The organism is Microcoleus sp. S13_C5, from assembly GCF_036700845.1.
Taxonomy (GTDB): Bacteria; Cyanobacteriota; Cyanobacteriia; order Cyanobacteriales; family Microcoleaceae; genus Microcoleus.
The window spans coordinates 1-55,260 of record NZ_JAUBPR010000026.1 but is presented as its reverse complement, the minus strand read 5'-3'; the positions used below and the strand labels follow the sequence as shown (position 1 = coordinate 55,260).

General features: G+C 47.1%; 38 protein-coding genes and 3 pseudogenes. 30 read left to right on the top strand and 11 right to left on the bottom strand.

The genetic code is table 11. The features are described from left to right. From QUA04_RS10090 to tilS, 4 genes are all read left to right on the top strand, one after another. On the top strand, positions 1-1,696 hold a 1,696-nt coding region (locus tag QUA04_RS10090), incomplete at its 5' end, for a CHAT domain-containing protein (RefSeq protein WP_333256212.1). 144 nt (positions 1,697-1,840) lie between these two features. Further along, positions 1,841-2,911: a c-type cytochrome biogenesis protein CcsB gene (gene ccsB, locus QUA04_RS10085; protein WP_333256209.1), complete on the top strand. Its 1,071-nt coding sequence runs from the start codon at positions 1,841-1,843 to the stop codon at positions 2,909-2,911. Positions 2,912-3,194: 283 nt separating this feature from the next. After that, the gene (locus QUA04_RS10080) at positions 3,195-3,620 is read left to right on the top strand and encodes a KGK domain-containing protein (protein WP_333256206.1); all 426 of its coding nucleotides are present in this window, start codon (positions 3,195-3,197) and stop codon (positions 3,618-3,620) included. Positions 3,621-3,747: 127 nt separating this feature from the next. Then, on the top strand, positions 3,748-4,893 hold the full coding sequence (tilS, locus tag QUA04_RS10075) for a tRNA lysidine(34) synthetase TilS (RefSeq protein ID WP_333256203.1): 1,146 nt from the start codon (positions 3,748-3,750) through the stop codon (positions 4,891-4,893). Here the strand turns inward: tilS and hmpF are convergent. Beyond that, positions 4,890-6,635: a pilus motility taxis protein HmpF gene (gene hmpF / locus QUA04_RS10070; protein ID WP_333256200.1), complete on the bottom strand. Its 1,746-nt coding sequence runs from the start codon at positions 6,633-6,635 to the stop codon at positions 4,890-4,892. The genes tilS and hmpF overlap by 4 nt on opposite strands. Before the next feature lie 987 nt (positions 6,636-7,622). On the opposite strand from hmpF, the gene QUA04_RS10065 reads away from it, so the two are divergent. The 8 genes from QUA04_RS10065 (at position 7,623) to QUA04_RS10030 (ending at position 21,860) form a co-directional block, all read left to right on the top strand. Next, a complete protein-coding gene (locus tag QUA04_RS10065; RefSeq protein WP_333256198.1) occupies positions 7,623-7,943 on the top strand; it encodes a hypothetical protein in 321 nt (106 codons plus the stop codon). Positions 7,944-8,268: 325 nt separating this feature from the next. After that, positions 8,269-9,507: a response regulator gene (locus QUA04_RS10060; RefSeq protein ID WP_333163926.1), complete on the top strand. Its 1,239-nt coding sequence runs from the start codon at positions 8,269-8,271 to the stop codon at positions 9,505-9,507. Between the two features lie 535 nt (positions 9,508-10,042). Beyond that, a complete protein-coding gene (locus tag QUA04_RS10055; RefSeq protein ID WP_333256195.1) occupies positions 10,043-10,207 on the top strand; it encodes a hypothetical protein in 165 nt (54 codons plus the stop codon). Then, positions 10,207-10,740, top strand: a complete 534-nt coding sequence (locus QUA04_RS10050) for a chemotaxis protein CheW (RefSeq protein WP_190661936.1) — start codon at positions 10,207-10,209, stop codon at positions 10,738-10,740. The genes QUA04_RS10055 and QUA04_RS10050 overlap by 1 nt, the downstream gene beginning before the upstream one ends. A gap of 147 nt (positions 10,741-10,887) precedes the next feature. Next, a complete protein-coding gene (locus QUA04_RS10045) occupies positions 10,888-13,983 on the top strand; it encodes a methyl-accepting chemotaxis protein (protein ID WP_333256192.1) in 3,096 nt (1,031 codons plus the stop codon). A gap of 54 nt (positions 13,984-14,037) precedes the next feature. Then, entirely contained in the window at positions 14,038-14,943 is a 906-nt protein-coding gene (locus QUA04_RS10040; RefSeq protein WP_333256189.1) for an HNH endonuclease, read from the top strand. 51 nt (positions 14,944-14,994) lie between these two features. Beyond that, positions 14,995-20,310 (top strand): response regulator, encoded by a 5,316-nt coding sequence (locus QUA04_RS10035; protein ID WP_445242308.1) that lies wholly within the window; start codon positions 14,995-14,997, stop codon positions 20,308-20,310. Positions 20,311-20,609: 299 nt separating this feature from the next. Continuing rightward, complete coding sequence (locus QUA04_RS10030; protein ID WP_333256182.1) at positions 20,610-21,860, top strand: Rid family detoxifying hydrolase; 1,251 nt, start codon at positions 20,610-20,612, stop codon at positions 21,858-21,860. A 61-nt stretch (positions 21,861-21,921) separates the two neighbouring features. On the opposite strand, the gene QUA04_RS10025 is transcribed toward QUA04_RS10030, so the two are convergent. Beyond that, complete coding sequence (locus QUA04_RS10025) at positions 21,922-22,299, bottom strand: hypothetical protein (protein WP_333256180.1); 378 nt, start codon at positions 22,297-22,299, stop codon at positions 21,922-21,924. 366 nt (positions 22,300-22,665) lie between these two features. After that, positions 22,666-24,819, bottom strand: coding sequence for a polyribonucleotide nucleotidyltransferase (locus QUA04_RS10020; RefSeq protein WP_333104300.1), 2,154 nt, complete (start codon positions 24,817-24,819; stop codon positions 22,666-22,668). 449 nt (positions 24,820-25,268) lie between these two features. Between QUA04_RS10020 and QUA04_RS10015 the strand changes: the two genes are divergently transcribed. The 3 genes and pseudogenes from QUA04_RS10015 to QUA04_RS10005 all read left to right on the top strand — a co-directional run bounded on the left by QUA04_RS10015 (position 25,269) and on the right by QUA04_RS10005 (position 31,181). After that, a complete protein-coding gene (locus QUA04_RS10015) occupies positions 25,269-28,697 on the top strand; it encodes a DEAD/DEAH box helicase (protein ID WP_333256176.1) in 3,429 nt (1,142 codons plus the stop codon). A gap of 229 nt (positions 28,698-28,926) precedes the next feature. Then, positions 28,927-29,754 (top strand): SWIM zinc finger family protein, encoded by an 828-nt coding sequence (locus tag QUA04_RS10010; protein ID WP_333256174.1) that lies wholly within the window; start codon positions 28,927-28,929, stop codon positions 29,752-29,754. 164 nt (positions 29,755-29,918) lie between these two features. Next, positions 29,919-31,181, top strand: a pseudogene (locus QUA04_RS10005) (ISAs1 family transposase). Here the strand turns inward: QUA04_RS10005 and QUA04_RS10000 are convergent. Continuing rightward, positions 31,123-31,716: pseudogene (locus tag QUA04_RS10000) on the bottom strand (Uma2 family endonuclease). The pseudogenes QUA04_RS10005 and QUA04_RS10000 sit on opposite strands and share 59 nt — an antisense overlap. A gap of 101 nt (positions 31,717-31,817) precedes the next feature. Here QUA04_RS10000 and QUA04_RS09995 point away from each other — a divergent pair. The 3 genes from QUA04_RS09995 (at position 31,818) to QUA04_RS09985 (ending at position 35,459) form a co-directional block, all read left to right on the top strand. Next, entirely contained in the window at positions 31,818-33,140 is a 1,323-nt protein-coding gene (locus QUA04_RS09995; protein WP_333256172.1) for a 3-isopropylmalate dehydratase large subunit, read from the top strand. Positions 33,141-33,985: 845 nt separating this feature from the next. After that, a complete protein-coding gene (locus QUA04_RS09990) occupies positions 33,986-34,747 on the top strand; it encodes a DNA-binding protein (protein WP_333256170.1) in 762 nt (253 codons plus the stop codon). Positions 34,748-34,970: 223 nt separating this feature from the next. Then, positions 34,971-35,459, top strand: a complete 489-nt coding sequence (locus QUA04_RS09985) for a gluconokinase (RefSeq protein ID WP_333256168.1) — start codon at positions 34,971-34,973, stop codon at positions 35,457-35,459. 229 nt (positions 35,460-35,688) lie between these two features. On the opposite strand, the gene QUA04_RS09980 is transcribed toward QUA04_RS09985, so the two are convergent. Both QUA04_RS09980 and QUA04_RS09975 read right to left on the bottom strand, forming a co-directional pair. Then, on the bottom strand, positions 35,689-36,666 hold the full coding sequence (locus QUA04_RS09980; protein ID WP_333256167.1) for a carbohydrate kinase: 978 nt from the start codon (positions 36,664-36,666) through the stop codon (positions 35,689-35,691). A gap of 87 nt (positions 36,667-36,753) precedes the next feature. After that, on the bottom strand, positions 36,754-37,050 hold the full coding sequence (locus QUA04_RS09975; RefSeq protein WP_333256165.1) for a hypothetical protein: 297 nt from the start codon (positions 37,048-37,050) through the stop codon (positions 36,754-36,756). 60 nt (positions 37,051-37,110) lie between these two features. Here QUA04_RS09975 and QUA04_RS09970 point away from each other — a divergent pair, with 60 nt between their 5' ends. The 7 genes from QUA04_RS09970 (at position 37,111) to QUA04_RS09940 (ending at position 43,594) form a co-directional block, all read left to right on the top strand. Then, positions 37,111-37,386, top strand: a complete 276-nt coding sequence (locus QUA04_RS09970) for a photosynthetic electron transport-dependent transcriptional regulator PedR (protein WP_006633901.1) — start codon at positions 37,111-37,113, stop codon at positions 37,384-37,386. Between the two features lie 34 nt (positions 37,387-37,420). After that, positions 37,421-37,702 (top strand): hypothetical protein, encoded by a 282-nt coding sequence (locus tag QUA04_RS09965; protein ID WP_333256235.1) that lies wholly within the window; start codon positions 37,421-37,423, stop codon positions 37,700-37,702. A 144-nt stretch (positions 37,703-37,846) separates the two neighbouring features. After that, on the top strand, positions 37,847-39,121 hold the full coding sequence (gene hisS / locus QUA04_RS09960; protein ID WP_333256163.1) for a histidine--tRNA ligase: 1,275 nt from the start codon (positions 37,847-37,849) through the stop codon (positions 39,119-39,121). 200 nt (positions 39,122-39,321) lie between these two features. After that, complete coding sequence (locus QUA04_RS09955; protein ID WP_333256161.1) at positions 39,322-40,071, top strand: Uma2 family endonuclease; 750 nt, start codon at positions 39,322-39,324, stop codon at positions 40,069-40,071. 96 nt (positions 40,072-40,167) lie between these two features. Then, the gene (locus tag QUA04_RS09950; protein ID WP_333256160.1) at positions 40,168-41,307 is read left to right on the top strand and encodes a DNA cytosine methyltransferase; all 1,140 of its coding nucleotides are present in this window, start codon (positions 40,168-40,170) and stop codon (positions 41,305-41,307) included. Between the two features lie 17 nt (positions 41,308-41,324). Beyond that, on the top strand, positions 41,325-43,016 hold the full coding sequence (locus tag QUA04_RS09945; RefSeq protein WP_333256158.1) for an AAA family ATPase: 1,692 nt from the start codon (positions 41,325-41,327) through the stop codon (positions 43,014-43,016). Between the two features lie 2 nt (positions 43,017-43,018). Continuing rightward, positions 43,019-43,594 carry a hypothetical protein gene (locus QUA04_RS09940; protein ID WP_333256156.1) on the top strand — a complete coding sequence of 192 codons (576 nt, stop codon included), beginning with the start codon at positions 43,019-43,021 and terminating at the stop codon, positions 43,592-43,594. A gap of 21 nt (positions 43,595-43,615) precedes the next feature. On the opposite strand, the gene QUA04_RS09935 is transcribed toward QUA04_RS09940, so the two are convergent. Both QUA04_RS09935 and QUA04_RS09930 read right to left on the bottom strand, forming a co-directional pair. Next, positions 43,616-44,830 carry a class I SAM-dependent methyltransferase gene (locus tag QUA04_RS09935; RefSeq protein ID WP_333256154.1) on the bottom strand — a complete coding sequence of 405 codons (1,215 nt, stop codon included), beginning with the start codon at positions 44,828-44,830 and terminating at the stop codon, positions 43,616-43,618. A 243-nt stretch (positions 44,831-45,073) separates the two neighbouring features. Next, positions 45,074-46,258: an NAD(P)H-quinone oxidoreductase subunit H gene (locus QUA04_RS09930; RefSeq protein WP_333176833.1), complete on the bottom strand. Its 1,185-nt coding sequence runs from the start codon at positions 46,256-46,258 to the stop codon at positions 45,074-45,076. Positions 46,259-46,315: 57 nt separating this feature from the next. On the opposite strand from QUA04_RS09930, the gene rsmH reads away from it, so the two are divergent. The 3 genes from rsmH to QUA04_RS09915 all read left to right on the top strand — a co-directional run bounded on the left by rsmH (position 46,316) and on the right by QUA04_RS09915 (position 50,376). Beyond that, the gene (gene rsmH / locus QUA04_RS09925; RefSeq protein WP_333256153.1) at positions 46,316-47,218 is read left to right on the top strand and encodes a 16S rRNA (cytosine(1402)-N(4))-methyltransferase RsmH; all 903 of its coding nucleotides are present in this window, start codon (positions 46,316-46,318) and stop codon (positions 47,216-47,218) included. Between the two features lie 565 nt (positions 47,219-47,783). Continuing rightward, positions 47,784-49,457, top strand: a complete 1,674-nt coding sequence (locus QUA04_RS09920) for a SpoIIE family protein phosphatase (protein ID WP_333256152.1) — start codon at positions 47,784-47,786, stop codon at positions 49,455-49,457. 496 nt (positions 49,458-49,953) lie between these two features. Then, on the top strand, positions 49,954-50,376 hold the full coding sequence (locus QUA04_RS09915) for an ATP-binding protein (RefSeq protein ID WP_006633914.1): 423 nt from the start codon (positions 49,954-49,956) through the stop codon (positions 50,374-50,376). A gap of 338 nt (positions 50,377-50,714) precedes the next feature. Here the strand turns inward: QUA04_RS09915 and QUA04_RS09910 are convergent, their stop codons facing one another. Next, positions 50,715-51,092, bottom strand: coding sequence for a nuclear transport factor 2 family protein (locus tag QUA04_RS09910; RefSeq protein ID WP_333256150.1), 378 nt, complete (start codon positions 51,090-51,092; stop codon positions 50,715-50,717). A 405-nt stretch (positions 51,093-51,497) separates the two neighbouring features. Further along, positions 51,498-52,460 carry an orange carotenoid protein N-terminal domain-containing protein gene (locus QUA04_RS09905; protein WP_333256148.1) on the bottom strand — a complete coding sequence of 321 codons (963 nt, stop codon included), beginning with the start codon at positions 52,458-52,460 and terminating at the stop codon, positions 51,498-51,500. A 277-nt stretch (positions 52,461-52,737) separates the two neighbouring features. On the opposite strand from QUA04_RS09905, the gene queG reads away from it, so the two are divergent. After that, positions 52,738-53,703: a tRNA epoxyqueuosine(34) reductase QueG gene (queG, locus tag QUA04_RS09900; protein ID WP_333256146.1), complete on the top strand. Its 966-nt coding sequence runs from the start codon at positions 52,738-52,740 to the stop codon at positions 53,701-53,703. Between the two features lie 178 nt (positions 53,704-53,881). Next, entirely contained in the window at positions 53,882-54,520 is a 639-nt protein-coding gene (locus tag QUA04_RS09895; RefSeq protein ID WP_333256144.1) for an HAD-IA family hydrolase, read from the top strand. 152 nt (positions 54,521-54,672) lie between these two features. Here QUA04_RS09895 and QUA04_RS09890 read toward each other — a convergent pair. After that, positions 54,673-55,178: pseudogene (locus tag QUA04_RS09890) on the bottom strand (transposase); the annotation flags it as partial. Between the last annotated feature and the right edge of the window lie 82 nt (positions 55,179-55,260).

The following is a 55,260-nucleotide window of genomic DNA, read 5'->3' as shown; positions in this document are numbered from 1 at the left end:
ACCAGCACCGATAATTACTCAAAATCCAGCGCCAGTCTCAAATGTGCCACCAGCACCGATAATTACTCAAAATCCAGCGCCAGTCCCAAATGTGCCACCAGCACCGATAATTACTCAAAATCCAGCTCCAGTCCCAAATGTGCCACCAGCACCGATAATTACTCAAAATCCAGCGCCAGTCTCAAATGTGCCACCAGCACCGATAATTACTCAAAATCCAGTGGTTGCGCCTGCTGCTGCGCCCATAAATCTCGCACCGATACCGACACCGGAGCTCGCAGCCAACCAGCCACCAGCCACAAATCGTTTATTTTCCCCCAGCTTGCAACAGCAAAACCAGATATCTAATTCCTTGCAACACCGCAATTTACCTCCCGCGTCTGGGAATCTTGACGCTTCCAAGTTGCCCACCAACCTCAGCGCTGTTATTTTTCCGGTAGAGGAGAGATTTACCAGCGAGTTTGTCGATTACCTAAATTTGCCATCAACAACTGCGATCGCCACCCTAGAAGATGCCCAAAATACCCTTCGCAGTGTCCAACAAGCCACAGGCATCAAACCAGCTCTCATTTATATCAGCTTTGTACCCAGGGGTTCTACAGTCGCTCGGCCTTACAGCAGTTCCTCCATCTTGCGCGTAGAACAGCAAATTCAAGCCTCTGACGAACTGGAAATGATGGTGATAACCCCGGAAGGTGTACCCGTTCGCCAGCGCATCTCTGGAACCTCTCGCGCCCAGGTAATGGAAGCTGTTCGGAAATTTCGCGATGAACTGACTAATCCGGTAAAGCGCAATACTAAAAGTTATTTGCCCTTTGCTCAGCAACTCTACCAGTGGATGGTAGCGCCGCTGGAAGCAGAACTGCAAGCCAAAGGCATTGAGAATTTATCTTTTATCTCAGATATGGGGTTGCGATCGATACCGATGGGCGCCCTACACGACGGCAAAGGCTTTCTGGTAGAGCGTTACAGTGTTGGCTCGATGCCGAGTCTGAGTTTGACAGATACCAGCCCCGCCAATTTCAAAAATACCCAAGTTCTGGCCATGGGGGCGTCGCAATTTCCAGATATGACTCCTTTACCTGCGGTGGAAATAGAAGTATCAACAATTACGCCGCAGCAGTGGCCGGGTAAGTCTTTCTTGAACGAAGCTTTCACCCTGGCAAATTTGAAATCGCAGCGCCAGCAGCAGCCTTTTGGGATGATTCACTTGGCTACTCACGCCGAATTTCGATCGGGAGACCCCAGCCACTCCTTTATTCAGTTGTGGGATACTAAACTGCGTTTGGATCAGTTGCGGCAAATGGGATGGCACAGCCCGCAAGTGGAAATGTTAGTTTTGAGTGCTTGCAAGACTGCTGTGGGCGATCGAGAGGCCGAGTTGGGCTTTGGCGGGTTAGCCGTGCAAGCCGGGGTTAAATCGGCTATGGCGACTCTCTGGTATGTCAGCGACGAGGGCAGTTTGGGGTTGATGACGGAGTTTTACGGGCAGTTAAAAACTGCTCCGATTAAAGCAGAAGCACTGCGGCAAGCGCAATTAGCGATGTTGCGGGGAGAAGTACGAATTGAAGGGGGGATGCTGCACACTTCTGTTGGCAATCTGCCACTACCCCCAGAATTGGCAAACACGACGAGTCAGAATTTCTCTCATCCTTATTATTGGTCTGCTTTTAGAATGATTGGCAATCCTTGGTGAGTCGATCGCCCACTCGCATTTCAACAACCGCCAATCACTCATAATTGCCACAAAAATTTAAAATCCCAAACCCAAAACTGCCCAACCCCAGTACGATCGATCTAGTTAGCAAAAATAAGTAAAAACATTACCGGAGTAATTTTTATGGATCTGGTTGTACTCCAGAACTGGCTGGACAACATCTCCTTTGCCGTTTTGTTCTCCACAATGCTCATTTACTGGGTTGGCGCAGCATTCCCCGGCATTCCCTACTTGGGGGCCCTAGGAACCGCAGGAATGGCCGTCGCCAACCTATCCATCGCCGCTTTACTCGGTTCTCGATGGATAGAAGCCGGCTACTTCCCCTTAAGCAATCTCTACGAATCCCTATTTTTCCTAGTTTGGGGAATCACCGCCATCCACCTAGTCGCGGAAAACATGAGCCGTTCCCGCTTAGTAGGAGTAGCCACCTCCCCCGTCGCAATGGCAATATCCGCCTTTGCAGCCCTGACTCTGCCCGCAACCATGCAATCTGCAGAGCCCCTAGTACCCGCCCTCAAATCAAACTGGCTGATGATGCACGTTAGCGTCATGATGCTTAGTTACTCAACTTTAATGGTAGGAGCGTTACTGGCGATCGCCTTTTTAATCGTCACCCGCGGCCAAAAAATCGAACTTACCGGTAGTTCCTTCGGCACCAACAGCAACCGCAACGGCAACTACCGCCTCCAACGCCCTCAAAACCCCGAATCTCAAATTGCAGAAACCAGCGCCGACAGCGCATTAGCTTTCAGCGAACCCTCTTTCAACTCCAACAATAACGGTTTGGGCACCACCGCAGTGCTCGAATTAGCCACCGTTCAAACCTCATCAACCGCCCCAACTCAAACCGCAGAACTTCTCTCGCCCCAGCGATTGAATCTAGCAGAAACTCTTGATAACATTAGCTATCGCATCATCGGTTTAGGATTCCCTTTACTGACTGTTGGCATTATTGCCGGTGCGGTTTGGGCTAACGAAGCTTGGGGATCATACTGGAGTTGGGACCCAAAAGAAACTTGGGCGCTAATTACTTGGTTGGTATTTGCTGCCTACCTGCACGCCCGCATTACTCGTGGCTGGCAGGGAAGACGCCCAGCAATTTTAGCAGCCACAGGTTTTGTGGTAGTTTGGATTTGCTATCTAGGCGTTAATCTGTTAGGCAAAGGTTTACATTCCTACGGTTGGTTTTTCTAATTCCTGATCCACCAAGGGGCCACAGAAGAACAGGATAAGTCAAAGAATCGGGATTAATATAATCTCCGGTTGTAGGGTGGGCAATTCCCACCTTACTCAACCAGCGAGATTCTAATAATTAACTCCCTCTTCCTTCTTCCCTTTTTTTACCCGATCGCGAAGTCGAAGGGCCTTCTTCCTTCTTCTAACTTCTGTCTTCCGGACCTCTGTCTTTACATCCGTTGCATCCGTTACAAAATCCGTTGCCGAACTTCCTTCATTCATTAAAATAAGGACAATTAATATGGACGAATTGCCACTATTTCCTCAAGAAGATGATGTTGTGTCTGCCCCTACCAGCGCTTTGATGTATCAATGTACATTCAAAGTCAGCGAATTTATGGCCATTATGCAGGCGAAATTGGTAGACGAAAAATTATTCTCAGACGGCCTGGATTGCGAGCTATTAAGTGCTGGCAAAGACTGGACTAAAGGAAAACTTAGAATGCGTCTGGAGTTCATTCCGCTTGAACCTGAAATCAAAGAACAAAAAGCCCTTCCTGCCGCTGCCGAAAGATCAGACACCGTACAAAACTACGCCGTAGCTAGCTCAACTCAAACCGATATAGATGAGCCATTAAATCAATGTGACTCAACAGAAATAAATAATCATTTTCCTATTTCTAGGTATCCCGACCGCGACCCCCAAAGTATAGGAATGTGGAGCTAGGAAGGCAAAGACTGAGAGATTGAGAGAGGGGGATGCTTCCCCTTCTTTGCTCAAAATCCATCCGTTAAATCCCTGACACTGCTCGTTTTCTAAATTCCTTCTTCTTGCTTAATGAAAAACGGCTCTCATGGCTGAATCTTCCAATTGGACGCACCTCCACGCTCAAGTGCACAGGACGCTGCTGTACCGACAAATATTGCCATCAAATCAGCGATTGCTAGTAGCAGTATCGGGCGGACAAGATTCTCTGTGTTTAATTAAATTACTGCTAGATTTGCAGCCAAAATGGGGGTGGAATCTAGGGATTGCTCACTGCGATCATCGTTGGCGTTCTGACTCGCAAGCCTCGGCCAATCATGTAGAACAATTAGCTAAAAACTGGGAAATATCCTACTATTTGGAAACAGCCTCGGACATCCCCAAAACAGAAGCAGCGGCCCGACAATGGCGATATCAAGCTTTAACCGAAATTGCGATCGCCCACAACTACCCCTACATTGTTACAGGCCACACAGCCAGCGATCGCGCCGAAACACTCCTCTACAACCTGATTCGCGGCAGTGGCGCCGACGGGCTTTCTGCCCTCACCTGGACACGGCCCCTGCTCGATTTTCGATTGCCGATTTTAGATTTTAGATTGGGGAATTCCGGCAAAAATCCCAAATCCCCAATATCTGCCGATTTTCGATTGGAAAATAAGGATGAAAATTCCCAATCGAAAATCCAAAATCTCAAATCTAAAATCTATTTAGTTCGTCCTTTGCTCGAAATAACTCGATCGCAAACAGGTCAATTTTGTCAAGAGCAAAAACTACCCATTTGGGAAGATTCCACAAATCAAGACTTGCAATATACTCGCAACCGGATTCGATCGGAATTATTGCCTTATTTGGAAACTCATTTCAACCCAAAAGCCCAACAAGCGCTAGCTCAAACAGCCGAACTCCTCCGCGCCGACGTAGAATATCTCGAACTTGCAGCCAGCGACTTGCTAAAGCGAGCAATGTCTCCAATTGCAGACAGCCCGCAGGTGAATTTTCAACTTCCTGTCAAGTTAAATCGCCCGATTTTGCGGGAAGCACCCCTGGCCTTGCAGCGACGGGCAATGCGGCAACTACTGCAACAAATATTGCCCTCGGCGCCTAGTTTTGAAAGCGTAGAGAAACTAACCAGCTTAATCGTAGCGCCCAACCGATCGCAAACCGATCCATTTCCTGGAGGAGCGATCGGTCGAGTCGAACACCCTTCGATAATTTTAGATATTAAATTTTAAGCTGTGATCAAACCCGAAAGGACTTGCCGCAAATCGGAAACTACCCGATCTTGCTCCTCTCCAGTCTGCTGTACCCGATCAAGTTCCCCTGCCACCGCTTCGAGCTTTTGGCGTAGCGCATTCAAATTGTCCTGCACCGGCTGCAACATTTCTTGATAAACATTCAGCCTGCCCCAGAGTTGCGCCACTGCACCTTTCTGGTTGAACAAATTCTGCTCTAACTGCTTGAGTTCGTAGCGTTTCGCTTCACTTTCCCCATTTTGGCGGTTGACATTTGCCTCAATTTGGGATATAGCTTCCCGCACCTGCTGAATTTCGTTTTCCAGTCTTTGCAATTCTTGGCTTTGCTGCTGCCGCTGAGTATTGAGCTGTGCGACAATCGGCCCCAAATCAATATCTCCTCGATCTTGTTTTGGAGCATTAGCAGTACCCAGCCGCCGCCACAGCACCGCCTGATGCTGCTTTAGAACATCTTCCCGTTCCTGCAACCGGAGGCGCTGTCCCACCAGAGTTTCGTTTAACATCTGATAACTTTCGAGTTCATCTGCCATTTCATTTTCCAAAGCCATGCGATCGTACTCGCTAGCAGCTTGAATTTTCCCTTGCAGCTCCTCGATTGTCTCCCGCTGCAGAGTCAACTCCTCCTCTTGATCGTTAACAAACCGGAACACCTTTTCCAAATCCTGTTGCAGGTGTTGCACCAGCCCCTGTAACTCCTCAACAGGCATCTTCTCCAAAGCTGACACATCTACTTTGTGCTCCGTACCCGCAGCACCCGAAGCAGATGCGAGCCTGGAAACTTGCTGGTAAAGCTCCTCAACCGCCTGCACCTGCAAAGACACCGACTGAGCCTGGTCCTGCTTAGCGCTGAGCGTACTTTGCTGCCCTTTAAGCTCCGCCCGAGCCCCGGCCAAAGCATCTTGAGATTGGTACCACTCTTGCCAGCGGTTTTGGAGGCTCTGATTTTGTCGATCGACCTCTTCTTGTTGCTGTTGAGCTATGCTTTGTTTTTGCTCCAACTGCTGCCAGTGCTGATCCAGAATTGCCTGTTGAGCGCCCACCGCATCAAAAGACTGATTCAGTTGTTCCCGCACCCCTTGGGCAGAAGCAATTGCCCCTCCCAGCTTCTGCATCAACTCCTGAATCCTCTGAGTCTGCTGCTCATCAACCACTGCCCCCTGCGGAACCTCAGACTGCTGCTGGGCCACCCGTTGCTGCTCGCCCCGCAACTGTTCCCAAGCCGTCTCAATTTCTACCCGACTGCGATCGACTTCTTCTCGCAGTCGGTTAGCTTCATCTCGAGTATTTTCAATTTCCGAGCGCTGAGCTTCCAGCCGCTCCAACTCCTCTTCCATTTGAGCCAACTGCTCTTCGCGGGCTTGCATTTCCATTTCCCGGCGATTGAGTTCCTGACTCGAAAACGTCAGAGAAGCCTTCCACTGTTCAATTTCCTCTTCCTTATCCTTAAACTTGTCCTGCAATCGCGAGAAATTTTGCAGAATGCTCACCAACTGGCGGGCCGCCTCCTGAATCCGCTGCACTTGCTTGCTAGCGCTCAACTCAACCAGCACCAGCGTGCCGTCGTTAAACTTATTAGCTTCCTCAACTGGGATCGCGTCATCGCCTGGTACGGCGCTCCAGTTATGTTCGCCCCGCTGACAAGCTAGCAGTTTCAGCTCAGCCTTACCGCCACCGAGACCAAAGCCGCTTCTCTGTTTTTGTACTTCCGCTAGATACAGCACACTAATAGTCCTCTGCTTCGTAAAACCTATCCCAACTTACTTTAAGTTACTTAAAGGCCTAAAAGATAAGTGGTGTTTACTTCCTACGCTGTTGGGTAGACGGCTAATCCCAAGATAAGTAGGCTATCCCCCTTAAGCCAAAGGTTCTTGACTAAAGATAGCACTGCGTGTGATCTTTAGTCAACTTACCTAAAGTAAACAAGTATAGGCAAGTAAGGATAACTTTTTGCCACTTAAGTCTTACTTTTTGGTATCGTTTGCCCAATCGGGGGATAGCATTTTTTTCTAACTTTTCTTCAGCACTCACGCATAGCACGTTCTCACGGGAGAACTTCCAGAAAGTACGGCCGCCGCCACTTGTCTGGAGGAATGAGAGAGCAGTACCAATCCCGCTTGATTCAATACTAGCTCTCACTGCGGAGACTGCCATAGCCCAAACCTGAAAAAGGTCAGTCCTTGAACCTCCCCATGTCTAAAGCCGGGGGATTCTTGCCCACCTTCTAGACGACAATGGGACATTCAAATATGGCTCTACTCACTCAAAGAACTTTACTTCTCCCGGAGCGCAGACTTGCTGAGTCCTTCCTATTTTTAAGGTTGAACGTGACCTATGCTGGAATTATTTGCCCTTTCACTATTCCGAATTAATCGGATTAGTGCGTTGCCGGGGTTGCTCGCCTTCTAGGATATTTCAATGGGTTGAAAGTTATTCTTACTCTGGCGAATCGCTCTCTGCCAATTATACCACTCTGGTTTTAGCAACACAATTGTTTCACGAGACTTAAAAGCCCCTACCGACTGAACCCCAGGTCTAACTCCCATGTCGTTAGCCCCGGGCTTGCCTCTGGCGCTTCGATCCAAAAGTTTGTATTGATTTTACAACGCTTTAGTTATGGGTTGATCGTGAGAAAAGCCGTTGCAGCCCCCAAGCGTGCGCGTTGCTCCGGCGGACTAGGGATTTGAACCGCGCTGCCTTAGAATAAGGTAATGACGCGAGCCTATGACGCTCGCCACGGGCGAGCAAAAAGGTCGATCGGCACTGAGGGTTTTCCTGACAATTGCCAACAAAGGTTCATTTTGACTGCACCTGATTTTAGGGCTGTGGCAAACCCAAAAAAAACCTCGATCGCAACTCATCCAACCCAACAGACTAGCCTCAAGTTCCCATCGGGGCTTGATCGGCACTTGCTGCTGGTAGCAGCGGTAAAACCAGAGAATCCTCGGTATTTTGAAGTTGACCTACGCCAAGATGTGCTGGATAAACTGATGGCATACTCAGCCAAAAACTTCAAAACTTTGGCTATCTAAGACTTGAACCAGTCGGGAATGCCAGTGTTGCACACTCGAAAAGCCCGTGCAATCGTGCGATGTGGATTCTACGAGTTTAGGCAACGCCGTGGGAATACAATGTGAAACTCTACACTTAGAGAATGCCGCGAGTTTCGCGGTTTCAGCTTGTGGACTGGTAGCGCGGCCGAGGAGCGGCAGCAAGTATCGCCCTTTCGTCAATTCCCAATTGTGAGATCGGCATCAGCGCGTAAATGATTGACGGAAATTAAAGTCAATCTTTTCGCCAGCACACAGTCTTTCCGAGCTCAGACGCCAACGGTTTTAAGGAGGACATTTTAGCTGCATGCAGGGAAATTTGAGTGAAATAGACATCCGCAGCATCCTGCAATTAATTGAGTTAGGTCAGCGAACCGGAGAACTGTTCGTAGAGGCCTACACCTCCACCGGCAGCAGCACGGGTACTCAACCTACCCCGCGCTCCCTTGCAGGACAATCCTGGTATGTCTTCTGCTTCAACGGTCAGATTATTTACGCTACCCAGAGTGCGGGCAGTTTGTTTCGCTTGCGCGACTACCTGCGCCGCTACAAAGCAGATACCGCCCTCGACAAAATCCAAGTTCCCTATATGGCATCTACCAATGCCCCAGAATACGGCTACCTATGGGCTCTGCTAGAAAATCACATCCTCACCCCAGCTCAAGGGCGCAACATCATCCAGAGCATGATCCACGAAACCCTATTTGACTTGCTGAGTCTCCACCAGGGTTCCTTCACTTTTGAAATGGGCCCAGCTTTGGCTCCTCAACTGACCAGCTTAGAAATTAGCTCGCTGCTGGCCAAGATTGTCAAACAGGTGCAGCAGTGGAAGCAGTTTCACCCTCACATTCAGTCGCCCAACCAATGCCCGGTGATTTCAGACCCCTCCGAGCTGCGAGTCGCACTGCCTGTCAATACCTTTAATACTCTCAGACGCTGGGCAGACGGGCACACTTCGATCCGCCAAATGGCGCGCTACCTCAACCGAGACGTGCTCACTGTCGCTAAGGCGATTTACCCATTTGTGCAGCAGGGATTGGTGCAAGTATTTTACGAGCCCTCTGTTGCCCCCACCAACAACAAAAAAGAATGGTCGTCCCCAGAAACCAAGGTTCCTAGAGTTGTCTGTATTGACGACGACAATACTATTCGCAAAACAGTCGAGTCAATTTTAAATGAACACGGTTACGAAGCTACTACGATCGGCAATCCCCTCCAAGCCCTGAGTTTGGTGTTTCCACTCAAACCCGATTTAATTCTGTGTGACATCGCCATGCCGGAACTCGACGGCTACGAAATTTGCGCTATGCTGCGTAGTTCTAGCGCTTTCCGGCAGACGCCGATCGTGATGCTGACGGGCATCGACGGATTTATCGACCGCGTTAAAGCCCGCATGGCCGGAGCTACAGACTTTTACACCAAACCTTTTGGTGAAAGCGAGTTATTGATGCTGGTAGAAAAATATGTGGGCCCGGGCTACCCTCGGCTCAATCTCTCGGAAAGATTATTAGACCGCTCGCTAGAAGACCAATTAGAAGAAAAATAAATTTCCCACCCATGCCATGATGGGAGCTTTTTTGTACCTGCGGTTAGATCAAGTCTCGGCTGCCACAAAGAGAAAGCTGGGGGTACTATTGGCGATCGCACCATAAACTAGAATGTATTAATCCGCGCGCTGGCATAAGGGCGTCGGTAAAACTCTGTTCAATTTCTAGGCCCAAGTGGGTCTAACACGCTCAAAGTGCAAATATAATATACTTGTTCTCCACTTGCAGCCGATCCGAAAAACTGATGCACAGAGCTACTTATTGCTAGGTATTTCTGTACACAAAGTCAGAGAGTCCAATTCTCAGTCTTAAGTGACTCCGTTCCTGATTGTCGCGACACCAGCCATGTCAACCACTCTCGCTAATCCGAGTATCGGTTTAGCATTCATCGCAGAAATTACCTAGAGTTTTACCAATTGAGACGGCGGTGGGAGTACAAAGTAAAGTTTTAGGGGTTTCAAATTAATTGTTCGTAGTCGATTGGAGCTAACTTGTAAGCATTGGTCGCGCGAATTTATTGATGGCAGTCAATTATTGACGGAGAAAATTTATTACCAAGGGCCTCCGGCAGTCGCGCCATTCACCCCTTGGCTGTGTCAAGCTTGGCTGTGTCAAGTTTCGACCATCGAAGTTTTGATCGGGTTCTTCTTGGCGGGAAACCTCAACAATTTGCTAGAAATGCAGGTGTCAGAATTATGATTAGCGGTAGCCCAGACTTTATATTACCAGGACTAGGTGTAGATCCGGCTCCGGAATTCCAAGAACTAGAAACTCCCGAAGGCGAGCTGCACCTGCGGTTCTACGTTCCTTCGGGGAACGAGTTCGCACTGCCAGCGACAGGGATTAGAGAGGTACTATCCCCTTCCCCAGACCGCATGACACCGATCCCCAACGTTTCCTCTTTGCTTTTAGGTACGCTAAATATGAGAGGACGAGTGATTTGGGTGGCAGACCTCGGCCAATTTCTGGGAGACCAAACACCTCTGAACACAGATAGACCCGAAATCCCGATCGTGGCTGTGGAAGACCAAGACACGATTTTGGGGCTGGCAGTCGATCGAATTGTGGGGATGGACTGGCTCGACGTAGAGCAACTGCACTCTCAGAACAATGCACCAGACGGCATGATTCCATTTCTGAGGGGAGAATGGATGTTAGGTGCACAAGCTCAGAAAGTGCTCCGACTGCTAGATCAAGTGAAAATTCTGCGCTCGGCGCGGTGGGCAGCGTGAAATCGATTTTAGATTTGCGATTTGCGATTTTCGATTGGGGTCTAACCATCAACAGTCACACGACTTGAGGCGCGCATCTAAACATTCAATTCAAGATAAAAATCAAAAATCTCAAATCTAAAATCTAAAATCCAAAGAGGGCGGCAAATGGCAACAAGTACCAACTTTCAGCAGGACTACCAACGGGCAGAAGCGGCCTACATGGATGGCAATTATTCAGAAGCCGCAGCCCTAGTTTATCAATTAGTAGAAGATTTTCCCGAAGACCCCAGCGCTCGCCTGCTGTGCGGACACATTTACTGCTACGGACTGCAACAGTATGAGGTGGCGCGGGAACAGTACACGGTTGTGCTAGGCCTGAGTGACGACCCGAGTTTGGTGGAACACGCTCACAACGGAATTACCTACACAGACCAATTTTTATCTGGAGAACTGCAAACAGAAAATTTCGAGGCTTTGTCTGCTGAAACTGAATTAGAATTCTACCCCGACTTATCTCTTGATGAAGGCTTAGAAGACCCGGATTTGGGACTTTTTCAAGGAAATTCCCCATCCCTTTCCTATAGAAGTCAATCCCCAGACGACATGGAAAACGAGGACTTGGCAGACTTGGGGATGAGTGGCTTGGCGTGGGAAGCAGAAGACGACGATCACCCAGGCTTAGTCCCAGATTTAGCCTCACATTCTAACCCGTTTGGTGGCGACAGCGGCGGAATGGCAGCTTATGCTGAGACCTCCGACTCCCTAGACGACATAGACGAGTTTGCCGACTCGGACTTTGGAGACCCTTTTGCCTTAGATGATGGAGGGTTTGAGGCGGCTGACGTGTCTAGCAGCAAAGTGTCTGGGAAAAGCGCACCTTACTCAGGAGATTCGTTTTCAGAAGCTCCGACTCAGATGCTCAACGGTCAAAGTTTTGCCTCTTCAGAAACCGGGAATTCCTTCGACTCGAACCAACTAGACTCCCCCATCGGGCCCTCGGACAATTTTGGCGAACCTTTTGCTGCGCTCGATTTGCCAGACGAATTCGACGATAACTCAGACTACGACTACCAATCCCCGCCCCAGAGTGGCCAAAATCACAGTCATAATGCACCTGGGGCCGAAGAGGAAGACCCCTTTGCCGAGGCGATGCCCTCGCCGGGTTTCGGGTCTTCTCGACCTCAAAATAAACAGCCGAATAACGGGTCGAACTACTCGTCAAACTATTCGCTGGCGGAAGACGAAACGCTGTTGATGGGAGGTGCAGTCCCTAACTCTCAAAGTCAAAGGTCGAGCCGGGGACAATTTAATTCAGTCGATCCAGCTTCCGCCAACAGCAACGGTTACAGCGACTCGGAACCCCCGGCATTTGGCTCTAGAGACAACTTCGAGTTAGATGCTTTTGAAGACGACGCTTTTAGCGATTCTTTCTCTTTCGACGAAAACGAACAAGCGACAGCTTTCGGAGCGTCGGACAAGAACAACAGCGCCTGGTCATCAAAAACTGGGAACGCTCAAGTACACAGCGACTTTTTAGACGAATTTGACGAATTTGACGATTTGGGGAATTTGCCGGACTTTGATATCTCAGAAGATGCCACGAGTTCGATCTTGACTAGAGGTAACACCAATTTCGGCAACTCGACCAGCGGCATGATGGGAACAACAGGCAGTAGCCTGGACTTTGACAACAGCGATGGCTCAGCAATTCGGGATGACGAGATATTTAGCATAAACGGCCCGGCTGATGCGTCGGTGCCGAATTTTTCTCCCACCGAAACAGAAGCGCTCGATACTTCGGTCACGGTAGAACAGGGGGGACTGGCTTTCTTGGAAAATGCCCCTTTGTTTACAAAACAGTTGTATACGGCAATCGGGGCAGGACTGGTTTCTTTGGTAGCTGTGGCTTTCGTCACCAACATTGCTTCCTATCAAGCTCTGCGGCAAGACAAACCGGAGGCGATCGTTTACCTGCGCCAAACAGGCTGGGTAATGACCGCAGCCGCAGGCATTACCAGCTTTTTAACTTCTTGGGGCATCGGCCAGTTGATCGCCAAGCAGGTACGCCAGTCGTCGGACAATTTGCAAGCTCAGTTCGATGCCGTATCTCAAGGAGCTTTGGACGCTCGGGCTACGGTTTACTCGGAAGATGAATTTGGCAAAATGGCTGCTAAATTCAACCACATGGCGAAGGTCATCCAAACCACGATTAGCGATACCAGGCGCAAGTCTGACGAGCAGGAACAGGCAAAAGAAGACTTGCAGCGCCAAGTGATTCGCTTGCTAGACGACGTGGAAGGAGCGGCCCGGGGCGACTTGACGGTGACTGCGGAAGTGACCGCAGACGTTTTGGGTGCTGTTGCTGACTCGTTTAACTTGACAATTCAAAATCTGCGCGAAATCGTCCATCAGGTGAAGCAGGCGGCTCGGGAGGTCAGCAAAGGCGCTACGGATAGTGCTAAGTTTGCTGGCGATTTGTCTTCCGACGCACTGCGGCAAGCTGAGGAACTGGCGGCAACGCTGAATTCGGTGCAAGTCCTCACCGATGCGATTCAGCGGGTCGCAGAGAGCGCTAGAGAGGCAGAAGAAGTGGCCCGGGGCGCGGCGGCAACGGCTCTGAAAGGGGGCGAGGCTGTGGAGCGGACGGTGGCCGGGATTTTGGAAATTCGAGAAACAGTAGCAGAAACCACGAGAAAAGTCAAGAGGCTGGCGGAAGCTTCTCAAGAAATTTCTAAGATTGTGGCTTTAATTGCGACGATCGCCTCCCGGACGAATTTGTTGGCCCTCAACGCCAGTATTGAGGCGGCGAGAGCTGGGGAAGCGGGCAGGGGTTTTGCGATCGTGGCAGACGAGGTGCGACAATTGGCAGACCGATCGGCTAAGTCTTTGAAAGAAATCGAACAGATCGTGATGCAAATTCAAAGCGAAACCGGCGCGGTAATGACGGCGATGGAAGAAGGGACGCAGCAGGTTATTGAGGGGACAAGATTGGCAGAACAGGCGAAGCGATCGCTTGAAGATATCATTCAAGTAACTAACCGAATTGACGTGTTAGTGCGATCGATTACTGCCGACACTGTAGAGCAAAACGAAACCGCTCGCGCCGTGGCCTCGGTGATGCAAGCAGTGGAATTAACTGCTCAGGAAACCTCCCAAGAAGCGCAGCGAGTTTCGGGTGCTTTGCAAAACTTGGTGGGCGTTGCTCGCGACCTTTTGACATCGGTGGAAAGATTCCGAGTAGAAACAGCAGAAAGACAATAGTCAATTGTCTAATGCTTTTTTTGCGGGCTGATTTACAAGCACGTTAGTCGGGCAATGATGGCAGACAAAAAGCAACCTCGCAGTCTTGAAACCCCTGCGGGGCTGCTAATTCAACACCTAAATAAAGTAGGAGTTGCACAGATGGACGATAACATAGTAGAGGTAATACCGGGCATCTTTGGTGAAGTTCAGCCGACGGGCTGTATTATCTCTAGCCTAGCCAAAAATAGCAGGGGTTATGCCACCAAAAGACTTCGGATTAACGGCGAATGGAAAAGTTTAACAGTCCACCGTTTAGTATTAGAACATTCATTAGGTCGGCAGATTAGACCTGAATACTTTGCTTGCCACACTTGCGATGTCCGCAACTGCATTAACCCTAACCATTTGTGGGAAGGTTCTCGGCTGGAAAATTCTCAAGATAGGTTTAAAAAAGGACGTATTAAAGATGTCGGAAGTACATCGGCGCCGACACCTCAAAAACAACTGCGAGGCATAGAAATAATTCCCGGTATTCGGGCCCAAATACAGCCGAACGGCTGCATGATTTGTACCTTGGCTAAAAGAAGTGATGGTTACTCGGTGAAAACTATCAAGATTAACGGGAAAAATCAAAGTTTCTATCCCCACAGACTGGTACTGGAACACAAACTGGGAAGGTCTGTCAAACCCGGTTATTTTGCGTGCCACAGTTGCGACGATCGCGGTTGTGTCAATCCTGACCATTTGTGGGAAGGAACTCCCGCAGATAACTCTCGCGATGCCATAGAGAAAAACCGCTTTCCTTTCGTTCCAGGTAAGATATGTCCTAACCGCAAACTCAAACCCGAACAAGTGCGGGAGATTCGCTATCTTTTAAGTGAGGGTATATCGAAAACAAAAATAGCCAGGATATTTGCGATATCTCGCAGTCAGATTATTCTCTTGGCAAGGGGCGAGATCTACAAAGAGCTTCTCTAGAACTACTAACATAGACCCAATACAATAACGCTTAAAATCAGGAATAAAACTATGCTGCCGGAGCAACAACAGAGGATAATGGGCTACTTTATTGAGGAGGCAAAAGACCACCTCAATACGATCGAACAAGGCTTGCTGAATCTGCAAACCACGATCGAAGACCCAGAACTGGTCAACGAAGTATTTAGGGCCGCTCACTCTGTCAAAGGAGGAGCAGCAATGCTGGGGCTGACCAGCATTCAGCAAACAGCTCACCGACTAGAAGATAGTTTTAAAGTTTTAAAAGAGTGCAGCGTTAAAGTAGACCAACAGCTAGAGTCCCTTTTTCTGCGAATATTTGACACATTGCAAGGGCTGTTAGAGCAACTGTCGGGGCCTTTTGGACTGACAGAAGAATTGGGAGAACAGATGGTTCGAGAATTAGAACCAGTATTTGAAGAACTCAACGGGCACTTGGGGGGACTTGTCGGATACGGAGAACACCATGCAGACGAGAGCTACGCGATGCCAGTACCCGAACCAGTTATGGCGGGGATGGGAGTCGGGGCGTTTGCCTCATCAAGGGGTTTTCCCGATTCGCGGTCAGTTTACGCACCTGATGCCAGAGCAACAGAAGACAGCGCGCTGCTGCTAGTATTTGACTCAGACGTGCCGGCGAGGATGCGGGAACTCCTGCAAGAGTTCAAACAGCCAGAGGGGCCAGAAAGCAGGCGGCAACTCAAGAACATTTGTCGGAACTTGCTCAGGGCAGGGGAAGAATTTGAACTGCCCTGCTGGATAGAATTGATCAAAGCTGTATCCAAGGCGATCGCCAACCCAGAAAATACTTACCGTACCTTAGCTCCAACGGTGATCAAAGACATCAAACAAGCGCAAGAACTGGTAATTTCTGGTCTAGAATCGTCGATCGCACCAAGCGCAAAACTTCTGGCGCTGCTGCCGGCTGTTCTGGTTCCAGAAACGGATTTTGAAGATTTGCTGGCCTTCGCTCAACCGAGTAAATCCGGGACAAAGGTGGTTTCTGTTGAGGATGAGGCCTGGGATATGGTGGGATCGGGCGATACCCCGGATGGATTGAACAAGTTGCTGCCGACTATTTCTGGAATGAGTATAGACGAGCTGTTCGACCAACTCGACAGCGGCGACAGCAACGATGACAGTGGCCTTCGATCCGGCCAGTTCGACGAGGATTCCGCCTTCGCAGAATCGGATATGGAGACGGGTGCTTTTAGAGGCTCGACCCGCACCGGCCCGGAAGTGGGCGCGGCAGAACTCAACACTTTAGCTGACTTGTTTGACGGTGAGTCCCCGGATCTCGACGGTGCTTGGGAAGAAGAAGAAGAGCTCGACTATGCACAGTCTTCTGGGATATCGGCGGGAATGCTGGGATCAGACGATGATGACAATTCCGGCGATTTTACTGATTTGTTGTTTGACGAATACGATGCCGAAAGTTCCGAAACGAACACGAAGCCTCCGATTGATGACCTGACGAGTTTGTTTGGGGAGGATTTGCTGTTTGGAGAGGAGGCAGAGGGCTCGGCATTAGCTGCCGGTCAGAAAAATGGGGGTTCGAGCCAGCGGTTAACTCGCAAACAGCTTAAAACGGGTAACGGTAGGGGCGGCTTGGAGCGGCGTGAGGGTACGGTGGCCCCAGCTAGGGGACAAGCGGACGAAGATGCTCTCGGTACGCTTTTGGACGAAGTGGCTGCCCAAACTTCTGCTGGTGGTACGGACGATAGTGATTTCGATAACTTGTTCGGCGATTTAGGCTTATCAGAGGCAGCGGATGTGCCGGCAGTCTCTTCTGAGTATTCCCTGAAGTCGGAGGCTTTCGACGGAGAATCGAAGGAGCTTGCAGCAGGGGGGGGCAATAATGATTCAGGGGATGCCGAAGCGCATTCTCTCCCTGAAATGGATGATTTCGAGTTGTTCTCTGAGGGTGGCGAGGACTCGGATTTGAGCGAGCTGTTGGGGATTACTTCTAGTTTCCTTTCTTCAGAAGACGAAGGCGGGGAGAACGGGGGCGATCAAGATATAGCTGCGGGCATCGCACAAAATGAGGAAATGGGCAGCGTTTTTAACATGACATCAAATTCTGATTTAGATATCTCTGCGGATGAAAACTGGCTCGAAGATGCTTTCGGCCTGGAAGACGAGTCTGTGCAATCGCTCAACCTGGAGCTGGACGATACGGATTTAGATGCGCTGTTTGGGGATATGACCTCGGGTGCGATTTCTGAGGATGAACAGACTGTGCGGGATCGGCAAGGAGTGGCTACTTCCCGAGAGGCGGCAGATTTGACTGAGCTGTTCGGTTCTGTACCTACGGGTACTGAGTATGACGGACAAGCTTCGGGGCAAGCCCGTGGGGGTTGGCCCAATGATAGGGATTCAGAATTGCTGAGTGCGGATGTGGGAGTTGATGAGGGCGACTTGGGGAGTTTGTTCGAGAACAATGGTGCGGCTGTTTCCGACGAAGGCTTGGCAAATTCGGCAGAGGTTGAACTTGGGGCTTTGTCCGACGATCGTCCTGAGTCGGAAATTTCAAATGTTGAATCTGATGAGGACGCAGCTTTCGATTTCTTGGAGGATATGTTTGGGGAAGGCATGGTGCACCAGGGCGATGCTGGATCGACGCCAGATGACGGCACGGCTGTGGATGTGAAGGAGTTGTCGGCCCAACCTCCCGATGGTTTGTTCGACGAGGTGGGTGCGGATTTGTTCGATCGAGCCGAAGAAACAGATGCCGCCGGGGAGTCTGAGGGCGAAGATGATTTGTTTGATGCCCTGGAAACGGATTTTTTGAGTGCGGATTTAGAGCCGCTGCCTGCAGAATCTCTTGATGGTATGTTTGAGGGCGATGCTGACTTGCTCTCGGCGATGGAAACCGGGGCTACTCTCAACAACGAAGAGTTGGATGGTTTTGACGATTTGTTGGATTCGATCGATGCTGAGGTTCTGGTGACTTCGGAACTGACGACGGGCTTTTGGGACGCTGAGGACGAGTCGGCCGAGGCCGATTCCTCGGAGTTGGAAGAGGGGTCGCTGGCAGACTTTTTTGCCGAGGGCGAATCAGGCGATGAGGATGCCGAGGGTAATTTTGACGATTTAGAAGCACTGTTAATTGCAGGGGGTGCTGGAGCTGTCATAGCAGCTTCTGGAAGTACAAATCAGAGTCCGGTAAATACAGAAGTTTTCTCGGATCTCGAAGAACTCCTCAGCGAGAGCGCAACTATGCCAGAAATTCCTGCACCGACGACCAATGCTAGTAAAGCTTCGCGCACTGCCTCCGAGGAGAGCGACGACGAATTTGGCGATTTGGAAAAACTGCTGGAAGATCCCAAAGACAGCGGCCGCCAAGGGGAAGGCAATATCGGGCCGTCGGCGATCAACAGACCCAGGCGCAATGCCCGCGCCGGCGGGTTCGGCGACCAAACGATGCGGGTGCCAATCAAGCAACTGGATAACCTCAGCAATTTGATGGGGGAACTGGTGGTAAACCGCAACAGTTTGGAGCAAGACCAAGAACGGATGCGGCAGTTTTTGGACAATTTGCTGCACCAGGTGGCGCTGCTGAGCGATGTGAGCCAGCGGACTCAGGATTTCTACGAGCGGAGTCTTTTGGAGATTGCTTTGCTGGCAAACCGTCAGGGACATCGATCGGCCTGGCGCTCCGAGGATTCGGCCCACACCCGGGAAAGTGCCTGGAGACCAGAGGAAATGGACAGGTTTACTCCTTTCCACAGTTTGGCTCAGGAGATTATCGAGCTGATCGTGCGGGTGCGGGAGTCGGCGGCGGACATTGAGTTTTTGGTGGATGAGGCGGATCAGGTGACTCGCCAACTGCGGCAAGTTACGACTCAACTGCAAGAAGGTTTGACTCGCGCCCGGATGAAGCCGTTTGCGGAGACGACAGACAGGCTGTTCCGGGCGGTGCGGGAAATTGCGATTAAGTGCGGGAAGCAGGCTCAGTTACAGGTTGAGGGTAAGGATATTTTGATCGACAAGATGATTGTGGATCAACTGTATGACCCGATGACTCATTTGGTGAACAATGCGATTACTCACGGGATCGAACCGCCGGAGGTGCGTCTGGCGGCTGGGAAGCCTGCAGTCGGCAGGATTACCATTCGCGCTTTCCACCAAGGGAACCAAACCGTGGTTTCGGTTTCTGACGACGGGGCGGGAATTGACCCGCAAAGGGTGAAGGCGAAGGCGATTAAGCAGGGTATGCTGACGGCGGCTCAGGCTCAGAGGATGTCTCGCTCGGAAGTTTACGATTTGCTGTTTATGCCGGGTTTCAGCACTCAGGAACAGGCGACGGAGTATGCCGGCCGGGGGGTCGGTATGAATGTGGTGCAGACTTCCTTGCAGGAGATTCGCGGTACTGTGTCGATCGATTCGACGATCGGCAAAGGGACTGTGTTTACCATCCGTTTACCTCTGGTGTTGAGTATTTCTAAGGCTCTGACTTGCATTAGCGATCGAGCTCGCATTGCTTTCCCGATGGATGGGGTGGAGGATATGATCGATGTGCCTCGCGATCAGGTGACAACGGGGGCGGACGGTTTACCTTGCATTGAGTGGCGGGGTCAAAGCTTGCCGTTCCGGCCGCTGCGGGATTTGCTGGCTTACAACCGCCATTTGGGTCGGGGCAGTGTTTACGGGTTTAATACTGACGATGACATGATTTCGGTGATCGTGCTGCGGTCTGCTGGCAATTTCTTGGCGGTGCAGGTGGATCAGGTTTCGACGGAACAGGAAATTGTGATCAAGCCGTTGGAAGGGCCGGTGCCCAAGCCGATCGGGATTGCTGGGGCCACAGTGCTCGGGGACGGTCGGATCGTGGCGATTGCAGACGTTCTGGAGCTGATCGATTTGGCTACGGGAAGGCTGCGGAAGGACACTGGCGGTACACTTTGGGATGAGACCGAGAGGGCTACTAAGGAGGCGGAAATCGAGAAGACTGAGCCGACTGTGCTGATTGTGGATGACTCGATTACGGTGCGATCGCTATTGTCGATTACTTTCGAGAAGTCTGGCTATCGTGTGGAAGAAGCTCGCGACGGTAAGGAAGCTTGGGAAAAGATGAAATCTGGTCTGCCTTGCGATATCGTTTTCTGCGATATTGAAATGCCGAGAATGGACGGTTTGGAACTACTTTCTCGGATGCAGAAGGATGCGGTTTTGTGTGAATTGCCGATCGCTATGCTAACTTCTCGCGGTGCTGACAGACACCGCCAAATGGCTTACAGTTTGGGTGCGAAGGGCTATTTCACTAAGCCTTATTTGGAGGAGCAATTGCTTGATGCTGCTTCTCGGATGTTGAAGGGTGAGGTTGTTGGTGCTCCGGTTGGTGTGTAATCTGTAAATCTGCTTTTATCTGCGGTTGAAAAATGGGAATTTGTTAACCGCAGATGAAATTGGATTGATTAAACCGCAGAGGACACAGAGAACGCAGAGAAAGAGAACAGAGAGATCGATGATTCCGAGGAAGGACGAATTTGATATAATTTATCTGCGTTTATCTGTGTTTATCTGCGGTTGAAAAAGGGAGTTGATTGACCGCAGATGAAAATGGATTGAGGCGGATTTAGATCGCGCTTTCGGTTTTGGTGGTAGGCTGGGAATGTGGGGTGTAGCGGAAGGGCGATCGGTTATTTATGAAAGCTGAAGAACTTTTAGAAAGATACGCTAAAGGCGAACGGGACTTTAATAACGTACAGCTAAGTGGGATAGACCTCAAAGGTGCAGACTTGAGTGGAATAGACCTACGCGGTGCAAATTTGACAGGAGCTGAGTTGAATGAGGCAACTTTGAACAAAGCAAGCCTCTATGGCGCAGACTTGAGTAGAGCATCCCTGTTAGGAGCAAACTTAATCGGGCTGGAAGGTAATAGTGTCAACTTCAGTTTTGCAGACCTCAGCGGGGCTGACTTGAGTATGGCAAACCTCAATGGGGCCAATTTGAGTAATACTAAACTGGACAATGCAAACCTGAGTGAGGCCCAATTAAGCTCTGTATCGTTAACTAAAGCCTCCTTGAAGAACGCAAAGTTAAATAGAGCAAACCTGAGCAAGTCAAATTTGACTAGGGCAAACTTGACAGGAGCAGAATTGATTCAAGTGAACTTAGGGGGTGCTAACCTCGAAGGTGTCAATTTTCAGAGAGCCAAACTCCGAGGTGTCAATCTGTCTGCATTTAACTTATCAGGCGTGAATCTGACTGAGGCGGATGTTAGTGCAGCAGACCTCACAGGGACTAATTTGAAAAAAGCCTGTATGAAAAGGACAAATCTAAAAAAAGCTAGCCTTAAAAAAGCAACTATAATGCTAGCAAGTTTGGAGGAAGCCAACCTTCAGGAAGCAGACTTGACGGATGCTCAAACCTATGATTGGAATATTAAAAATGCAGACTTCACTGGTGCGATAATGCCAGATGGAGAAATTTACCAATCAGAAATCTCAGAACCAGAAATCGACAGCAAACAAACCTCTCAACAAGAATCCCAAAAACTAACATCTATGACGCGCAAAATTATTCGTACTGACAAAGCACCGGCACCCGTGGGTCCTTACAATCAAGCCATTGCCGCTACGGGCACTATGCTGTTTGTAGCTGGTCAAATTGCGATCGACATTAGACTAAACGATATTGTCTACACCGACGATGTGGCAAAACAAACCGAACAAGTTATGGCAAATCTCGAAGCCATTCTCACAGAAGCGGGCGCTACTTGGTTGGATGTGGTAAAAACTACGGTTTTCCTTAAAGATATGAATGATTTTGCCGCTGTGAATGCGGTTTATGCGAAATATTTTGATGCGGAAACTGCACCGGCGCGCGCTTGTGTGGAGGTTTCGCGTTTGCCGAAAGATGTGTTAGTTGAAATTGACTGCATTGCTGTGATTTGATTTCATCTTCTTTTAGATGCCAGACTTTTTCAAGAAGTCGGGCATCTGGAATTCTGTTTTTTTAATGTTTTTGCAGTTGGGAAACTTGAATTTTCGGCAATTCTTTCCATTCGGGATCAATGGGTGAGTAGCAACAGTAGCACACCGCTAAACAGTCATATTCAACATTCGGAATTTCAGGCCTGTACTCCTCTACGCGCGAAACCTCCCAATCTCCCCAGCGAACGTGAGTGCTCGCAGCAGGGGATTTAGGATCTGCACTCTCCTTAAATTGACCAAAGTTTCGCAGGCGATCGCCCGTTTTAGGCAGAGGTTTGTTTGAGTAGTCGTAGTGTTCTGCTAGGATACTCGTGAGAGCACCTGTATGGGAAAGCAATCTCTCCTCCCATCCAGGGGAAGAAAGCGATTCCGTTTTGAAAATGATCAACCGTTTCGGCATTGATTTATGCCTCCCTCTAAGCATACTTTATATTTTATTCAGTCCGCGTAGGCGGACTTCGTTTGTGTATTTGCGGTTTCAACCGCCGAATGATAAAAGAGGTAACTTTATATTTGATTGAGTCCGCTAGGAGTGAACTTAATTTGTGTAGTGGCGGTTTCAACCGCCGAGGGTAAAGTGCGCGACTTTATTAACTTCTACAGCCGATCGCACTTTTGTCGATCTGTCGCTGTCGCGCACCTACTCCCAAATCAATCTGAAACAATCAGATTTAATCTCAATTAGCAATTAGCAATTACTAATCACGAGTTAGCAATTAGCAATTAGCAATTACTCTATAAGTAATTACCAATTACCAACCGTAAACTATTTATTCAGCGCTTCACGGGCGGCTACCGCTTCGTCGGGATGAATATTCAAGCGGGTCAAATTAATTCGACCTTTGTTGTCAATTTCTCGCACTTTGACAATCACTTCATCGTTCACAGCTAACTCGTCTTCCACTTTCCCAACGCGGTAGTCGGCTAACTGGGAAATGTGAATCATTCCTTCTTTTCCGGGCAAAATTTCGACAAAAGCGCCGATCGGAATAATTCGAGTTACGCGGCCGACATACACGTCTCCGGCATTTAACTTGCGCGTCATGCCTTGGACAATGTTGTAAGCCCGCTGAGCTTTTTCGCTGTCGTTGCCAGCAATTGTCACGGTTCCGTCATCTTCGATGTCAATTTTGACACCGGTTTCTTCGGTGATGGCTTTGATCGTTTTGCCACCAGGCCCAATTACCAAACCGATAAATTCTGGATCGATTTTCAGGGTTAGCAAACGTGGTGCAAACGGCGACATTTCCTTGCGGGGAGTGTCGATGCTTGCCAGCATTCTTTCTAAAATGTGCAGTCTGGCGGGTTTGGCTTGGCGGATGGCATTGGCAATTACATCTAAGGGCAAACCTTTGATTTTCATGTCCATCTGCAAAGCAGTAATCCCGGTGTCGGTACCGGCTACTTTGAAGTCCATGTCGCCTAAGAAGTCTTCAATTGCCTGAATGTCAGTCAAAATTCTGACTTCATCGCCTTCTTTAATTAAGCCCATTGCCGCGCCGCTGACGGGTTGGGAAAGGGGAACGCCTGCATCCATTAATGCTAGCGTTGAGGCGCAAACTGAACCCATTGAGGTGGAACCGTCGGAAGAAAGGACTTCTGAAACTACGCGAATCACGTAGGGGAAATCTTCTTTGGATGGCAAAACCGGCAGTAAAGCGCGTTCTGCGAGGGCTCCGTGACCGATTTCTCGGCGTCCAGGCGATCGCATCGGCTTGGTTTCTGCTACCGAAAACGGCGGGAAATTGTAGTGATGCAGGTAGCGTTTGTCTTGCTGCGGGTGCAAGTCGTCTCCTAAGTCTTGGGCGTCTCCTGGGGTTCCCAGGGTAGCTGCGGACAAGACTTGGGTTAACCCCCGATTAAACAACCCAGTGCCGTGTACTCGCGACGGCAGCACGCCTACGCGACAAGAAACGGGTCGCACCTCGTCTAGCTTGCGGCCGTCTACACGGACGCCATCTTCGAGGATCTGCTTCCGCATCATTTTTTTGGTAACGTCTTTGAAAACGTTGCCGATCGCCTTGCTGTTGGCGGTGGCCGCTACTTTTACCGGGTCCTCTTCCGGGAGTTCGGCGATCGCAGCTTCGACTGCATTTGCCTTAACTTCATCCAATGCTGCATTCCGTACTGTTTTGTCTTTTTCAAATCTTGACAAAATGATGCGGATGGGTTCTTGGGCGCGATCGCGAATAAAGTTTTCCAGGGCCGAATCTTGCGATGGCCGTTCCTCTACCACCAAATCGATGCCCAATTCCGCCATAATTTCGCGCTGGGCTTGAATCAAGTCACAGGCTGCTTCATAGCCGAAGTCGATCGCCTCGATGATATCCTGTTCGGGCAATTGGTTAGCGCCGGCTTCCACCATGATTACTCCGTCAGGAGAACCGGCTACCACGAGATCCAACTCGCCTTCTTTGATTTCGCTGTAGGTGGGGTTGATGATGAAATCGTCCCCTACCAAACCGACTCGCACTGCCGCCATCGGCCCGTAAAACGGCATTTTCGCCAGCAGTATCGCTACGGAAGCCCCCGTCACCGCCAAAACGTCTGGTGGCACTTGTTCGTCCATCGAAACCGTTGTGGCTACAACTTGGATGTCATCTCGCAGCCAGCTTGGAAATAGCGGACGCAGCGGTCGATCGATCAAACGGCCAGTCAAAGTCACTTTTTCTGGGGGGCGCCCTTCCCGGCGCAAAAATCCACCGGGAATTTTACCGCCAGCGTAGAGTCTCTCTTCGTAATCCACCAACAGGGGCAGGAAATCAATTCCTTCTCTCCCCTGCGATCGAGTCGCTGTCACCAAAACGGCCGTGTCACCTGACTGAATCAAAACTGCACCGCCTGCTTGAGGCGCTAGTAAACCAATCTTCAGTCTAATATCCCGTCCATCGAAGGATATTGACTTGTCTATCTCTACCATGTAGCACTGCTTCCTTATCTACCACATTCTTTCTCTGTCGGGATCGTAACATTACCACAGGATGTTTGAGAGTCCGACGCCAAAAGACAGGGATAATCGCCCCGCGATCGACTGTCTGCGTCTGGCTTATAAGCATTTATACTCTCGAATTATTTTTTGCAGTCTGGGGTCGATTCTCCGGTCGATCGCCCGCTAAACGCCTTCCATAGATGGTACGATCTATTTTCGTTTGGGAACTGGGACGTTGAGGGAAGAAGGAAGAGGGATTTAGTTATCTAGGTCAGGGAATCAGCGGTAAGGTGTGCCATAAGTACCTAAATATACAGGTTCTACCTAATTCCTATCTGGCTCAAAATTTTCTCGGTTTGTTTTAAATAAAAATTTCATAAATTCCATATAAATGCTGTAGTCAACCTCGCACTTAAATACAAATATCAGGGTAAAAAAATATGGCAATTTTACACGGCAGTTGGCTCCTAGAGGATGAGAAAAGTTGCTTATTTATTTGGGGAGAAACTTGGCGGAAAATTGGGGCAATTGAAACCCTAGAATCGGGGAGGAATTTACCGCATCCCTTAGCAATGACCGAATCGGAATTTAAGATTTTCCTAAATTTCTTGCAACAGTCGGGAAAACTAAACTGGCAATTACCGGAAACCGCAGAAACTCCACCGGAAAAAAGCAAAAAAACTAGGCGATCGCCCAAAACTCAAAACGCAGAAATTACCGCACCCAACTCCTCAATTCAAAAGGAAATTCGGGCGATCGCACTTCCGACCCAAATCTCAGAATCGAACGCAAATCTGATGCCGCAGCACTCAGCAGCAGCACTTGATGAGGAACCCGCTAAAATCGAGGAAATTTACCTTTATCCCTGGCAAGTCGAGGGTTTTTGTCTCAACCCTCAAGCAGCTTTTGTTTTCTTGCAATCATTACCGCTTAATAGCACGGAACCCGACTCTTTTGTCGGATCAGATTTGCGTTTTTGGTCTCATATTGCTAGGTGGAGTTTGGATTTGTTGGCAAGATGCAAATTTTTGCCGGGATTGGAGAAACAGTCCGACGGTTCTGCTATTGCCAAATGGCAACCGCTGTTAGATAGTTCTACAGATACACTCCGCCTCGCCACTTTTGTCAAGCAAATGCCGACGGCTTGCAGAACATATCAATCGAAGGAAGAAGGAAGTTCGGCAACGGATTCTGTAACGGATGTAACGGATGTAACGGATGTAACGGATGTAACGGATGTCAGTCCGATGTCCGTCGGAAGAAGGAAGAAGGAAGAAGGAAGAGGGGAAAAGGAAGAAGAAGGAAGAAGGAAGAAGGAAGAAGGAAGAGGGGAAAAGGAAGAAGAATTGAGTCAATTGCCTTTAGCGGTGGATTTGCCGATGGGGGCGGAGGAATTGGTGTTAGGCTTTTTGAGCAGTATTGTAGATAGTCAAGTGCGATCTGCTGGTAGCTCTACTTTAGACATCAAAGCAGTTTCTCCTGTGCGCGAGTGGCTGCAAGCTTTGCACCAGGAATCTGGGATAGTTCAAGTAGAAACAGCAGCCGTGGAAAACTTGGCAACCAAGCTGACTGCTTGGACTGCACCGCTGCAAAACCAATTATCTCAACAAAGTCAATTTCGCACTTGCTTTCAACTCATACCGCCGTCTCCTGGTAAAGCCAACTGGAATTTAAATTATTGCTTGCAAGCAGCAGATGAAAACGAATTTTTGGTAGATGCGACAACTGTTTGGAACAACTCAGTCGAGCGTTTGGCTTATGCGGGGCGGACAATAGAATTGCCTCAAGAAACTTTGCTCAGTGGCTTGGGTTTAGCCTCGAAACTTTATCCGTTAATTGAACCGAGTTTGCAAGCACAGCGGCCTCAATCTTGCCAATTAAATCCGCTGCAAGCTTACGAGTTTATTAAGTCTGTAGCTTGGCGGTTTGCTGATAGCGGGTTGGGCGTAGTTTTGCCGCCGAGTTTGACAAAGACGGATGGTTGGGCGAGTCGTTTGGGTTTGAGCATTCAAGCGGAAACTCCGAAAGTGACTCCGGCGAAGGGGGGGTTGGGATTGCAAAGTCTGCTAAATTTTAAGTGGGAATTGACGATCGGCGGACAGCGCCTTTCTAAGGCAGAGTTTGACAGATTGATCGGGTTGAATTCGCCTTTGGTGGAAATTAACGGTGAGTGGGTGGAGTTGCGCGCGCCGGATGTGAAAGCGGCTCAAACTTTTTTTGCCAGCCGCAAAGAGCAAATGACTCTTTCTTTAGAGGATGCTTTGCGTTTGGCGTCGGGCGATTCTCAGATGATCGAGAAATTGCCTGTGGTGAATTTTGAGGCTACGGGTCAACTTCAGGAATTGTTGAATACTTTGAGCGATAATCAAGCGGTAAGTGCGATCGCAACTCCGGCTAGTTTCCGAGGACAATTGCGGCCTTATCAAGCCCTAGGAGCAGGCTGGTTAGCATTCTTAGAACGCTGGGGTTTGGGTGCTTGTCTCGCCGACGATATGGGATTGGGGAAGACCATCGAGCTAATTGCTTTCCTCGTGCATTTACAAGAACAAGATGCCCTAGAAGCGCCAACATTATTGGTTTGTCCGACATCGGTATTGGGCAATTGGGAGCGGGAAGTCAAGAAGTTTGGCCCGACGCTAAAACTGTTAGTTCACCACGGAGACAAGCGCGCTAAAGGCAAAGCTTTGGCTGCGGCAATTAAGGGAAAGCATTTAATAATTACCAGTTACTCGCTAGTGTTTCGCGATGCCAAGGAAATTCAAAACACTAAATGGCAAGGATTGGTTTTAGATGAAGCGCAAAATATTAAAAATTCCGAGGCGAAGCAGTCGCAAGCGGTGCGGCAAATAGAGGCATCTTTTAGAATAGCCCTGACGGGAACTCCGGTGGAAAATAGACTGCAAGAATTGTGGTCTATTTTAGAATTTCTGAATCCTGGCTATTTGGGGCCGCGCAATTTCTTTCAGCGCCGATTTGCAATTCCGATCGAGAAATACGGAGATAGGGAATCATTGCAGACTTTGCGATCGCTCGTTCGGCCTTTCATCCTCCGCCGCCTGAAAACTGACAAAGAAATCATCCAAGATTTGCCCGAAAAACAGGAGATGACTGTATTTTGTGGGCTGGCGGCTCAACAGGCGGTATTATATCAGAAAATAGTCGAAGAGTCAATAGCTGAATTAGAGTCAGCCGAAGGTATTCAGCGCCGGGGAATGATTCTGGCTTTGCTGGTAAAACTCAAGCAACTTTGCAACCATCCGGCTCTTGTGAAAGCAGAAGCTAAGCCGAAAGAATTGGAGATTAAGAGCCAGGAATCGGGGAAATTGCAGCGGTTGGTGGAAATGTTAGAAGAGGTGCTCGCTGAGGGCGATCGGGCTTTAATTTTTACTCAATTTGCCGAATGGGGAAAACTCCTGAAACCGCATCTAGAACAGCATTTAGGGCGAGAAGTTTTGTTCTTGTACGGAGGAATTCGGCAACAGCAGCGGGAAGAAATGATCGATCGCTTCCAGCACGACCCCCAAGGCCCGCCGATTATGATTTTATCTTTAAAAGCAGGCGGCACAGGTTTGAACTTAACCAGAGCAACTCACGTTTTCCACTATGACAGATGGTGGAATCCCGCAGTAGAAAATCAGGCAACTGACCGCGTATTTCGCATCGGTCAAACTCGCAACGTCCAAGTTCACAAATTTGTTTGCACTGGTACGTTAGAGGAGAAAATACACGATATGATTGAAAGCAAAAAAGCTCTAGCCGAACAAGTTGTCAGCGCCGGCGAAAACTGGCTCACCGAGTTAGATACAGACCAACTTCGGAATTTACTAATCCTCGATCGCAATGCTATCATAGAAACGGAAGAAGAATAATGTGCTTAATTTTCTTCGGTTTCGGGTGAGGACTTTAGTTCTCAACCATCAGAGGAATTACGCACTCTGACTACAGAAACCGGGTTTTCTAACAGGATTAAAGGTTATAGTCCAGTTTTTCCGTAAAAAACCAGATTCCTGACTCTCCTAGATAACTAAAGCTTTCTTCCTTCTTCCGACGGACATCCGTTACAGAATCCGTTGCCGAACTTCCTTCTTCCTTCTGCTTATGATTGACAGAGAATGGTGGACACAACAGTGGTTAGATTTAATCAATACCTACCGCTTCAAAAAGCGCTTAGAACGTGGCTGGCAATACGCGCGCGAGGGAAAAGTTCTCAGCATTAATTTCCCTAACCAAGAAGTAATCGCCGTAGTTCAAGGAACAGATCCCAAACCCTATCAAGTTTCTTTAGGACTCGACACATTGAGCGATGAAGATTGGGATTATGTGATTGAAAATATGTCGCAAAGAGCAGTTTTTTCAGCTAAATTACTAGCAGGAGAAATGCCACACAATATTGAGGATGTATTTGCAGCGGCGGGCAAAACGCTATTTCCGTTAAGTTTATCTGATATTCGATCGCGCTGTAGCTGTCCTGACCCCCAAAACCCTTGCAAACACATCAGTGCAGTATACTACTTATTGGGCGATCGCTTCAGCGAAGACCCCTTCGTACTCTTTCAACTGCGGGGGAGAACCAAAGAGCAAATCTTGACAGCACTTCGTCAGAGAAGAGGTACGCAAGGAGACGAAAATTCCCAACTCAACTCCGGCGAAAATGCCCCCACTACGAATTCTAAATTGCCGAAGGTCGATCGCTTTTGGGAATACAGCCAGCAGCTAGAATCATCTTTAGTAGTCATTGTACCGCCGCCCAGCAGCGAAACAGTATTAGATATCTTAGGCCCTATTCCCCTCGCAACCGACGGAAAAGGAACCGCTAGCAAATCCTCGCCTGCATCTGACGCACTCAAGCAGCATTTTAGCAAAATCTACCAAGCAGTTAGCCAGCAAGCAGTTTTAGCAGCACTGAAACGGAGCGAAGGAGATTAACATAATTTCAGCGCAGAGAAGATAATAGGGACTATGGCTGGTAACAAATCAGGCTTTAATACCAGGGTAAGCTCATCTAATTTGGTATAAATTGTACTTGACAATGAGTCAAATAAGTGAGACGAAAACCATGCAACCCAATAAAATATTTAGGAATACATTTTATGTCTCAGGGTTTTGAAATTAAATCTACCTCTGGCAAAAAAAGCTCTCTTCCTCAACTACCGCTCCCGGAAGTAGCAGAGATCCAAGATATTCAACGCCCGTTTATTAGCACATTTTGCAGATATTAAAGACCCCAGAGTCGAGGGAACTAAGAAACATCAACTCACCGATATCCTAGCAATCGCAATTTTCGCTATCATCGCCGGAGCGCAAGGGTGGGAAGACATCGAGAATTATGGCATTAGTAAAAAAAAGTGGTGAGAAGAGTTTTTGGCATTACCTTATGGCATCCCTTCCGATGACACTTTTCGTCGAGTATTTGAGTTCCTTGACCCAGAAGCATTAAATCGATGCTTTGGACGATGGGTAGAAACTCTCGTCACTCGCGACAGGAGGAGAAATTATTCCCATTGATGGTAAGACAATTAGAGGTTCTTATGACCGCAATCAAGGCAAATCGGCACTTCATGTTATTACTGCTTGGTCTCCTGAACAATGTCTTGTTTTGGCGCCGATGAAAGTGGATGATAAATCGAATGAGATCACGGCTATTCCGGCATTATTAGAGTTGCTAAACATCACTGATTCTATCATTACTATTGCTCCTAGGGGGACTCAAACTGAAATTGCTCAAAAGATTATTGAAAAAAAAGGAAATTATGTTCTGACACTTAAAGCTAATCATCCCACTCTCCATCATCAGGTTAAAGAATGGTTGGAGAGAGCTTCTGCACAGCAATTTTCCGGGATTGATGTCAGTGATGAGCAACGGATTGAGTCCGGTCATCATCGGCGAGAAATCCGTCAAGTTTGGTCGGTGCCAATTACGGTCATTGGTGAGCTTTACCAACCGCGATTATGGGCGGGATTAAAAAGTGTGGTCATTGTTGTTCGAGTGCGTCATCTTTGGAACAAAACTAAGGAGGGAAGTGCAATTCTATCTAACTTCTTTAGATAGTGATGCCCAACTTTTGGGTCGAGCCATCCGAAAACATTGGGGGATTGAAAATCAGGCTCATTGGACTTTAGATTGTACCTTTGCTGAAGATGCTTGCCGGAAAAGCTCTTTCCACAGTCCCCGGAATTTGGCCCTCCTGCGACGTATTGCGCTGAATGCCCTCAACTGCGAACCTACTTACAAATGTAGTCTTCGACAAAAAATGAAACGGGCAGCTATGGATAATGATGATCTGATTCAAATTATCAGTTCTTGTTTTCTTGACCTGATCTTAGATTCTTCAGATTCCTTTTGTCAAGCATGATTGAGACGCTCTTACCCTGAGAGCGAACCTCTTTTGTTTGTCCCTGTCGATAAATTTCTACCTGCTGATTCTGTAGATTAAACAACCAACCCAACCGCACCCCACTTTGCAGGTATTCCAGCATTTTATCTTGTAAGGTTTGCAGATTATCCGATCGCGAGCGCAGTTCAATCACAAAATCCGGCGCGATGGGGGGAAATTTCTGTCATTGTTCTGGAGTCAGCGCTTCCCAGCGAGACAATTCCACCCATGCTACATCAGGAGAACGAGATCCTCCACCGGGCAATTTGAATAACGTGGAAGAACTAAACACCCTACCTAGTTGGGTTTGGCGATTCCAAATATAAACTTCACCGCCGAGATCCATCTCGCGACTACCGCTATCGCCGCCAACTGGAGACATCACAATTAACCTTCCTTCAGCATCTCGCTCTATGGTCAATTCAGGATTACTGAGACAGAGTTGATAAAACTGCTCATCGGTAAATTGAACGCGATCCAGATTAACTTTTAGGGGTAACGTCAGCAAGGTCATCGTCATTACTCCCGATTTTTAAAACCTGATAATTTCTATTTTAAGATAATGTTTCGCTTACAATACACTTGTAGCATCTAATAAAAAAGAGCGATCGCACTATGGGAATGACTCTGACCGAAAAAATATTAGCCAAAGCATCAGGCCGCACTAAAGTCGAGCCCGGAGAAAATATTTGGGTAGAAACAGACGTGTTGATGACCCACGATGTCTGCGGCCCCGGCACCATCGGCGTTTTCAAACGCGAATTCGGTGAGAATGCTAAAGTCTGGAACCCAGACAAAATCGTCCTTATTCCCGACCACTACATTTTCACCAACGACGAACGCGCTAACCGCAACGTCGATATTCTCCGCGATTTTGCCAAAGAACAAGGGATAAAATACTTTTACGACATCACGGATCGATCGGACTTCAAAGCAAATCCCGACTACAAAGGAGTTTGCCACATCGCGCTAGCACAAGAAGGTCACACCCGACCCGGCGAAGTGCTCTTCGGCACCGATTCCCACACCTGTAATGCCGGCGCTTTCGGACAATTTGCCACCGGGATCGGCAATACAGACGCGGCTTTTATCATGGGAACCGGCAAACTGTTAATCAAAGTTCCGGCAACCATGCGGTTTGTGTTCAACGGCGAACTGCCTGATTATTTGTTAGCAAAAGACCTGATTTTGCAGATTATTGGTGATATTAGCGTGGCCGGTGCTAACTACCGGACAATGGAATTTGCGGGCGATACAGTTGAGCGTTTGACGATGGAAGAACGGATGACGCTGTGCAATATGGTGATTGAAGCTGGCGGTAAAAACGGCACGGTTGCGCCCGACAAAACTACGTTTGATTACGTTACTTCGCGGACTGACAAACCCTTCGATTCATTTTACAGCGATGGGGATGCTAAATTTTATAGCGATCGCACCTACGATGTCAGCAAATTAGAACCTGTCGTCGCCAAACCGCACTCCCCAGACAATCGCGACTTAGCCCGCAACTGCCGCGATGTCAAGATCGATCGAGTTTACATCGGTTCCTGCACCGGCGGCAAAACCTCCGACTTTCTGAATGCCGCCCGCATTCTCAAAGGCAATCAAGTCAAAGTGCCGACTTATTTAGTACCAGCAACTCAGAAAGTTTACGAGGATTTGTTTCTCACAAAATACGAAGGTCAAACGCTTTCGGAAATTTTCTTAGCTGCAGGCTGCATCGAGCCCGCAGCGCCTTCTTGCGCCGCTTGTTTGGGTGGCCCGAAAGACACTTTTGGGCGGATGAACGAACCAGAAATTTGTGTATCTACAACTAACCGCAATTTCCCCGGTCGCATGGGGAATAAAGAAGCGCAAGTTTATCTGGCTTCGCCTTATACGGCGGCGGCTTCTGCGCTGACTGGGTATGTCACCGATCCGCGCGAATTCCTGTGTTAGAAAGTAGCTGACGTAAGGTGCTCTTCGGCGCACCCGGAGGCCCCTGGAAGGTGCACCGAAGATTACCCTACGAGATGAATGTAAGGTATTCTTCGGCGCACCCGCAAAAATGAGTGTAAAATGCCCTATAAAAAAGTAGGAAGACGATATTAATGCCAAACTATCGCCGATTTTACCTTCCTGGTGGAAGTTTCTCCCTAACGCTTGTTACCTACAATCGCACAGCCCTATTTTCAGAGTCAGAAAATGTCTTGCGACTCCGCAATGCTGTAGGGGCGATTAAATCAGAATAACCTTTTGAAATTATGGGCAGTTGTATTGCCAGACCACATCCATTTTTTGTTAAAATTACCTCTTAATCATACTGCCTCTGCCAAGCGTATTGGAGAGATAAAAGTTGTATTTACAAACTCTTTGGGCGGTCAAGGAACGTGGGTTCAAAATGTCTAATTTTCTGGTCGCCAGCGTAGAGAAAGTGATATTTGGTATCGGCGCATTTGGGGATATCGTATTTGCAAATAAAAGAATTTTAAACAGCATTTAAACTATATTCACTACAATCATGTTAAGCACAATTTAAGTTATTGTCCGCATTGATGGTATGATTCTAGCGTGAGCTTCTGGTTAAAAAAGATGTTTATTCAGTTGATTGGTACTGTTATCGTCATGGCAGAAAGCCAAAAATACTAAATTTTGATGCTATTTCCTATAGACTAGGAGAATAAATTCACAGGACTTACGTAAAAATTGGTATTTTTGGCTACTTATAGCGGTAAGGTGCGCCGCAGGGCGCCACCCTATCCTTGTGTAAGGTGTGCACTGCTTGAATTGACAGGAGATTTGCTTTGAAAACACTATTTTTGGCTTGGCAAAGCCCGGGCAGCGGTTCTTGGTTTCCGATTGGTCGATTGACATTTAACGGTAAAGAATACCAGTTCAATTATACAAAGGGTGTTCTAGAGGCGAAACTTAAGTGCGGGTTTCTGCCTTTGCCCTGTTTCCCGGATTTCAATAATGTTTACACTTCACAGAAACTGTTTTCGTTGTTTTCTAATCGAGTGATGCCGCGATCGCGCCCTGACTACCCTGAATTTGTACAGTGGTTGAATATCCCTGAACACGAACATGACCCCATTGCTTTATTGGCGCGCAGCGGAGGCAAACGGGCAACTGATAAATTTGAGGTATTTCCCTGTCCCGAACCAGACGAAAATGGACGTTACTTTATCCATTTTTTTGCAGATGGACTGCGATACCTTTCAATGTCGGCAATGGAACGGATTAATCGGCTTCAAGTGGGCGAACTTTTGTATTTAGCCCACGAATTTAAAAATCCGCGCGCTTCCCGTCTGCTTCTGTGTACTAAAGATCACTGGATTGTCGGCTATTGTCAGCGCTATCTTGTGGATGATATTTTTGAAATTATTTCGCAGCATCCAGAATTGGTTCGCGTAGAAGTCGATCGTCTCAATCAACCCCCAACGCCCCTAAAGTTCCGCTTGCTGTGCAAGATGACTGTCGATTGCCAGCAAGGCTTTCGACCCTTCCAAGGCCCGATGTACCAGCCTGTTAGCAGTGATGTTTTAGCTGCAAGTGCGATCGGATAATCAGCAACAATAAGTAAAATTCTCATCACAAAGTTAGGGAAGAACCCAAGTTAATTATTGTGAATTCATTAGACCCACTCGGGAATAAAATTGCTCTATAATTACAAATAGACTGGGTTTGTTGAATTGTTTATAATGGTATGATTTATCGGGCAACTTAAGAAACCCGGTTTCTCGATCGCACAACTCGATCAAATTACAAGTATTTCGGTAAATAGGTGCCATGATTACGATCGTGATGGGAGTCTCCGGTTCAGGCAAAACTACAGTTGGCAAATTGCTGGCGCAATCTCTCAACTGGGATTTCAGCGATGCTGACGATTTTCACCCATCAGCTAATATCGATAAAATGAGTCGGGGCATTCCTTTAGAAGATGCGGATCGCCTTCCTTGGCTGTTACAATTGCAAGCTGCAATAGACAAGTGGCTGTTAGAAAATAAAAATGTGGTTTTGGCTTGTTCTGCTTTAAAAGCATCTTACCGCGAAATGCTCGACCGCGACCAATACCGGATGAAAATAGTTTATCTGAAATGTTCTTTTGAGGTATTGGCAGCCCGGTTAACAAGTCGCGAAGATCACTACATGAAAGCAGACTTGCTGTTAAGTCAGTTAGACACTCTCGAAGAACCTGAAGATGCACTTATTATAGATGCTTCGCAGCCGTTAGAGGTAATCTTGCACCAAATTAGAAATCATCTGATATGTGGTTAATTGCCTCCAATAAAACCTCTAATACCAAATCTGGCTTCACTTAAATACCTCTTTATTTCTTAGTCCCTCTCAGCTAGGACGAGAGTTTGTATAGTACCGATTTCAATCGCCTAGTCCGATCGAGGTTTTTTAAGGTGGATTTAGTATAAGAGTTATTTTTTTCGGATTAACCGGGTTTCTGAACCAAATTTAGCGTCCTCTCCGTTTCTAGGCTGATAAGTTCGGGATGCTAATTTTTGTACAAATACAAGAAAGCTTCTACTTCAGCGGCGGTTGGCTGAGCTTTAATTGCCCCGGGTTTCATCGCTGTCATCGCACCTACCGCACTGGCATAAGTTACAATTTTTTGGGTTATTTCTGGATCTGCTAAATTCTTAATTCCATGCTTGCACAACTGGCGTATAAAACCAGCCAGAAATGCGTCGCCGGCACCTGTTGTATCCTCAACATCTACCGTAAATGCGGGGATTTTTCCTTCATTTTCCGAGATACAATAAGCGCAACCTTTCTCGCCCGCAGTCACCAAAACGCCTTCTACGGAATCGAGGCGGTAGGTAATAGCTCCAGGGTCGGTAGTGTCAAACAACCATTCGGCTTCTTCCTCAGATAGCTTAACAAAATCAACTTTTTTTAAGATTTTTCTAATGGGCGCTTTTGCTTCGTCTGGATTTGGCCAAAACACGGGACGCCAATTGATGTCAAGTATAATTTTAACGTCGTACCGTTCTGCTAGTTCTATCGCTCGGGCGATCGCCTCTCGACTTTCAGGATAAGCTAATTCTAAAGTGCCTAGCACTAAAAATTCGGCATTTTCAAACAACACCTCCGGTAGTTGTGCAGCCAGGAGGTGGGTGTCGGCAAAATCCGCAGTATCAAATTCGCCAAAACCGGCAAAAGTTCGATCGCCCGCTTCATTCCGCAACACATAAACTTGTCGCGTCGGCGCACTTGGATGTCGCTGCACTCCAGCAATATCCACCCCTACTTCTTGCAATACCTGCACTAGGGAATTCCCCAATTCATCCCCACCTACAGCACCGATAAATCCCGCCGCCGTCCCCAATTTAACCAAAGCGCAGGCAACATTAGCAGGAGCACCGCCGGGATATGCCGTCCAAGATTCTACCTCTTCGAGAGATACTCCTGCTTTGTCTGCTAAACAATCAAATAAAACTTCACCCTGACACAGAACGCGAGGATTAGTCATATCAATTTTAGATTTTACATTTTAGATTTTAGACCAGCAGTAGACAGGCCAACAATTATTTTTAACCCATCCCATAAAAATTGCCAGCTATTTTTTAATGGCTGTTCCTATAATATCAGACCTACTGATACTGGCAGTTACTTCCTCAACGCACAAGTGCAGTGCGGGCGTATCAGTTGTTTTACCTGAAAACATCTGCGGGTTTGGCCCGGATGTCAGATGCGCGCAGGTAAAGGGATCACCCGTCACTGGAACGGTGCCAGCAGTGCAAGTCGTTGCGGGTCGTGCTGTGTCGGCGCTGAGTTTGCACTTTTTGCAATTCTGCAAGCGAGTTGGTGCTTCGGGCCCGAAAGAGTAGCACAGCAAATTTAATTTTCTCTTCATACTCGATCCCTCATCATTTAGAATTGTAGATAGGTAAATATGCAGACATAGGAAAAATTTATGAGTGGGATTGTCTCTGGGACCCCTGTCACCCTGTCGGACAGAGAATTGCAAGTGGTAGAGTTAGTAGCAGCGGGATTGACTAATGAGAAAATTGCCGAAAAGTTAGAGATTAGCAAGCGTACAGTTGACAACCACATTAGCAATATCTTGAACAAGACGCGCGCTGACAATCGAGTTACGCTTGTACGCTGGGCGTTGCAGTGGGGAAAGGTATGTTTGGATAATATTAACTGCTGCCCTTTACCGCGGCCGATCGATAAAGAAGTATCTTAAGTAAGGGATCAGGTTGGGGACAGGCAAAGAAATGATGCAAACGGCACAAGAAAAACAACTCCGCTATCAAATTCAATGCCCTGGATTGCCGTTGGCGGTGTATCGCGAAGTGGCGGTCCATTTGCGTCAAGTTGAAGGGGTGCAAACCGGTTTAATTCCGCAGCAGTCGCAGCGGTTTGATTACAGGGACAGCCAAATTGGGGGTTTGTGGATACAGTATCCTGAAGGGTTCGATTTGGCAGGTCGCGAGCGGGTCGATCGCATTTTGGCTTATTATGGCGATCGTTACGGAGCGTGGGAATTATTAAGTCATTAGTTATTGGGAATTGGGAATTGTTAGCTGTTGACTGTTGACTGTTGACTGTTAATTTTGAGCAGTTATTAGTTAACTGTTGACTGTTAACTAATAACTAATGACTAATTACTAAGGACAACTGACAACTGATAACTGACTAACAAAATGAGTGCAATTAAAACTTTACCGGGAACGCGGGATATTTTGCCCGCTGAAATTCAATATTGGCAGAATATAGAAGAAGTCGCTAGAACCATTTTAAAAAAAGCGGCTTATCAAGAAATTCGGACGCCAATTTTTGAACAGACATCTTTATTTGAACGCGGTATCGGCGAAGCTACTGATGTTGTGGGTAAGGAAATGTACACTTTTAAGGATAAGGGCGATCGATCGACAACTTTGCGTCCAGAAGGCACCGCCGGAGTAGTCCGAGCTTTTATTCAAAACAGTTTGTACGCGGCTGGTGACGTGCAGCGTCTGTGGTATGCGGGGCCGATGTTTCGCTACGAACGCGCGCAAGAAGGAAGACAGCGGCAGTTCAATCAAATTGGCGTGGAAGTCTTGGGGAGTGCGAATCCTCGTGCGGATGTCGAAGTAATTGCGATCGCCTGCGACATCCTGCAAACCCTCGGTTTAAAAAATTTGCGCCTCGATATTAATTCCGTCGGAAATAAGGAAGACAGACAAAATTATCGGCAAGCATTAATAGATTATTTTACACCGCACAAAGACGAATTAGACGCCGATTCTCAAGACCGCTTGACTCGCAATCCGCTGCGGATTTTGGACAGCAAAAGTCAGCGCACTCAAGAAATTGTAGCTGGTGCGCCGAGCATTTTAGAATATTTGGGAGATGAATCGCGATCGCACTTCGAGCAAGTGCAGCAAATGCTCACAAATTTAGGAATTAGCTATCAGTTAAATCCCCGATTAGTGCGCGGTTTAGATTACTATACCTACACCGCATTTGAAATTATATCCGACGATTTGGGAGCGCAAGCAACAGTTTGCGGAGGCGGCCGCTACGACGGTTTAGTAAAGGAATTGGGCGGTCCAGATACGGCGGCAGTCGGTTGGGCAATGGGTATCGAAAGGTTGATTATCCTGCTGCAAAAGTTGCAACCTTTGCCCGTGCCCAAGTTGGATTTTTATTTGGTATCCAGGGGCGAAAAAGCAGAACAGCAATCGGTATTGTTAGCTCAAAAATTGCGAAGTGCCGGGTTTAGTGTAGAGATAGATTTGAGTGCTAGTGCTTTCGGGAAACAGTTTAAAAGAGCCGACAGAAGCGGTGCAGTTGCGTGTTTAGTTTTGGGAGATGCGGAAGCTGAAAACGAGACGGTACAATTGAAGTGGTTGGCGAGTGGTGAACAAAGTGCGATCGCACAATCAGAACTACTAGCAATGACCACCGAACTACAGCAGAAAATTAACAACCCTTAGACCTCTCGGTTTTAGCCCAGTCTAGAACCCCCTAAATCCCCCGCATCGTTGCGGGGACTTTGAATTCCAATCCTCTCGTTACCAGGCTCTGCCCGGTAACGCAGATCCAGAGGCTCTGCCTCGTCATTAAGCCATTAACATTAATCCCAAAAACCAAGAGATATAATTTAAGCATTAAAACATTTAACCTCTGATCAACTATGTCTGTAGCAACTAAAAATCATGAAACAAAACTCACAATCACCTGGCAACTACTACCAGAAGATTTCCAACTACCAGACGACCCCGTAGAAGACGAAAGCCAACCATTATTAGCCGCCGCTTTGCGCCAGCCACTAACAGGATTTCCTGAATTAATGCAGGATGCCTTAATTGTTTCCAACTTTGCCTTGTGTGCAGGAATAAGTTTCCCAGGTTCAAGCAGCGACGAACAGCGCATTATCTGCCAAGCGCCAGATTGGATGTACGTGAAACCCGTCAATCAAAAAAATGTCTCGCAAGTCCGCCGCAGTTATACGCCGCACACAGAAGGAACCATCCCCCAAATCGTGATGGAATTTCTTTCAGAAACCTATGGAGAAGAATACTCTGTAGAGTTTACCTCCCGGGTGGGAAAGTGGTATTTTTACGAGCAAGTAATCAAAGTCCCCAGATACGTCATATTCCGAGCAAAAACAGCTCATTTAGAAGTTTACGCTTTAGAATCAGAGCACTACAACTTGCAAAAACCTGATGAAAACGGACGTTATTGGATACCGGGATTAGACTTATTTTTAGGAGTTTGGGAAGGAACCCACGAAGGGAGAACAGGCTGTTGGTTGAGATGGTGGGATGCAGAAGGCGAGTTGTTGCTGTGGTCGGAAGAAAGAGCCGATCGCGAAAGACTCCGCGCTGAAAGATTGGCAGAAAAACTGCGTCAAGCGGGGATCGAATTAGATGACGAAGAGTGAAATATCAATTGATTACTCGAATACCATGATGTTTTGGTATAATTAATATCTTGTGGTGCAGGCATCCAGCCCGCCCTTGTCCTAATGCGAACTAATATGTTAATCGAACGTCTCAAGCCGATCGCCTGGAAAACCAAACCGCAACTGATATCATTGTTTTCAGGTTGTGGCGGCATGGACTTGCCATTCCACAAAGCGGGGTTTGAAGTAGTTTGGGCGATCGACTCCAATAAATACGCCTGCAAAACATTCAGCAGAAACATTGCTGATGTCATCGTCAACGACAGCATAGAAAATATAGACATTGCAGAAGTTCCCGAAGCAGAAATATGTATAGGAGGGTTTCCTTGTCAAGACTTTTCCATGATTTGGAAACGTCCCGGTCTGGAAGGAACCAGAGGCAATTTATATACATACTTTCTGGATTTTGTCAACAAAAAACAGCCCAAAGCTTTTGTAGCAGAAAATGTCAAAGGTTTATTAAGTGCGAATAATTATCAAGCAATAAAACAAATAATCTCCGACTTTGAAAGTATCGCACCGGGCTACTTAGTTAAACCTAAACTCTACAACTTTGCGGATTACGGAGTTCCCCAATTTCGCCAAAGAGTTTTATTAGTTGGGATTCGGATGGATACAGGATTTAATTTTGTGCATCCTCAGCCAAAATACGGACAAAATCGTAAATATCCCTATCGCACAGCAGGTGAAGCACTCAAAAATGTGGAAAAAGTGAAATATAATCAGGAACATCAGAAAATTCAGCCTCGAACCATTGAAATTTTGAGTCTAATTAACCCCGGAGGGAATTTTACTGATATTCCTAAGGATAGTCCATACTATGTCAAAGGCATGATCAGTCACGTTTATCGGCGAATTCATCCAGATAAACCCTGTGCTACAATTATTGCTGGTGGTGGTGGTGGTACTTGGGGATATCATTATCCCGAACCGCGTTCATTGACAAATAGGGAAAGAGCTAGGTTGCAAAGTTTTCCGGATGATTTTGTTTTTGAAGGTTCTATTACTGAAGTAAGAAGACAAATTGGCAATGCAGTTCCGCCAGATGGAATAGTTGACGTTGTTGACTCACTGATTCCGCTATTTAAAGGGGATTATCCGAAAGTGGATTTATACGAGTTAAATCAAAAACTGCAAATGATGTCAATTAAGGAACGATTAGAACACGCAGAATTAGAGGCTTCACAACAGCAATTACAATTAACATTTACTTAGTGAAGTGAGGTAACTTAATGTCCATACCTGCCATAACTCCAGAAACGCCCTATGTGGACATATCTTTATCAAGAGTTGATCGACAGCAGCAATCAAATCTCAATGCTTTTTTTGGCAAAGGGCGCGAGAATAAATCTACTGGTAAACTTATCCCAAGAGATTGGTACGAAGTTGAACTTATTGTGGATGCAAAAACAATAAGTGATCCTATTTACCCAAAAGGTGATTTTATCGTTCATACAGATGATGGTTTAACATTTGATTGCCAAACTCAAGGAGCCAATCATAAAAACTTTAGATCCAAAGATGATTTAAAAATTTTAGGACGTTGGATTAAAGGCAAGCTAGAAAAAAGTGGTGCTCTGAAACAATTTGAACCTGTTACCAGCCAGACACTTCAAACCTATGGGAGAGACTATATCCGTTTATATAAACTATCGGATTCTGAATACTACCTAGAATTTGATGTATCTATCCACTATAAAATGCTGAAAGAAATTCACCTAAAATGGGTGGGAACAGCTCCCCAATTTGATGTTTACTTCGCCGAAAGACTCAATTTGTTTACTGGAGACAATGGTCTTGGTAAAACTTTTTTGCTAGATGTTGCTTGGTGGGTACTAACGGGAAACTGGGTTGATCAACCTGCTTTGCCTCAACAGGTAGAGGGAAAAACACCAGAAATTACCTCTGTGTTGAGTCATCAGAGAGATTTTGAGGAATATCGTAGCCTTTTTAGTCTTTCAGATCAGAAATGGCTGAATCTGCGAATGCCTCCCTTGTTAAGAAGCTTGATCGTTTATGTCCGTGTTGATGGTGGATTTTCAGTTCTTGACCCGGCTCGTCAACACTCAAGTATTTATCACTTTACTTCCGATCATCTTTGGAATGGGTTAAGAGCCGATAATAAAGTTCTATGTAATGGTTTAATTCACGATTGGGTGAATTGGCAGCGACAGCCAGATATCTCTAAATTTGAAATATTTTCTTCTGTGATTCGACAACTTTCTCCCCATGCAGATGAATGGATGGAACCGGGGCAGCCAACACGGGTCTCTGTAGAAGATACTCGTGATATTCCTACCCTGGATTTCCCTTATGGAAATGTGCCTATTATCTACGCATCAGCGGGAATAAAACGAATTTTAGGACTTGCTTACTTACTAATGTGGACTTGGTATGAACATACACAAGCATCTAAATTGCGGCAGCAAGAACCTATCGATCAAATAGTCTTTTTAATAGACGAGGTTGAAGCTCACTTACATCCAGCTTGGCAACGATCGATTCTTCCTGCGATATTAGAAGTAGTTAAAAGTCTTAAAAATGAAATGCAAGTTCAGTTAATAGCAACTACTCATTCTCCTCTTGTACTTGCCTCAATTGAGCCTCAATTTGATGAGCAACAAGATAAGTTATTTTTGTTTGAGTTACAAGGTAAAGATGTAACTCTTAATGAAGTTCCTTGGACAAAACATGGGGATGCTGTGGGTTGGCTCACTTCAGATATTTTTGGGTTAAAACAGGCTCGTTCCCGCGAAGCAGAAATAGCGATTGAGGCTGCGTATACCTTCATGCGAGGAGAAAGCATGGAAACTTTTCCTGAATACCTCAGAACTAAGGAGCAAATTCATCAGGAACTCCTGGGAGTTTTACCAGAACACGATCGCTTCTGGCCACGATGGATTGTGAGCACCGAGGTAGAGTAAAGATGATGCGATTTACTCCGCCAGCGGAACCAGCAGATTTTGAGCAACAAGTGCGAAAAGCAGGCAATAATTGGTTAGTTAAAAATCCTACTAAAGAACCAAAAGATTTTTGGTCTTCCTTCAAGCCTCAATTAGCTAAAGAGTTCCAAAATCTTTGTGGTTATGCGGTGATGTACATACCGAGTCGGATGGGTACTGTCGATCATTATTTGAGTAAAAGTAAAGCAGAAAATCGGCATTTGATTTATGACTGGAAAAACTATCGCTATGCTTTGCAACGGGTAAATAGCTGCAAAGGAACTTACGATAGACAAATTCTCGATCCGTTTGAAGTAGAAGATAATTGGTTTGAGATTATCCTACCTTCTTGTCAGTTGGTTTTGACTGACGCGATTCCTTCCCACGAGCGCGATCGAGCCGAATTTACCCTCAAAAAGTTACAGCTTCAGAATAGTGAATGGGTTATAGAACAACGTCAGGAGTGGTATCGGATGTATCTAGAGAACGAACTTAATTTAGAAGGGTTAGAAAAGAAAGCGCCTTTAATCGCTCGTGCGGTTAAAAAACAGCTTAATTAGTTAATAATTAATCTAAAATAATCAATCAGGCACCATCAAACCCTTCAATATTCTCCCCTTTTCCTCCTCCCTCAACCCCTTCGACTGCACCAAAACCCCAAAACCTCCCAAACCCATCGGATCGATCAACTGATGCAAAGCCTCCCGGCGCCGCAAAAACGTTGCCACATCCAATACTTCTGCATCATTTGTTGATAAAGAAGCAATACGATCGCCCAAACCCAACGCCATCAAAAACAAAGCCTGCTGAGTAAACCCTACCACATCCAAACCGCACAATTCACCCTGCCTTTCCAGCGCCGTAAAATTAACATGAGCCGTTAAATCCTGCCGCCCCACCTTAATATAAGGATTATTGTGATATCGGTGCAGATAATAACACTGTAGCGTCCCCTCCCTGCGCCTCGGATTGTAATAGCGGTGCGCCGGATAACCGTAATCAATAGTTAACAAATATCCCCGCTGCAACTTTTGAGCAACTGTACTCATCCAGTCCAAAGCCGCCAAATTCACCTCACTCCGATAACCATCCCCGTAAACACTTGCCGACAAATCGATGCTTACCAAATCCAAATATTCGGCAATTTTTGGCGTGGAAACTTCGCCAATTACTTCAACAAATTTTATCTCTTCTTGTTCATTTCTTGGGGTTTCTGCGGCAACGTAAATCTCCCTAACTTTCCCTGATTCCAGAATGAATTGATGCACTGGCAAAGCATCCACTAACTCGTTAGAAAAAAAACAACCGACAATTGAATTATTAACTATCTCATCCCAATTGCACCACTTAACGCACTTGATATCACTTAATATTTGGCGTTGTTCCGCTTGAAGTCTTGGCGAATTTTCAACAATTATGTATGTTAAAGTTTTAAATAAGTCGGGATGTTGCCGTTGCAGATATTGCAGCACATTAGCTGCAAAAGTTCCCCGCCCAGCGCCCATTTCTACGATCGCGAAATTGAAAGGACGATCGAGCAATTCCCACATTTCCACAAACTGCTCTGCCAAAACCTCCGCAAAATCAGCACCCCAATGAGACGACGTGATAAAATCGCCTTGTTTGCCGATCGACGGGCGAGCGCTATTGTAATAACCGTGCTGCGGATGATATAATGCCAAATTCATATATTCAGCAAAAGTAATACGCCCCTGCGGACTGGCGGCAATTCTTTCGCAGATTAAAGCGCAGAGCTCCGGGTTACTATCATTAATATCTGATTGCTGAACTTTCATAATTTATCGAATCAAAGTTGATGTTATTTTATTTGTGAAGGAGAGATTTTTTTTTATTAACCGCAGAGGGCGCAGAGGGCACAGAGGAAAAGAGAAGAGAGAAATAAGGTACATTTTAGCGACGTTAATAGCAATATTAATCGATATCCATCCGCGTTTATCCGCGTTCATCGGCGGTAAAAAAAAATCAACCCGGTTCCACAAAAAAACCGGGTTAATTTATCAGATAAAAACCGACCAAACCTACCTATCAACCGAGCCCATAATAATGTCGATACTCCCCAAAATCGCCACCAAATCCGCAATCTTTACGCCGCGAACAATGTGAGGCAAAATCTGCAAATTATTAAAATCCCCAGTCCGAATCTTCCAGCGCCAAGGAAACACATTATCATCCCCGATAATATAAATCCCCAACTCACCCTTGCCACTTTCAACGCGGACATAATGTTCGCCCTTGGGAATCTTAAAAGTCGGCGCAACTTTTTTGCCAATAAACTGATAGTCAAAACCATTCCATTCAGATTTGGGTCCGCTTTCGAGTCGCTTGGCTTCCAAATTCTCGTAAGAGCCACCGGGGAGTCCTTTCAAGGCTTGATAGAGAATCTTAACCGACTCGCGCATCTCCCGAACCCGCACCAAATACCGGGCCAAACAATCGCCAGCAGCTTCGGTACAAACTTCCCAGTCGAAGTCGTCGTAACATTCGTAATGGTCAACTTTCCGCAAATCCCACTTAACGCCGGAAGCACGCAACATGGGACCGGAAAGTCCCCAGTTAATCGCTTCTTCGCGAGAAATAGTACCCAGGCCTTCTATCCGGCGGCGGAAGATTGGATTGTTGGTAATTAAACGTTCGTACTCGTCTATTTTGGGAACGAAATAATCGCAGAAATCTTGGCACTTATCTACCCAACCGTAAGGCAAATCTGCGGCGACTCCGCCAATGCGGAAATAGTTATTATTCACCATGCGATAACCTGTAGCGGCTTCCCACAAGTCGAGAATTGGTTCGCGATCGCGCATAGTATAGAAAAAAGGAGTTTGCGCCCCCACGTCTGCCAAAAACGGCCCCAACCACAACAAATGATTAGCAATCCGGTTCAACTCCAGCATGATTACCCGAATGTAACTCGCCCGTTTGGGGACAGCAATATTAGCCAACTTTTCCGGCGCATTTACTGTCACCGCTTCGTTAAACATCCCCTCCGCATAGTCCCAGCGGCTCACGTAGGGCACGTACATCACGTTGGTGCGATTTTCGGCGATTTTTTCCATCCCGCGGTGCAGATAGCCCAAAACAGGCTCGCAGTCAACTACGTCTTCCCCGTCTAGGGTGACGATTAGCCGGAGTACCCCGTGCATGGATGGGTGGTGCGGCCCCATGTTGAGCACCATCGGTTCGGTTCTAGTCTCAATTCTTGACATAATTAAATGAATTAATGATTACTAGCTATTGTTGATTTTTGTTTGGCTTTTATGATTATGAAGGATATCGAGCTTTCTGAGAAGGAGACCCTTGGATCTGATGTCAGTATTGACACCTATCACGTTCCAGTTTTGGGAAGCGAGTTAATTGCGGGTTTGGCTGTGCGTCCCGGCGGCCGCTATTTGGACGCGACGCTTGGGGGCGGCGGACACACGAGTTTGATTGTAGCGGCGGCGCCAGATGTTACAGTAGTGGCGATCGACCGCGACGAAGAAGCCATCCGTTTTTGCCAAGCCCAATTTGCCAACTCGCCCGTTGAGTTTTGGCACGGCAACTTTGCTGAATATCAGTCCTCAGAGGCCGAATTTGATGGTATCATAGCAGACTTGGGCGTCAGCTCTGCTCAGTTCGATACACCGGAACGAGGATTTAGTTTTCGCCACCCAGCTCAACTAGATATGCGTATGAACCAGCAGCAATCTTTGACGGCAGAAGAGATTATTAACCACTGGGAAGAAGTTAAACTAGCAGATATTATTTACAAGTACGGGGAGGAGCGACTGTCGCGGCGCATCGCAAGGCGGATTGTGCAAGGGCGTCCTTTTCAAACTACAACAGAACTTGCAGGGGCGATCGCCTCCAGCTTCCCCCCCAAGCAGCGCAACGGCAGAATCCATCCGGCCACCCGTACTTTCCAAGCTTTAAGGATAGCCGTCAACTCCGAACTAGCGTCTTTAGAAACTTTCCTCAATCAAGCCCCAAGGTGGTTAAAACCCGGTGGGAGAATCGGCATCATTACATTTCACAGCCTGGAAGACCGACCAGTCAAGCACCAACTCAGAGGAACACCCAGTTTACACGTACTGACAAAAAAGCCGATCGTGCCGCAATCCGAAGAAGTCGCTAGAAATCCCCGCTCTCGTTCTGCTAAGCTCAGACTGGCAGAAAGAATAACTTGATTCGGCAGTAGTAATATGCTTGCTGCAAAAAGTTCAGAGATTCGGGAGACTTATATGCAGCAATCAAGTACGATTCCGCAAAGATGTAGGGAATAGCGCCAACAACCCACCACTAACCCTCCGGGTACAGTGGGGCTTGAAATACAGCCGATGTTGACCAGACTTAGGTAGCAATACCTGCCTTAGTAGTAAGTGTTAAAATTCACACCGAGGACAGTACCCAGCTAGTTAAGAACTCTGCAATCAGAGCATTAATTAGCCGTTTTGAATGCTGGTGTGTTTAGAAAAAGACCGACTGCTAACAAGATCATTGCTCGTATCACAGCGTGAAAGCTGACTCGGGAATTTTCCCTATTGAAGCGGCCTACCGAGGCGGGTTACAGTATCGAAAGCCTCTCATCTGTTGTGCGAACAGATGGTGCGAAAGGAATGCTCACCTTGAGGTGAAACGGGTTTCTTTAACTCAACTTGACGTAACTGATATGTTGCATATATCCAGCCCCCCTTTTCCTCCCGCCACCTTGCTGATTACAGCTATGGTGGGGGTTTTCAAGGGGGAAGAAAGATGAGTCGGGGAGATGGAAGCAAGCTGAAACTGATGGTAGTCGATGACGAACCCGACAACTTGGATTTATTGTACCGGACGTTTCGACGCGACTTTCAGGTTTACAAAGCAGATAGCGCCCTCAGCGCCCTGGAAGTTCTAGACGAACAGGGCGAGATGGCGGTGATTATATCTGACCAGCGGATGCCAGAAATGAATGGCACCGAGTTTTTGGGGAAAACAGTCGAGCGATTTCCCGATACGATTCGGATTCTGCTAACGGGATACACCGATGTTGAAGATTTGGTTGAGGCCATCAACTCAGGTCAAGTTTTCAAATACATCACCAAACCGTGGAATCCAGAAGAACTCAAATTGGTGATCAATCAAGCCTCAGAAACTTACAAATACTACAAGCAGCGCAGTGTTGCATTGCGCCGCGCTTTACGCAAGGAATCTCTGTTCAATGAAGTAATGAGCGTCATTCGCGGGTCGCTAGATTACTCTAGTATGGTACAAACTATTGTTCAAACCGTAGGTCAAACTTTTGAGGCCAACTATTGTATGCTGCGGCCGGTAGAGACCGATCGACTATTGCCCAGTACCTTCCCCTACCAAGCCCAAACCGACGAGGCCAGTAGCTTTTCTTTTGATGAAAATTTGCTGGTTCAAGCTGTAGCCACCCGCCAAACTCAAGTGAACTCAAACAGTGGGGGGAATGCTAACTCGGTTGAGATTGCCGTCCCCCTGACTTACCAGCAAGAATTGCTGGCGGTACTGGCTTTGTCCCAGATTGGCGGCACTAACCCTTGGTCGGCAGAAGATATAGAGTTAATAGAAGGTGTAGCAGCTCAAGCTGCTCTCGCCCTGTCTCAAGCTAAGCTCTACCAGCGCACTCTGGATTTAGCCAAGCAGATGCAAAACGAGTTGGAAGTGGCTCGCCAAATCCAAACAAACTTGTTGCGCCAAAGTTGGCCGGATTTTGAAACTGTCAGAGTGCAAGCTTGCTGCTATCCCGCGCGGGAAGTGGGTGGCGACTTTTTTGAAGTCTACGTCCACTCCCAAGGGGATATTTGGATAGCGGTGGGAGATGTTTCGGGTAAGGGAGTTCCGGCTGCTCTATTTATGGCTAGCGCGATTTCGGTGATGCGGCGGGAACTTTCCCAAGAAGTTTCTCCAGAGCCAGATCAAGTTATGCAGAACATGAATAGCAGTATGTCTGACGACCTGATCGGCAACAATCATTTTATTACAATGGTTGTAGCTCGTTACACTCCGTCAACGGGACACCTCGCATTTGCTAATGCCGGTCACATTTACCCGATCGTTTGGTCTCACTCGGAGGTCAAAGCTCAAGCTGCTAGCGGTAAAACGCCAGCCGAGCCGAATTTCCTGAAAGCTCGTGGCATTCCTTTGGGGATACTACCAGTTTGGAGAGGCAAAGCAGGTACGATCGAATTAAAGTCAGGAGATGTATTTCTGCTGACGAGTGACGGAATTACTGAAGCTAGCGTAACCACTGAAGCGGTCGCAGGCGGTGTACCAACCCGTTCTATGCTACAACAAGAAGGGCTTTGGCAACTCTTGATTCAGGAACCTGGTTCTTTCAACTTGGACAATTTGTTGGCTCACATCCGAGCCGACAATCCCGTTCAGGAAGACGACCAAACCATACTCTCTCTGGAGGTTCTTTGAATCTGTCAGCGACTCCCGACGCATAGTCGGGGGTGAGAGCCGAAACAACTTAACCCCTGCTTATTGACGGTTCATAGATTAGTCCTGCAAAGGACGGCGTTATCGTCAACAGTAAAAAACCTAGCCGGCGATGGCGCTGCTAGTTTCCTGAATCGCTTTCCTGGGGGATTAAATACCTGTAAAGGGTTAAAGTAGAAGGCATTCGTCAGAAAAAACCAACGCTTAAAAGCAAAGGATTGAAACACAGATTTTTTATACCTCGCTGCTTGCAGTCTCGGTATAATTATCAATTGTTAATGGGCTTTATACCCATAACAAAAGTTTTCAACTATACTCTTAACTTCTGCCTTCTACCCCATGAGGAATGCCTGATTTTTAAACAGAAAAGGCTAGTATCCCCCGAGTAGCGACAAGTATTGAGGCCGAATCCATTCGGCGCGTCGTGTTTCATACCTGGTGTGAAGACACAGGGTTTTCAAACTTACGGGATTTTTTTATGAATACTGAGCTTCATGTGCCAAGCGACTTGCGGTTTTTAACAATTGTTGAAAATTGGTTGCTGAGCAGTTTGGAAGTAGAGCTAGGAGAGCACGTCGATTGGCCACGTCAGTCGAATCGTTTGCGCTTGGTGTTAGCAGAAGCCTATTCTAACGTGATCCGCCATGCTCACAAAGATCAACCCAATTTACCCGTGTTAATTCGCTTGAATTTAAAAAATAGGGATATTGGTTTAGAAATTTGGGATTACGGTAAAGGTTACGAAATGGATACTTACAATCCCCCGAGGCCGGAAGCTAAACAGGAAAGCGGTTACGGCTGGCTGATTATGAGCAGACTTATGGATCGGGTGGACTACACTTTGCAAATAGACGGTCGCAACTGTCTAAAGTTGGAAGCGAGTTTGCCGGAAAAATCTTAATTAGTCGTTAGTCATTAGTCATTAATGATTAGCAATGCACTTTTTGACTCGCTTTGGCTGTCTGTCGCACGCTGCGGTGACAGCCACTTTGTAGTGCAGTAGCCTTAGCTCAACGCGAGACTGTAAGATTGTAGAAATACAGTCCCGATCGTACAAATACCGAAGAAACGGGATTTTTATAGCGTGAGTGGCACTTCACCAAAGATTTGGATAAAAACCCGGTTTCTGTCTCCTTCTGCCGATAAAAAGCCGATTAACCTGTCGATCGCACGATTTTAGCTATTACGTGCGATCAACAGGCCAAACCAAAATAGAGAATTTAAATGTGAAACAGCTTATTAAACATCAAATTTCTTATGAGGCCGCAGATTGAGCAATTCTTGGGGAGAAGCTAACAGTTTGACCGTGACAGAAAGAATTTTTTGGTCAGAATTGAGCAAGAACAGCCATGCGACATTAACACCAAATGCGGAAGTTTGCACCCGACCGCTGACCTGAACTTCTACTTTGCCATCTTCTAAAATTTGGCTGACACCTTTTTGGGGTTCTAGCTGCATTCCTCGCGCTTCTTTTTTTAGATAAGTGGCGATCGCACTCCTGCCGATAATTGGATCTTCAAACGGCGCGTGTAGAACCCCGTCATCGGCAAATAAATTAGCCGTCGCTTCAAAATCGCCCGCGTTTAAAGTTTCAAAATAGTGCAGTACCCCTGGCATTGTGATCCCTGCAATCTTTATAGAGGTAGTTAAAATAGGTCGAGTTGTTGCGGTCATAAAACAAGTGCTTTCAAATCAATGAGTATACTTTAATCATTCTCTTTGCCGCAGCAAATCCCTCAAAAGATATAAGTAGGGCTAGGAAAATAATTCTCCGAAAAAAAGGAGGAAGAGGGCACCGGAGACCGTCGATCGCAGCTTTGAGAGCGATCGACCAAAATCCATACTACTTTCAAAAAATGCAAGTTTAGCCAAGCTGCAAACCCTGATACCATCAGTCATTTCCCATCCTTCAATCCTTGAATCTAAAATTTAAAATCTAAAATCTAAAATGATAAAAACCCAGACGCCTGCAGGCATCTGGGTTTCTGGGCAAGTCTGTTTGACAGACCGAACCCGAATATTCTATTTACGCATCAAATTGAGCAATTCTTTAGGAGATGCCAACAAGTCGATCGCCACAAAGAAAATTTGACCTTGGGGATCGAGCAAAAACCGCCACGCAATGTTCATTCCCACATTCGCGCCGAACCAGGGAGTTTCGACTTTGCCGGTGACTTTCACTTGGCGGTAGCCATCTTCTGCGGGTTCCGATACGCCTCGCTCCGGCATCATTTTCAGTCCGATGCACTCTTCCCGCATATAGTTGAGGATAGCTTCGCGACCAACGATCGGCTTTTGGAAAGGCGGTTGCAGGGCACCTTCTTCAGCAAATAAACCGACTGCTGGGGTGAAGTCGAAGGCGTTCATGTAGTCGATGTAGTTGAGGACAGTCTGCTCGCTGATACCCTCAATTTGGGTTTTCACCCGCTCTTCTGGAGCGGTGGGAGTGCTGCGGGGGGCAGAGCGTTTGCCGTACTCTTGGTTAAAAGCAGGGTCATAGCCCATGTTAACTACGGTATTCCGAAGTACGGTAATTTGCTGGCCTGGATCGAGTTTCTTGATGGTTTCGAGAACTGCGGTGGCTTCGGGAGACATTTGATAGCCAGCGGGGATCGGAGCGACAAGGCCCTGTTTCATCAACTGCCCCAACTCGTACCAGAAACCGAGTTTGGTGTTGACGCGCAAGGAGGTGTAAATCCGGCCGATTGTTGTGTCGGCGTTGCTGGCTAGGTCAAACATGGTTTTGCTTTGAGCAGCCGGCGACATTTGCTTGATTTCGCTCAGGATGCCTTCAACAAGCGCCATGCTGGCTACTCCCGGAGCTGCTGCGGTGATGGAAACGCCCATTTCGGTGTAGGCATACCAGAGCAAGGCTAGTTGGTCTTCAACGCTGAGCTTGTAAAATGCTTCCGTGGTAGCCGGAACAACGCTCGCAATCTCGGTGTTCGAGAAAATAGATTGAGCTGATTGAATACTAACTGCCATGTGTATGCTTTGGGATTTGTGGTTTTAGTGAGGTACTTGAGTTAGGAAACCTCAAGCTCCCTTGATTGAATTATGTAACTTTTTGTTAAACTTTGCAAATATAAATTACATATAGCTGAGTTATAAAACTATGATCAATGGTTGGGTAAATTGCGATCGCCGTCACTAGACTGTGCGCGGAATTAGTTTATTTAGGAAACCGATCGTTAAAATCACTTCACATATCATATAAAATCAAAATAGTCAATAAAAAAGGTAAATATTTACCTGGTGTCAAATGAAAGCGCCAATTAGCAGCATTTTGGTTAAGGAAAAAGCCCTTGAGTTGGGATTTCACAAAGTCGGGATCGCCTCAACAGACACGGATTTCGAGCTAGAAAAACAAAGATTGCAAGCTTGGCTGGACAAGGGTTATCAGGCGGATATGGCATGGATGGCAAACCCGAAACGGCAGGATATTCGATTAATAATGCCAGAGGTGCAGTCATTAATATGTGTCGCGCTCAACTACTACACACCTCACCAACGCCCCTCTAATCCCCCTTGTGAGGGGGGGGTCGAAGGAGGAATCGAATATGCTAAAATCTCTCGCTACGGTTGGGGGCGGGATTACCACAGAATTTTGCACAAAAAACTGAAGGTTTTGGCAAATTGGGTGCGATCGCAAGGCGAGGGAATTGAAGCGCGATATTATGCTGATACCGGGCCGATTCAGGATAAAATGTGGGCGCAGCGTGCCGGGATTGGCTGGATTGCCAAAAATGGTAATGTAATTTCGCGCGAATACGGTTCTTGGGTGTTTTTGGGCGAAATCTTGACTAATTTAGAGTTAGCGCCCGATGAACCCCATACGGAACATTGCGGTACTTGTACTCGCTGCATTGAGGCGTGTCCGACGGGGGCAATTATTGAGCCTTTTGTGGTGAATGCCGATCGATGTATAGCTTATCACACGATCGAGAATCGAGCCGAAAAATTGCCCGACGAAATTGCATCTAATTTACAAGGTTGGGTAGCAGGTTGCGACATTTGTCAGGATGTTTGTCCTTGGAATCAGCGATTTGCTAAACCAACTGATGTGGCAGAGTTTGAGCCTTATCCTGAAAACATAGCACCGACACTTGCAGAATTAGCCGACATTTCCGACGAGGAGTGGAACCGCAGATTTACCGCTTCGGCGCTGCGGCGCATTAAACCCGAAATGCTGCGGCGAAATGCGAAAGCCAATCAAATTAACGATTAAAAGTTGAGATGTTCGCGCTCAGGGTGCTTAGGATCACCTTACCCTATAGATAATAACCCTAGGGTATGTACGGAGCGCCAAGAGTCAATATATTATGCAGTAAGTCATTCCCCCTCTAAAATCTAAAATCTAAAATCTAAAATTGTATGATCCCCCGTTCCTTATTTGCTATTGTCCAATGACCAAAGTAATTATTTTTGATTTTGACGGTACTTTAGCAGATACAATCGATATTCTTCTAAGCATCACCAACCGTTTGTCAGTAGAATTAGGCTTTAAGTCTGCGACCAAAGAGCAAATCGCTCAACTGAGCAATTTAACTTCTTGGCAAATTCTTCAGTATTCGGGCATTTCTATTTTCAAATTCCCGCTGTTGATTAGAATGTTGAAAGCAGAGTTACGCAGCGAAATTCCCAATATTCAATTATTTCCGGGAATTAAAGAAGTTTTACTGGAGTTAAAAAAACTGGGATTTCAACTGGGCATTATCACATCTAATTCCCGAGAAAACGTCTTGGCATCGCTGGAAAAAAATGGTTTGCCAGACACTTTTACGTTTATTTACTCTGGTTCAACTTTTGGCAAACATAAAGTTATTAATAGCTGGCTAAAAAGAGAACATATAAATCCTCAACAAGTCGTTTATGTGGGAGATGAAATCAGAGATATAGAAGCTGCTAGAAAAACCGGAATTAAGGTAATGGCTGTAGCTTGGGGCTTTAATTCTCAGGAGGCTTTGGTTGCACACAATCCAGATTTTTTGATTAAACACCCCCAGGAATTGATAGAGATTATGAGTAATTTGCGGGAAGTGTAAACTGAAATTGCAAAACGTAAGACTCGTCGGTTGAAATCTATTCTAGACAAACTCTCGTTCCAGCAGAGAGGGACTAAAGAATAAAAGGTGTATTAAAGCCAGGGTAAGCTCATCTAATTTTGTATAAATTGTACTTGACCATTCGTAACAAGTTAAGCTTGTATGCCAGTTGTCAAAGGGATTTCAGAAGAGGTATCAAAGAAAAATTGCTCCCGGTCTCGCCGCGCGAGCGGGAAAAGGTGCAACAATTAACTTAATATGGGGTTTTCGCTGAGATTTAACAATACCTAAATCTCGATTTTCTGGCGCGGCGAAATACTCGATTGGGTCAGTTGCCGGTGCGTTGTTGGCGGGCTACATAAAAATGGTAAAGACCCCGGTAAATCATTTCTAATGAAATCGAATCTATTGGTAAAGAGAGTTGGTCAGCAACGCCATCACCTAAATCGACCAAGAGCGCATAAAATATCCAAGTACCCCAGATTTGAAGCTGAATGCCGTTGAGAGAACCCGTCCACAAATAACTTAATCCCAAGAGCCTTTTTACGGTATTAAAAGCCTCTTCAATTCTCCAGCGCCTGCGATATAAATCTGCCACGACGTAGGGTGGTAACACTTGAGGTTCAAGCACACTTGTCAAATAAGAATGCCAGGTTTTACCAGCAGGGTAAGAGCATCTCAATCAGTCTTGACAAAAGGATTTGAGAAGAAGCATCATGTATTCATCATTCATTGCAGCC

Bases quoted from the DNA above. Each gene is read 5' to 3' on its own strand.
- QUA04_RS09935 (WP_333256154.1), bottom strand. From the start codon at position 44,830: ATGAAAGTTCAGCAATCAGATATTAATGATAGTAACCCGGAGCTCTGC.
- QUA04_RS10065 (WP_333256198.1), top strand. From the start codon at position 7,623: ATGACGCGAGCCTATGACGCTCGCCACGGGCGAGCAAAAAGGTCGATC.
- QUA04_RS09910 (WP_333256150.1), bottom strand. From the start codon at position 51,092: ATGCCAGGGGTACTGCACTATTTTGAAACTTTAAACGCGGGCGATTTT.
- QUA04_RS10060 (WP_333163926.1), top strand. From the start codon at position 8,269: ATGCAGGGAAATTTGAGTGAAATAGACATCCGCAGCATCCTGCAATTA.
- QUA04_RS10030 (WP_333256182.1), top strand. From the start codon at position 20,610: ATGAAAGCTGAAGAACTTTTAGAAAGATACGCTAAAGGCGAACGGGAC.
- QUA04_RS09980 (WP_333256167.1), bottom strand. From the start codon at position 36,666: ATGACTAATCCTCGCGTTCTGTGTCAGGGTGAAGTTTTATTTGATTGT.
- QUA04_RS09905 (WP_333256148.1), bottom strand. From the start codon at position 52,460: ATGGCAGTTAGTATTCAATCAGCTCAATCTATTTTCTCGAACACCGAG.
- hisS (WP_333256163.1), top strand. From the start codon at position 37,847: ATGAGTGCAATTAAAACTTTACCGGGAACGCGGGATATTTTGCCCGCT.
- QUA04_RS09985 (WP_333256168.1), top strand. From the start codon at position 34,971: ATGATTACGATCGTGATGGGAGTCTCCGGTTCAGGCAAAACTACAGTT.
- QUA04_RS09930 (WP_333176833.1), bottom strand. From the start codon at position 46,258: ATGTCAAGAATTGAGACTAGAACCGAACCGATGGTGCTCAACATGGGG.
- QUA04_RS09955 (WP_333256161.1), top strand. From the start codon at position 39,322: ATGTCTGTAGCAACTAAAAATCATGAAACAAAACTCACAATCACCTGG.
- QUA04_RS09965 (WP_333256235.1), top strand. From the start codon at position 37,421: ATGCAAACGGCACAAGAAAAACAACTCCGCTATCAAATTCAATGCCCT.
- QUA04_RS09915 (WP_006633914.1), top strand. From the start codon at position 49,954: ATGAATACTGAGCTTCATGTGCCAAGCGACTTGCGGTTTTTAACAATT.
- QUA04_RS10015 (WP_333256176.1), top strand. From the start codon at position 25,269: ATGGCAATTTTACACGGCAGTTGGCTCCTAGAGGATGAGAAAAGTTGC.
- rsmH (WP_333256153.1), top strand. From the start codon at position 46,316: ATGAAGGATATCGAGCTTTCTGAGAAGGAGACCCTTGGATCTGATGTC.
- QUA04_RS10045 (WP_333256192.1), top strand. From the start codon at position 10,888: ATGGCAACAAGTACCAACTTTCAGCAGGACTACCAACGGGCAGAAGCG.
- QUA04_RS10080 (WP_333256206.1), top strand. From the start codon at position 3,195: ATGGACGAATTGCCACTATTTCCTCAAGAAGATGATGTTGTGTCTGCC.
- QUA04_RS09940 (WP_333256156.1), top strand. From the start codon at position 43,019: ATGATGCGATTTACTCCGCCAGCGGAACCAGCAGATTTTGAGCAACAA.
- QUA04_RS10025 (WP_333256180.1), bottom strand. From the start codon at position 22,299: ATGCCGAAACGGTTGATCATTTTCAAAACGGAATCGCTTTCTTCCCCT.
- QUA04_RS09975 (WP_333256165.1), bottom strand. From the start codon at position 37,050: ATGAAGAGAAAATTAAATTTGCTGTGCTACTCTTTCGGGCCCGAAGCA.
- tilS (WP_333256203.1), top strand. From the start codon at position 3,748: ATGGCTGAATCTTCCAATTGGACGCACCTCCACGCTCAAGTGCACAGG.
- QUA04_RS10020 (WP_333104300.1), bottom strand. From the start codon at position 24,819: ATGGTAGAGATAGACAAGTCAATATCCTTCGATGGACGGGATATTAGA.
- QUA04_RS09950 (WP_333256160.1), top strand. From the start codon at position 40,168: ATGTTAATCGAACGTCTCAAGCCGATCGCCTGGAAAACCAAACCGCAA.
- QUA04_RS09970 (WP_006633901.1), top strand. From the start codon at position 37,111: ATGAGTGGGATTGTCTCTGGGACCCCTGTCACCCTGTCGGACAGAGAA.
- QUA04_RS09920 (WP_333256152.1), top strand. From the start codon at position 47,784: ATGAGTCGGGGAGATGGAAGCAAGCTGAAACTGATGGTAGTCGATGAC.
- QUA04_RS09895 (WP_333256144.1), top strand. From the start codon at position 53,882: ATGACCAAAGTAATTATTTTTGATTTTGACGGTACTTTAGCAGATACA.
- QUA04_RS09995 (WP_333256172.1), top strand. From the start codon at position 31,818: ATGGGAATGACTCTGACCGAAAAAATATTAGCCAAAGCATCAGGCCGC.
- queG (WP_333256146.1), top strand. From the start codon at position 52,738: ATGAAAGCGCCAATTAGCAGCATTTTGGTTAAGGAAAAAGCCCTTGAG.
- QUA04_RS10035 (WP_445242308.1), top strand. From the start codon at position 14,995: ATGCTGCCGGAGCAACAACAGAGGATAATGGGCTACTTTATTGAGGAG.
- QUA04_RS10040 (WP_333256189.1), top strand. From the start codon at position 14,038: ATGATGGCAGACAAAAAGCAACCTCGCAGTCTTGAAACCCCTGCGGGG.
- ccsB (WP_333256209.1), top strand. From the start codon at position 1,841: ATGGATCTGGTTGTACTCCAGAACTGGCTGGACAACATCTCCTTTGCC.
- QUA04_RS10010 (WP_333256174.1), top strand. From the start codon at position 28,927: ATGATTGACAGAGAATGGTGGACACAACAGTGGTTAGATTTAATCAAT.
- QUA04_RS09945 (WP_333256158.1), top strand. From the start codon at position 41,325: ATGTCCATACCTGCCATAACTCCAGAAACGCCCTATGTGGACATATCT.